A 57,671-nucleotide genomic window follows, 5' to 3' on the forward strand; every position below is an offset into this window, starting at 1 on the left:
TGGGCGACGGTAAGTTGGATAACCAACTGGTTGCAGAACTGTTTAAGCTTGCCCCTGCGACCACTGGCAGTGCGTTTAGCACCATCAAACTGGCCAACGGTGACATTGCGGTAGTCGCGCTGGATGCAGTGACCACCCCAACCGAACTGCAAGGGCTGGAAATGCTGCGTGGTCAGCTAAGCCAGCAGTCTGGTCAGCTAAACTACCTGGCTTTTGTTGATGCGCTAAAAGCGGACGCCGAAGTGGTTTACCCAGTTGTTGATGCCGAATCGCAGCAGTAACTGACCCGAGTTTGCTAAGCTTGAAAGCCACCGCAACCGCGGTGGCTTTTTCCATCTGCCAAGATGATCCCGCATGGATTTGCGATTACAATTCCCTGCATTCCATCCATGATGACCTGTCCGCCGCCGCTACTGATGGTGGCATGGCCGGTTTTTGTAAGAGAAAAAGAGAAGATTATGGCTACAGCTCCAATGACCGTTCGCGGTGCTGAGATGCTCCGTGAAGAGCTGGAACATCTGAAGTTTGTTAAGCGTCCAAAGATCACCGAAGCGATCGCATCGGCGCGTGAACTGGGTGACTTGAAAGAGAACGCCGAATACCACGCCGCCCGCGAAGAGCAGGGCATTGCCGAAGCGCGTATCCGCGATATCGAAGGCAAGCTGTCGAACGCGCAGATCATCGACGTAACCAAATTGCCAAACAACGGCAAGGTGATCTTTGGTGCCACCGCGACCTTGGTGAACGTTGACACCGACGAAGAGGTAACTTACCGCATCGTTGGTGACGACGAAGCGGATTTTAAGAGCAACCTGATCTCGGTAAACGCGCCTTTGGCTCGTGCGTTGATTGGCAAAGAATTGGACGACACCGTTATCGTTAAAGCTCCAGCGGGCGACATCGAGTACGAAGTGATCAAGGTCGAATACCTGTAATTGCAGTGAATTGACAACAAACCGCCTTCGGGCGGTTTTTTTGTATCTTTTCGGTGCAACTGACTCACTTGTTGGGCAAATTTTTTATCAGTGCCAGAAATAATTGCACCAACGGGGGGAGTTGGCGTTGTGATAAGCAACGCTTATTTCAGCGTCAGTTGCGAAAGTTCTTGTTGTTAATAGGGTGTTATTTAGAACTGGCTTGTATTTACAAAGTGGTATCCCTAACGAGGTATATCGGTGGCCATTACCACGGCGGCAAACTCAGTTCGAAGGCCTCAGGAATCGGTAAAGTGCCAACCTGCGGTTGTCAGTGTTATGCCCCCGCGCAATGGATGGGCAGCAGATGGAGCGAAGATTGATGATGAAACCGAAGTATTTAGCCGTTGTAACCGCCATGGTGTTGTCCGCGGGTGCACAAGCTGCCAGCGTCAACAACGTGGCAGAGATGTTCCAACAAGGCAGCGTTAAGCTGGATGCCAACCTGCGCTATGAAAACGTTCAACAAGACAATGCACTGAAAGACGCCGATGCGCTGACGCTGCGTACCCGCTTGACCTTTGAAACTGCCGAGCTGCATGGATTCTCGGCGCTGCTTGAATTTGAAGATTCTCGCGATCTGTTTGGGATCAATGATTATAGCGATGGGACTGGCAATGGCACTGATTATTCAGTGATTGCCGATCCCAACACCACCGAAGTGGATCAAGCGGCAATTCGCTACAGCCATCAAATGGGCAAAGTGACCGTGGGTCGCCAAGTGGTGGCACTGGATAACCAGCGTTTTGTTGGTCACGTTGGCTGGCGTCAAGACCGTCAGACCTTCGATGCGGTCAACCTGTTGTTGACGCCGATGGCGGATCTGTCGCTTAACTACATCTACATCAATCAACGTAACCGTATTTTTGGTGATGAACAGGATATCGATGCTAATGACCACTTGTTCAACCTTGGTTACCAAACCGATTTCGGCAAGCTGAGCGGTTACGCTTATCTGCTAGACAACGATAAAGTTGAAAATGACGATCTGAACACGTACGGCGTGCGCTTCGCTGGCGCCAGTAAGATGTCCGACATCAAGCTGAACTACCAGTTGGAATACGCCACTCAAGAAAATGAAGCCAACGATGCCGATACCGATTACTACTTGGTGGAAGTCGGGGCTGGTATGGGCGCATTTGGCGCCAAAGTGGGTTACGAAGTGCTGGGCTCGGATAACGGTAAAGTTGGCTTTAGCACGCCGCTGGCAACACTACATAAGTTCAATGGTTGGACCGATACCTTCCTTGGTACGCCTGATCAGGGTTTACAAGACCTGTATGTTGGTTTAACAGCTAAGACCGGCTACGGCGCTTTCGCCGCGGTTTACCACGATTTTAGTAGCGACTACGGCAGCATCGATTACGGTTCTGAAGTCGATCTGCAGTTCACCACTAAGTTTGGTAAGCATTACAACGCCGGCATTAAGTACGCGATGTATGATGCTGACGATTTTTCTGTCGATACCGACAAACTGTGGGTTTGGGTAGGGGCTAGCTTCTAAGCTGCTGCAACCACAGCAACACAACAACTAGGGCGTGCAATGCACGCCCTTTGTCGTTTATTCGCCTGCTTAGCGCTTAGGTTGGGCGTCGATGCTTTGGCCGTTGATGTGGCGACTGGCATCGCTCATTAGATACAGATAGAGCGGCATTAACTCCTCTGCGGTTTTTAGGCTCATTGGGTCCTCGGCAGGAAACGCAGTGGCGCGCATTTTGGTGCGGGTCGCGCCTGGGTTAATGCAGTTGCTGCGCAAGTTGCTGTCGGCCACCTCATCGGCGAGAGTTTCCATCATCCCCTCGGTGGCAAACTTTGAGATGGCATACGGCCCCCAGAAAGCACGACCTTGACGGCCAACCCCAGAAGAGGTGAACACTACTGAACTACTGCTGGCTTTTTTCATTACCGGTAGCAGCGCTTTGGTCATTAAGAACTGGGCGGTGACGTTGGTGTGCATCACTTCGGTAAACATCTCTTGGCTGATCTGTTCAAACGGGGTGAGTGCCCCCAACACTGATGCGTTGTGCAATAGGCCATCCAATTGGCCAAATTGCTGTTCGATGGTTTGTGCTAAATCTTGGTAATTCTGTTCAGTGGCGCCGTGCATATCCAGCGGCACAATCGCCGGTTCTGGGTAGCCTGCGGCAACAATCTCATCGTACACCGCGGTCAGTTTTTCGGTGGTTCTGCCCAATAAAATCACGGTCGCTCCATAACGGGCGTAGCTTAATGCGGCAACGCGACCGATGCCGCTGCCGGCGCCGGTTACCAAAATAGTTTTATTTTTTAGGCCATTATCTGGACATTGGAATTCCAACATTAAGCTTCCTTACTTCTTGGATAACTAATTGAATTGCCAATACTTGGCGGCATTTGTAACGGCTGTTTTAAACGGACGACTGATTATTTTGTCGATAATGACTTGAAATGGTCGTCATTTTTGATGCACAAATGTAGCAAGCGGGTGGCTAATGCGTTAATTTTTTTAACAAAGCGCCGTTAGCAACCGTCGCTTTGCCTGCCCACCATTGTGCCAATGGAAGGCAAAAAAATAAAAGTAAAGATAACTGGGGAGTAACAATGAAACGACTGATATTGACCGCGGCGGTGGCTTCCGCACTCGGCCTTACGGGGTGCGGCGGTGGTGACAGCCAGTCTGATTACCTCGCCGAAGAGCAGCAACGCGATCCCGTGGCGCCAATCGCGCGAATCCAATTCGATCCTGCCGCAGGCAAAGTGCCGGTTCCTAATGATCTGTTATTCCTTGGAACGCCTGATGGCACCCTTAATTTTCCAACAGAAGCCAGTGGCTCTGAAGCGCAAACCAAACTGTTGGCGGAGCTGGCGCCACTAACCGATATCTACCGTGACCCACAGACCGCTATTGGCGCGCTTGGGGGGTGGTCAACCACCTCACCAATCTCCATCAATGTTGACCTGCTTGAAGGTGCGGCAGGGCTTGATACCAGCAGTGCCGAAGCCCCAGGGGCAGTGCGCCTATTTGAGGTGACCTTGGAAGGGGCACTAACCACCGATGCCGCTTGTGCTGCCGGTGAGTCACTGCATATTTGTGAAGTCGGTGATGAGCTGCAATACGGCACCGACTTTGCGGTCAGTGCTTCGACAGATAGCATTGCGATTGTGCCAATCAAACCGCTGAAACCGAAAAGCTCGTACGTTTATGTCACCACCACCAGTATCCGTGATACCGACGGGGCCACGGTTAAAGGGTCACTCAGTTTCGATACCTTGCGTTTGGATTTGCCGGGTCTTACCCCAGAGCAGCAGTCGTTGAAGGCCATTTTGGATGATTACATCGCTGATCTTGCCGCCGCCCACAGTGTCGACAGCGACAGCGTCACTTATGCTGGCAGCTTTACCACCCAATCCATTCAAGACAGCGTCGTCACCGTTAGCCAGTTGATGGCCGATGGTCTAAGCGAAACCCCACAGCGGGCTATCTCGCCGCTGTTTAGCCCGGTTTGGCAGCAACTGCCAACTGACATCGGCGTGAACGTGGCGCAGGCATTGTCATTGCCTGTGAGTTCGGATCCAAGTTATCTGCTGGCTGCGGCGACCGATATCTATCGCGCTAATTTGCAATTGCCTTACTACTTGCCGTCGCCAACGCTGGCGGATGCCCCGTTAGAGGGTAATGCGCCTGCGGTGAATGGCCGTTGGCAAGCCTTTGGTGACAGTCCACTAGCGGTACTGCAGGCGGTGCAAACTGGCGCATTGCTGCAGGAAAACTTTGCGACTCAAGCGGCTGCCCAAGGTATCGATCCTATCAGCGCCATCAGTGCGCCAGCGTCGCTGGTTGGCGCCAGCTTTACTCTCGATAACGGTGAGCCGGCGGATCCAACTCGTCACATCAGTCGCTTCAACCCAGTGCCAATGCCGCAATCGACCGCAGATGTTGCGGTTCAGATCACCGTACCCACCAACGTGGCTAAGCCGGCTACTGGCTGGCCGGTGGCGATCACCATGCACGGCTTAGGCGGCACCAAGGAAACTACCTTACCGCTGGCAGGCGCTTACACTTCGCAGGGGATCGCGACCATTTCGATTGATATGCCATTGCATGGCGAGCGTGGTTTTGCCCGAATCGGTGGCGGCGAAGGCCCCTTTGCTTACAGTGCCACCAACCCGGCGTTTGGTGACGAATATGTCAACGGCAGCCCACTGTTATTTGTCAAAATCGACAGCGGCCTCACCAATCGTGACAACTTTCGCCAAGCGATCGTTGATCACCTAGGTCTGCGTTTGGCGCTATCGGCATTAACCGCGGCACAGGTTGGTGGCGGTGGTGAGCCGATGTTTGATATGACTAAGGTAAGCCTGCAAGGTCTGAGCCTTGGCGCCATTGTTGGTACCTCTGTGACGGCTTACGCCAACAGTTGGGACAGCGCCGCGTTTGGGCCAAATCCGTACGCTTTGACTAATGCCTCGTTGGTTGCCCCTGCCGGAGGCTTGGCCGGATCATTTGCCGGCTCAGCCAGCTTTGGACCGGTGCTGATGCAAAGTTTGGTCGGGCAAATTCAACCGGCCTGTTTAGATCCGATGACCGGTGCAATTGTTGAGACCGAGGCCTGCGCCGCCGTGGTTGCGGCCATTGAAGCTGATGTGATCCCAGAATTTGCATTGGCCTCGCAAACCGCGGTGGATGCCATTGACCCACTAAACCATGCAGCCATGCTGGCGGCTACCGCGACCCCGGTGCACCTGATTGAGATCGTTGGTGATGACATGTTGCCAGGGGATCTGGTGTTGCCAAACAGCGTTGCAGGCTTCCCGTTGTCTGGTACCGAGCCGCTGATTGCCAACCTTGGCTTAGCTGCAGTGACGGAAACTCAAATGGATGCCGCTGGGGTTAGTGGCGCGGTGCGCTTTAGCAAAGGCCACCACAGCTCTGTGGCAAGCCCACTGGTTCCGGCAGAGCTGACAGGGATACTTAGCCCTGCAGATGCACTGGCGGCGACGGTGGAGATGCAAACACAGGTTGTCGGTCACGCGGCCTCACAAGGCGGTGTGTTGCCTGTGACCAACGGTTGTGTGATTCAGGGCGGTAGCTGCGAAGAGTAATTCGCCCTGTTAAAAACCGTAGATAATTCAAGGCCCAGCAGTTGCTGGGTCTTTTTGTTTGATAGACTGTAGCAAACCTAAAAGCTGAGGAAGTGAAGTTTGGAGTTCCTGTTTGAGTATGGCTTGTTTCTGGCCAAAATCGTTACCGTGGTGGTGGCGTTAGCGGTACTGGTGGTGATTGCTGCGGCCGCAGGCAAGAGTGGCGCTAAAAATAAGGGCAGTCTGAAGCTTATCGATTTAACGGATACCTTTGAGGGCTACAAAGCGCAGTTACAGCAATACCTGCTGTCGGACGACGAACTCAAAGCGTTGGCTAAGGAAGAGAAAGCTAAAGCAAAGCAGCAAGCCAAAGAGAGTAAAGGTCAAGCGCGCCAAGGGCGCTTGTTTGTGATCGATTTTAAAGCTGGCATCGATGCGGCGCAGGTAGCGAACTTGCGCGAAGAGATCAGTGCGCTGTTAACGGTCGCCGATAAAGATAAAGATGAGCTGCTGGTTAAAGTTGAAAGCGGTGGTGGTATGGTGCACGCCTATGGTTTGGCTGCCAGTCAGCTAGATCGCGTCCGTCAGGCGCAGATCCCGATGACCATTGCCGTTGATAAGGTGGCAGCCAGTGGCGGTTATATGATGGCCTGTGTGGCCAACAAGGTGATTGCCGCGCCGTTTGCGATTGTTGGCTCTATTGGGGTGATTGCCCAGTTACCCAACTTTAATAAAGTGCTGAAGAAAAACGACATCGAGTTTGAGATGCACACCGCCGGTGACTTTAAACGCACCATTACCATGTTCGGCGAAAACACCGACGAAGGGCGGGAAAAATTTAAACAAGAGTTGGAGCACACTCACCAGCTGTTTAAGTCTTTTGTCAGCCGTTATCGCCCAGAGCTCGATATCGCCACTGTCGCCACCGGTGAGCATTGGTTCGGTCAGCAGGCGTTGGAACTCGGTTTAGTTGATGAACTGGCGACATCGGATGATTTCTTAATGCGTGCCGACAAGCCGATTGTGCAACTGCAATATCAGCAGAAGCAGAACTTGGCACAAAAGCTGGGCCGTGGTGCCGAAGCCGTGGTCGAACGCAGTATGTTGAAACTGTCGGAACTGGCCAATCGCAGTCACTAATAACTATCAGTTTAAATAAAAGAGCCAACTCATTGAGTTGGCTCTTTTTTATTGCGTAAGCGCGGGGGTATTAGTGAACGTGGTCGATCGCTTTATCCAAAGCATCGGGGTCGTGAAACACCTCGAGATCCAATTCTCGCTCACTTTTAGCGACAATCAGCGATACTGCGGTATCACCGGTCACGTTGACGGCGGTACGAACCATATCCAATAAGCGGTCGACCCCAAGGATTAAGGCGATCCCTGCAACCGGCAAACCAACCTGTTCCAGCACCATCGCTAGCATCACCAAGCCAACGCCGGGCACCCCTGCGGTGCCGATTGAAGCCAAGGTGGCGGTTACGATCACCATCAACAGATCGCCAAAGGTTAAATCGATGGCAAACACCTGGGCGATAAACACCGTAGCAACCCCTTGCATAATGGCGGTGCCGTCCATGTTGATAGTAGCTCCCAGCGGCAGACTGAAAGAGCTGACGCGATTGCCCACGCCAAGGTTCTGGCTGGCGTTTTCCATGGTCACTGGCAAGGTTGCCGCAGAGCTAGCAGTAGAGAATGCGAACATCTGCACGCTGCCCATCTTCTTTAAAAAGACTAAAGGGTTAAGACCACTTAGGCTGATTAACAACAGCGGATAAACCAGCAACGCATGGAGGATTAGTACCCCCAACACCAAGAAGAAGTATTTTAGTACTGAACCGAAAGCGGCGATATCAAGGGTCAGTGCCATCTTGGCGATCAGCGCGAACACCCCATAGGGGGCGAACCACATCACGATGTTGACCAAGTTCATCATCACCCGATCCATCTCATCAAAGAAGGCGCGTACCGTTGCCGCTTTGTCTCCGAGCTGCGCGATGCAGTAACCGAGCAAAATGGCAAAGACGATGATCTGTAGCATGTTGCCATTGGCTAATGCGGCCATTGGGTTTCGCGGGATCAGATCGATTAGTACATCGGAAAGGCCAGGAGCGGTTTTGGCTTCAAAGCCAGCGGCAGACGCAGCCATCAGCGGATCACCAGGCTGCAGCAAGGTGGCGGCCAACAGTGCCAGACTGATGGCGATGGCGGTGGTGATCAGGTACAGCAACACCGTTTTACCGCCGATACGACCAAGGGTTGAAGGATCCGACAAACTGGCGGTGCCGCACACCAAAGACACCAATACCAATGGCACCACCAGCATCCGCAGCGCGGAAACAAACATACTGCCGACCACTTCAAATAGACCTTCAGTGAAGTAATCGGTCAACCAACCGGCATCGCCGACGGCAGTGCGTAGGGCCAAACCGGTCAGGATCCCAACAACCATACCGATCAGAATCTTGCCGGTTAAGCCAATTTTCCCATTAGCGTTGTGACTCATTCCATTATCCTTAACGGTGTTATCATTATTTTAACAACTGCAGCGTAGCAGGAAGCGCCGACGGCAAAAAGAGTGCCGTGGTCAGCGGCGCGACTTTGTTGCAATTGAATGCCAATGTTGCGGTCAGCAAAATGAAACTATTTTGCCAAGGTAATTTGCCGCTAAAGCTAGCGCTGGAACGGGTAGATGCTGCCCAGATGCAGCAGCTGTGTTAATTCATCCAACGCCTGTTGGCTTTCGTTAAGCAGTGCAACGTCGCGTAGATCATCAAAGCTGATGCGGTCGCGGTAGTGCTTATCAACCCAAGCCGATAGCCGCTGATGCTGGGCACGATCGATTAAGCAGTGCGGATTCACCGCCGCCAACTCCGCCGCCGAAAGCGTGACCCGAAGGCGCAAACAGGCCGGGCCGCCACCATTTTGCATGCTCTGTTTGACATCAAAGTAGTGCACCTGTTTGATCGGCTGCTGGCGGTCAGTTAGGGTCGCCAGATACGCCGCCACTTGCGGTTGCTCTAAACATTCAGTTGGGGCAATTAGCGCCATCTCGCCGCTGGGCAAGGTCAGGATCTGGGTGTTAAACAGATAGCTTTTAACCGCCTGTTCGATGCTGACCTCGGCGGTGGCCACTTCCAAGATATGCAGTTCTGCGTCGCCAAAGGCACGGCGGATGTCGTTCAATGCTTGTGGTTGGTTTAGGAATGCCTGCTGATGACAAAACAGCATGTTGTGGTTGCCCACCGCTATCACGTCGTTATGGAACACCCCTTGGTCGATGACTTCAGGATTTTGCTGAATAAACAGGGTGTGGCGGGGGTTTAACTGGTGCAGACGGGCTACCGCTTGGCTGGCCTCTAAGGTCTGTCTGGCAGGATAGCGCTGCGGCGCGACTTGGCCGTTATTGATCGCGCTTTTGCCATAAACAAACAGTTGCAGCCCTTGCTCGCCATAGCTTGAACACAAGCGCGTGTGGTTGGCGGCGCCCTCATCACCAAGGCTGTCGTGACTTGGCAGGGCATCATGGTGGACAAAATAGTGCGGGTCATTAAATACCGCCGCCAGAGTGCGACTGGTCTGTGGATGTTCAATCGCACGATGCAACTTATTCACCAGATTAGCTGGGGTAAAGTGCACTTTATTATCTAAGCTATCTGCACTTGGCGAGACTGTGGCGGCGTTGGCACTCCACATGCTGCTGGCGGAATAACACGCGCTTAGCAACTGCGGAGCTTGGCGATGCGCTTGCTCCAGCACTTTGGCGTCGCTGCCGGTAAAACCCAGTTGTCGTAAGGTGGTCAGATCCGGCCGCGATTGCGGCGCCAGTACCCCTTGCACCATGCCCAGTTCAGTCAGTGCCAGCATCTTATCTAAGCCTTGCTTGGCGGCGGCTTTAGGATTGGATGCCACGCTGGCGTTGTGCTGTGATGCCAAATTGCCGAGCGACAATCCGGCGTAGTTGTGGCTGGGCCCGACTAGGCCGTCAAAGTTGGCTTCCAGATGCATGCCATCCCTCCTGTGGATATTGCCGGCGAGTGACCTCATGTCGTCGCGCTGTGGTCTGGTAATTGGGGCGCGTTAGCGGTGAAACGGCTGGCTAACTGGCCCCAGTATACGGTGCAAAAATCGCGCCTCAAGAGGCCGGATTGTCCGTCAGTTGCAACAAATGCATAACTATTGCTTGCATGTCTAAGATTGTTGCATTAGTAGTTTGTGGAATCGCGATTTCAGTCGTGAATTTATTTTTTATTGCACAAAAATCGGCTAAGTGTTTGCTTTATCAGGGGGCTAGGGTTGCAACTGAGCGATACTCCCTCTATATATGGAGCCAATTTTTCTTGCCAAAACGCGTTCAATAAGGTTCAAGCCACCCGATGGGAAAATCTTTGGTAATCGTGGAATCGCCCGCAAAGGCGAAAACCATCAACAAATATCTCGGCAAAAACTATGTGGTGAAGTCCTCCGTTGGCCACATCCGTGACTTGCCTACCTCCTCTGCTCAGGCCAATGGCCGTACCGCTGCGGCCAAGACTGCGGCGGAAGTGCGCAAAATGGCACCTGAAGAGAAAGCCAAGTATAAGCAGGAGCGTGATTACCAAGCCTTGATCAGCCGCATGGGGATCAACCCTAAAGCGGATTGGGCGGCGAACTACCAAGTGCTGCCGGGCAAAGAGAAAGTAGTGAAAGAGCTGCAATCTCTGGCCGAAGACGCCGACACCATCTACCTGGCAACGGATTTGGACCGCGAAGGGGAAGCGATCGCATGGCACCTGCAAGAGGTGATCGGTGGCGAACCGGAGCGGTTCCGTCGAGTGGTGTTTAACGAAATCACCAAAACCGCCATTCAAGAGGCGTTTGCCAAACCGCTGCACTTGAATATTGACCGCGTTAATGCCCAGCAGACCCGTCGTTTCCTCGATCGGGTGGTGGGTTTTACCGTCTCGCCACTGCTGTGGAAGAAACTGGCCCGTGGCCTTTCTGCTGGCCGGGTGCAATCGGTGGCGGTGCGTTTGATTGTTGAGCGCGAGCGTGAAATTCGCGCGTTCGTACCGGAAGAGTTCTGGGATATCCACGCTGACTTAAGCGCTGCTTCTGGCACGGCGCTGCGGATGGAGGTGGCGCGTCATCAAGGCGAAACCCTAAAGCTTGGCAACAAAGCCGATACCGATGCGGTGCTAAAAGCGCTGCAAGGCGCGGCGTTCAATGTTACCAAACGCGAAGATAAGCCAAGCTCCAGCAAGCCTTCGGCACCGTATATCACCTCCACTTTGCAGCAGGCGGCCAGTACCCGTCTGGGCTTTGGGGTGAAAAAAACCATGACCTTGGCACAGCGTCTGTACGAAGCCGGTCACATCACCTATATGCGTACCGATTCGACCAACCTAAGCAACGAGGCGGTGGAAGCGGTACGTGGTTACATTGGCGGTGAGTTTGGCGAAAACTACCTGCCAAAAGATCCAATTCGTTATGGCTCGAAAGAGGGCGCTCAAGAGGCGCACGAAGCGATTCGTCCATCCGATGTTACCGTTAAATCCTCCAGCCTGACGGCGATGGAGCGTGACGCCCAGCGTTTGTATGAGCTGATCTGGCGCCAGTTCGTGGCCTGTCAGATGGTGCCAGCGAAGTACGACTCCACCACGGTAACCGTGACTGCCGGCGCCTATGAGCTGAAAGCCAAAGGCCGAATCATGGTATTTGACGGTTGGACCAAAGTGCAGCCGCCAATGGGCCGTAAAGGCGAAGAGGACACCACCTTGCCACCGGTGCAAGTGGGCGAAACTCTGAACCTGAAATCGCTAGAGCCAAAACAGCACTTCACCAAACCGGTGGCGCGCTTTAACGAAGCCTCTTTGGTAAAAGAGCTGGAAAAGCGTGGCATTGGCCGTCCATCGACCTACGCGGCGATCATCGGCACCATCCAAGATCGTGGCTACGTTCGGGTAGAAAACCGTCGCTTCTTTACCGAGAAGATGGGCGAGATCGTCACCGATCGCTTGGTGGATAATTTCGATGAGCTGATGAGCTACGACTTTACCGCTGGCATGGAAGTGACCTTGGATAAAATTGCCCAAGGTTCACTGAGCTGGAAGAGCGTGCTGGATGAGTTCTACGACGACTTAACCGCCCACATCAGCAAAGCGGAACTGGATGAGCTTGAGGGCGGTATGCGCCCGAACCAGATGGTGGAAACCGACATTCCGTGTCCGACCTGTGGCCGCAACATGGGCATTCGTACCGCCACCACTGGGGTGTTCTTAGGCTGTAGCGGTTATAACCTGCCGCCAAAAGAGCGCTGCAAAACCACCATCAACCTGACCGCCGGTGATGAAGCGGAAGCGGTGACCACCGACGATCAAGAAGCGGAAGCGCTGATCACCATGCGTCGCTGCGGCAAGTGCGGCAGCACCATGGACAGCTACTTGGTTGATGAAACTCGTAAGCTGTACGTGTGTGGTAACAACCCAAGCTGCGATGGCTACGAAGTCGAGCAGGGCAGCTTTAAGCTTAAAGGCTACGACGGCCCGCTGATTGAGTGTGATCGTTGCGGCTCTGATATGGAGCTTAAAGATGGCCGCTTTGGTAAGTACTTTGCCTGTACTGCAAGCAAAGATCCGGAGTGTAAAAACACCCGTAAGCTTCTGAAAAACGGCGAAGTAGCGCCGCCGAAAGAAGATCCAGTAGCGCTGCCAGAACTGCCATGCGCGAAATCGGATGCGCACTTTATCCTGCGTGATGGCGCCGCCGGTCTGTTCCTTGCTGCCAGCACCTTCCCGAAGAGCCGTGAAACCCGCGCGCCGCTGGTGGCTGAACTAAAACGGTTCCGCGATCGCATCTCGCCAAAATTCTACTATCTAGCGGATGCGCCAGAGCAAGACGAAGATGGCAACTTCTACCAAGTGAAGTTCAGCCGTAAGACCAAAGAGCAATACGTTGCCACTGAGGTTGACGGCAAGGCCACCGGTTGGATCGCCAAATACAGCGGTGGCAACTGGGTCGAAGAACAAACCAAGAAGAGCAAAGCCAAGAAGTAAGACTTAGCTTAGCTAACTAAGATCCCCAGCAACTGTGGTTGCTGGGGATTTTTTGTTTGCGGCGGCCACAGTTCGGATCCATTGGCGTCTGTCTTGAAATTAAATATACTGTATTTATATACAGTATATTTTTTAGATGGCAGACAGCATGGCTTCAGCAATTAACCCGCTATTGCAGCGTAACGACATCTGGCTTGGTAAACAGTGGCAACAGGGCGCCGTCGGGATCGCCACCGGCTTTGCCGCGCTCGACAAGCAGCTAGCCGGGCAAGGCTGGCCGCAAGTGGGCGTGGTCGAGTTGATTGGTGACACCTTAGGGGTGGCAGCACTGCTGCAGCCGCTGCTTAATCGTCAGCAGCAGCCGGATCGCTGGCAACTGTGTGTGGCACCACCGGCGGCGCCTAATGGCGCCGGTTGGGCGCAAGCGGGGATCGATCTGTCGCGGCTGTTGTGGGTGGACACCCCTTGTCGTAAAGAGCAACTGTGGAGCATCGAGCACAGCTTAAGCTCTGGTCGTTGCAGTGTCGTGTTGGCGTGGCTGACGGAGCTCTCCGCTGGCGAAGCGCGACGATTGCAATTGGCGGCGCAGCAGGGGCAGTGCCTGTTGTTGTTGCATCTGCCCAAGGCAGCGCTTGCCCAAGCGCATGGGGTTAGCTTGCGTCTGCAAGTGACGCCAAGCCCACAAGGCTGTGTGGTGCAACTGTTAAAACAACGTGGCGGTTGGCCGCAGGCACCACTGGCCCTACCGTTACCGGGGCGGCCAGATCCATCCTCGGATCCGTCCTCAGGTGCGGCAGCGGTGGTGGCTGGACCGTGGTTGGCACAGGCGCAGTAAGCAAGGATGTTTTTGGCTCTGCATTTTGTCGATCTGGCGCTGCATATTCAGACACAGCAACTGACGCTAACTGATCCTGCCGACGCGGACAGCTGTCCGCCACCACTGGCACTGGTTGGCGATTATCCGCTGCGAGTATTGCAGTGCAATCAGCGTGCGGCCGCGGCGGGGATCGTCGCAGGTCAGCGCCTTGGCACCGCCAGCGCGTTGTGCGAGACGCTGCAACTGTGCCATTACGATCCTCAGCTGGAACAGCAAACCCTCAGTCAATTGGCCGCCTGGGCTTATGGTTTTAGCGCGCAGGTGATGCTGGTTAAACCGGACCTGCTGGTGCTGGAGGCCAGCTCGATGCTGAAACTGTTTGGCGGTCAGCAGTCGTGGTTGGCGGAATTGGCCGCCGCCCTGCGGCTGCGGCAACTGCCGTGGCGTTGGGCGCTTGGACATACTCCACTAGCGGCGACGCTGTTGGCACAAACTGCTACCGAAGCCACAGCACAACCAAACGGCGCGGCGAGTTCGGCGGCGGTACTGGCGCAGTTGCTGCCGCTGACATTAGCCCAGTGCCAACGGCCAGAGGCCAGTCGTATGGCCAGCATGGGGATCCACACTCTGGGGCAATTATGGGACTTACCACGGGCTGAGTTGGGGCAACGTTTTGGTCTGGAGCTGTTGTTGTGGTTGCAGCGGTTAAGCGGTCAGCGACCCGATCCTCGACCATGGTTTAGCCCACCGGCACACTACCGGCGCCGCTTGGTGCTGCTGCATGAAATCGACAACCTGACGGTATTACGTTTCCCGTTAAAACGGCTGTTTGGTGAACTGGCCGATGAGTTACGGCGTCGACAATTGGCGCTGCCACGGTTGCAACTGCGGTTACTGCATCGACAGCGCTCGGCAACGGAGATCACCTTGACCGCCGCAGCCAATGAACATCGCAGTGACGCCTGGCAGCAACTGTGCGAGCTGCAACTGCAACGACTGACGCTGTTTGCGCCGATCATTGAGATTGAACTGATCGGTCAGCAGCTGCAGCCACAGCAACTGCACAGCGAACGTTTGTTGGCCGGTGGCGGCCCGGATGATGCGGCGCTGCGCTTATTAGCGCAGTTACAGGCGCGCTTAGGTCACGACAAGGTGCGCAGCATTCAGTGTCATTCCAGCCATCGGCCAGAGCAGGCCAATCGCATTGTCGCTGGCGGGGACGGTGGCGATCGACGTTTGGCTGACGAGCTGGCGCCGCCACGGCCACTGTGGCTACTGCCCCAGCCGCAGGCCATCGACGTTGGCCTCTTTACGTTATTGCGCGGGCCGGAGCGACTGGAGTCCGGTTGGTGGCAAGCCGAGGCGATGGCGCGGGATTACTTTGTCGGCCAGCGCCGCGATGGTGCTTTGGCGTGGCTTTATCATGATCAGCACGGTTGGTTTGTTCATGGCTGGTTCTAAGCTAAATCCCACTACCGCCAACGTCGCCTATGCCGAGCTTCACTGCCTAAGCAACTACAGCTTTTTGCAAGGCGCTTCGCACCCAGATGAACTGGTACAGAGCGCTGCCGAGCTTGGCTATCAGGCGTTGGCGCTGACCGATGAATGCTCGATGGCGGGGATCGTCAAAGCCCACCAAGCGGCCAAACACCATCAAATTAAGTTGTTGGTGGGCAGCAGCTTTCGCCTTGATGGTGACAGCGTGGTGCTGCTGGCTTGCAATCGACGCGGCTACGGCCAAATTTGCCGCTTGATCACCCAAGCGCGGCGCCGCTGCCAGAAGGGCCGTTACCGGCTTGAATGGGACGATCTTGGCAGCGATAACAGCGATTATTTGCTGCTGTGGGCAGCGCTTGATCCGGATAACAGCGAAGCGCGGGCACAGTGGCTGCAGGCGCAGTTTGGCGATCGCTTATGGCTGTTGATTGAACGGCTGCTGGTGTCCGCGGAGGGGCCGCGCTTAACGGCACTGTTGCAACTGGCACAAAGCCAACAGTTGCCGCTGGTGGCGGCCGGGCAGGTACGGATGCATCAACGCGCTCGTAAGCCACTGCTGGACGTGGTTGATGCCATTCGCCATGGTTGCACCTTAGAACAAGCTGGCACCCGTTTAAGCGCGAATGGCGAGGCCTACCTAAAGCCATGGCCGCTGCTGCAGCGGCGCTATCAAGCGGCGTGGTTGGCACAGACCTTGGTGATTGCGGCGCGCTGTCAGTTCAGCTTGGATGAACTGCGCTACGAATACCCAGCAGAGCTGGTGCCAGCGGGGTTAACCGCCAGTGACTATCTGCGCCAGCAGGTGCAGCTCGGGGCGCAGCAGCGATTTGGCGAACAAATTCCCGCTGCGATAGCCAGTCAGATTGAGGCCGAGTTAACTCTGATTGATGAGCTTGGTTATCACTACTTTTTTTTGACCATCTACGACATTGTCCAGTTTGCCAAAGCGCAGCGGATCCTCCATCAGGGGCGCGGTTCGGCGGCTAACTCGGTGGTCTGTTACTGCCTTGGGATCACCGAGGTCGATCCGACCAAGGTCAATCTGCTGTTTGAACGGTTTATCTCCAAAGAACGCGCCGAGCCGCCAGATATTGACGTCGATTTTGAACACCAGCGGCGCGAAGAGGTGATCCAATACATCTATCGCAAATATGGCCGCGAACGAGCCGCGCTGGCAGCAACGGTGATCAGCTATCGCTTTAAAAGTGCGATGACTGATGTCGGCAAAGTACTGGGACTGGATCAGGCCTATATCGAACATCTGATCCGTGGCACCGATCGGCGTGATAACAGTGTCGACTGGCGGCAGCAACTGCTGGCACTGGGCCTTAACCAACAGGGCGGGGCGGCGGCGCACCTGATCCCCTTGGTCGAGCAACTGCTGGGGTTTCCTCGGCATCTGTCGCAGCACGTTGGCGGCTTTGTCATTTCGGCGGGGCCGCTGCACCAATTGGTGCCGCTGGAAAATGCAGCGATGGCTGAGCGCACCGTGATCCAGTGGGACAAAGATGATTTGGAGGCGCTGGGGCTGCTAAAAGTCGATATTTTGGCGTTGGGGATGCTAAGCGCTATTCGCCGCTGCTTTGAATTGGTTAGCGATTGGCACCAGCAGCCGTTTTCGATGGCCAATATCCAGTGGGAGCAGCCAGAGGTGTACAACATGCTGTGTCAGGCCGACAGCATCGGCGTGTTTCAGATTGAATCGCGGGCGCAGAGCAACATGTTGCCGCGACTGCGGCCGCGCTGTTATTACGATCTGGTGGTGCAAATTGCCATTGTCCGGCCTGGTCCGATCCAAGGTGATATGGTGCATCCTTACCTGAAGCGGCGTAACGGCGAAGAGGCGATCAGCTACCCCTCGGCGGCGGTTAAAGGGGTGTTGGCGCGCACCTTAGGGGTGCCTATTTTCCAAGAGCAGGTGATTAAGCTGGCGATGGTTGCGGCTGGTTTCAGCGGCGGCGAAGCGGATCAGCTGCGCCGAGCAATGGCCAGTTGGAAGCGCCAAGGTCAGCTGCAACAGTTTGAACGGCAGCTACTTAGTGGCATGGCCGAGCGAGGCTACAGCGAGCAATTCGCCCAGCAACTGGTGGCGCAAATTCGCGGGTTTGGTGGCTACGGTTTTCCCGAGTCGCATTCCGCCAGTTTTGCGCTGCTGGCCTACGTTTCGGCGTACCTGAAGTATCACTATCCGGTGGCGTTTACCTGTGCGCTGCTTAATAGCCAGCCAATGGGTTTTTATACCCCATCGCAGCTGGTGCAGGACTTACGGCGTCACGATGGGCTGGTGCTAGCAGTGGATCTGCAGCACAGCCACTGGGACCATCAACTTGAAGCGGTCGACGGTCAAATGGCACTGCGACTGGGGTTTCGACTGGTCAAAGGTTTAAGCCACTGCGCCGCTGAGCAGATTGTCGCCAAGCGTCCCGCTGCGGGCTTTGCCGATGTTCATCAGCTGGTGCAGTTAACTGCCCTTGATAAGGCCTCACTGGAGGCGTTAGCCGCCGCTAACGCGTTGGCATCGCTGGCGGGCCATCGGCATCAAGCGCGCTGGTTATTGGCGGGCGAAGCCCAGCAACTGCCACTGTTTGCCGAGCTTGCCAGCGGCACCGAGGTGCAGCTAAGTGCCCCCGAGGACAGCGACTCGATGCTGGCGGATTATCAACAGTTGGGACTGACGCTTGGCGATCATCCGCTGGCGTTTTTACGCCACCGCGATGAACTGAAAGGCTGCGTTAGCGCCGCCGAACTGGCTGACTGTCGGCATGGCCAATTACTGCAACTGGTGGGCTTGGTGGTGGGGCGGCAGCGCCCGGGAACCGCTTCTGGGGTGACCTTTATGACCCTTGAGGATGAGACCGGTAACGCCAATGTGGTGGTGTGGGCCAATACCGCTCGGGCGCAGCGTCAGCCGTACCTGACCGCCAAATTGCTGCATGTTAGCGGCATCGTAGAGCGTCAAGGGGAGGTGATCCATCTGATGGCTGGCAAGCTGACCGATCTGTCGTCCCTGCTTAGTGAATTGTCACTGCAGTCGCGGGATTTTCATTGAGCAATCGCAATCTGCGATTAGTGGTTAGTTAGCAGTGGTTAGTTAGCAGTGATTAGTTGGCAGTTGTGAGTTGGCAGTTGCGAGTTGGCAGTTGCGAGTTATCAGTTATCAGTTATCAGTTATCAGTAAGAGTAAGAGCAAGAGCAAGAGCAAGAGCAAGAGCAAGAGCAAGAGCAAGAGCTGGGGCAGTAGCACGGGGTGAAGCAGCAGTGGTTGGTGGTTGGCATGGCAGCAATAACAACGCCCTCGATTGAGGGCGTTGTTGTTTTTCAGGTTTGAGCCGTTACGGTGCTGGTGGGTACTGCGCCAATATGGCGTTGACCGCTTGTTTAACCGCTTCGGTGCGCTCGGCAGGGGTCTGTCGCTGCTTAACGGTGCCGGAGGCGCTGCCGCGCCACAACAGGTTGCGGTCGGTCGGATCGATCAGATCCACCATCAAGGTGCCTTGTTGGTATTCGCGCACTCGCGTTTCGGTGCTGACGCCGCCATACAAAAATGGATTACGGTAGTAATACGGGTGGTAGCCGAAACTGCTGTAGAAGGTATCAACGTCGATTTTGGTTTCCACCGAAGTGACGTAGTTAACCAACAGATCGGCGTTGTCAGCGCTGGTTTCAATCAGCCCTTTGCCCAGCAGTTCGCTGGCAATGGCGCGGCGAATACGTTGGTCATTGAGGCCATCTTGTTGGTATGGCGCACCTTGTTCGGCGCTAACGGGTAACCACGCCCAGCTGCGATAGTCGCTAAAATTGGCGTCGGTGTTGTAATCCACGTCAGTGTCGATGCTGGCACAACCGGCCAGGATCAGTGCCAGTAGTGCTACAAACCAAGTTTTCATCGGGTACTCCTACAGGTGGTGTTGACGACTTTGACCTTGCCAAGCGGCATGAGTTCACTGTCTAGGCGTGCGCTAATTGAGCAGTTGCTGTAACTGCGACTCTAATCGCGCTTTGACCGGTGGCCGGATCTGCAACTGCAGATGGCGCGGTTCACCGTGGCTTGGCCACAACGACAGTTGCAAGCTTAGCTCGCTGTGACCCGGCTCCCATGACAGTTCCAGCTCGCCGGCAAACGGACAACCACTGTCGGCGCGAAAGCGGAACTGTTGCAAAAAGGGCACCTGATAACGGCTTTGCTGCGGCAGTGGCTCAATGGTGGCGCTGATAAGCGTAAAGCCGATGTCAGCCAAGGCGGCAAAGACTTGTTGCTGTTCGTTATTGGCGACAATGTCAATGTCATCGGTGTCCTGTGGATCCGGTGCCATTGGAATATCCAAGTCGGTTTGCAGCCAAGTGCGAACCCCGCCTACTGAGATTGGGGTGTAGTGCGGCAGTCGCAGTTGCACCGGCACCCGTTGCTCGCTGTTGGCAGCGACGGTCAGGCGTTCGGCTAACACACAATGGGCAATTTGCACCGGTTCTTGCTTGCCCGCCTGGCTCCAAACGGCAAACTTAATTGCATCGATACGGGCACTGCGGCGGCCGGTGTTGATTTTAACGTGGGCGTGCAACGCTTCACCGGGTTGATGTTGTGGTTGCTCTAATAGGGTGTCGACCACCGTTCCCTCGATGCCGATGGTAGACATCACTTTCGCCAGCCAAGACACGCGAATTACCTCTGCTAAAAATCGAATTGCGCAGCAATGCCACAGTCGCCACAGAGGTTCTTTGATACACTCTAGGCTTCGCATTACTGAAGTTTTCTGCACTGTATGATTTCCAATAACAACTCGCAACTGGTGTTCTCCACCGACGGTGGCCGCGTGGCGCCAGAAAAGCCGCAACTTGCTGTACCTCAAGGCGACGGCATAGTTCGCATCAAGATGGAACGCAAAGGGCGTAAGGGCAAAGGCGCGATGGTCATCACTGGCCTTGGGATGGAGCCGGCGAAACTGAAGCTGTTGGCTGCTGAATTGAAGAAAAAGATGGGTTGTGGCGGTGCCGTCAAGGAGTTTGATATCGAGATCCAAGGCGATGACCGCGACAAGTTGAAAGCCTTGCTTGAGCAAAAAGGGCACAAAGTTAAGTTGGCCGGAGGCTAACCGATGCAAAGCCTGACCGATCACCTGTTGATCGCCATGCCATCCCTGCAAGATCCCTACTTTAAACGCTCGGTGGTGTATCTGTGCGAACACAACGACGAAGGCGCGATGGGATTGATCATTAATCAGGTGTTGGATATCAGCCTCGAAAAGCTGCTGACCACCCTCGAATTGAAAGAGGAGGGCTTTAGCCTTAGCCGTGGCAGCAATAATCAGGTGATGCTTGGCGGTCCTGTTAATAATGACCGCGGCTTTGTTCTGCATAGCCCTATCGCCGGACTGCCATCCAGTCATCTGTTGACCGACCAGCTGATGCTGACCACCTCAAAAGATATTTTGCTGAGCCTCGGAACCGAGCAACAACCACAGCACTATCTGGTGGCACTGGGCTATGCCGGCTGGTCGCCGGGGCAGTTGGAGCAAGAGTTGGCGGAAAACTCGTGGCTGACCGTACCAGCCAACCAGCAATTATTATTTGAAGTGCCGGCACAACTACGCTGGCAGCAAGCGCTGGCCAATCTTGGCGTTACGGCAGCGCAACTTTCCACTGAGGTAGGACACGCATGAGCACCATTTTGGCGTTTGATTTTGGTACCAAAAGTATTGGTGTGGCGGTCGGCCAAAGCATCACCGGCACCGCTCGGCCATTGGTCGGGATCAAGGCCCGTGATGGCATCCCCAACTGGGATCAGATCGCCGCTCTGATTAAAGAGTGGCAGCCGGATCAACTGGTGGTGGGCTTACCATTGAATATGGATGGCACCGAGCAAGAGGTGACGCGACTGGCGCAGAAGTTTGCCAATCGTTTACATGGCCGCTTTGGGGTTAAGACGGTCACCCACGATGAGCGTCTGACCACCATCGATGCGCGGGCGGATCTGTTTGCCCGTGGCGGCTATCGCTCGCTGTCTAAAGGTGCTGTGGATGCGCAGTCGGCGGCGGTGATCTTGGAAAGCTACTTTGAGTCGCAATACGGCAGTTGATTGCTGCCAACCACGCTAAGTTCACCTGAATCGAAGGCCAACAGCGATGTTGGCCTTATATCGGCTGCGGCGCAACGGCTAGCTGAGCGCTCTGTTGCAGCAGTGGCAGACACTTATCTTCCGGCAGCGGCCGGCTAAACCAGAATCCTTGCAGTGCGTCGCAGTCGTTCTCCAGCAGCCATTGATGCTGTTCTTGGGTTTCGACCCCCTCGGCGATCACTTGTAGGTTTAGGTGTTTGGCCATATCCAGTACCGATTGCACAATCGCGCGATCTTGATGATCTTCCGGCAGATGGGCGATAAAGGCGCGATCGATCTTTAAGGTATCCACTGGGAAGCGTTTCAGATAAGCCAGCGACGAGTAGCCGGTCCCAAAGTCGTCGATCGCTAATTTAAGCCCCAACTCCTTTAATTGATTCATCAATTGGTTGGCGCCATTAACATCGCGCATCAACAGGCTTTCGGTCAGTTCCAATTCGATCAATTCTGGACACACCTCGGTCTGTTTTAGGATCGCGTAGATCTTGGCGACAAAATCCGGCTGGCGAAACTGTTTGGCAGAGAGGTTGACTGACATCGACACCATCAACCCTTGCTGATGCCAACGGTGCGCTTGCTGACACGCTTGCCGCAGCACCCAGTCGCCAATGGGGATGATCAGCCCCGATTGTTCGGCGACTGGAATAAATTCCGCCGGGGAGATCATGCCATGTTTGGGGTGGTGCCAACGCAGTAGCGCCTCAACGCCAAGTATCTGCTGTGGCGCTAATCGAAGCTGCGGTTGATAGTGCAGCATCAGTTGCCCCAGCTGTTCTGCTTGGCGTAGGTCCGCTTCTAGCAACAGGTATTGCCGCTGTCGTTGCCGCATCTGCGCCTCAAATAAAAGAGTGCTGCACTCCTGCTGTTTCGCTTGCTGCGCCGCCAATTCGGCGTAACTGATAAGCTCTTCAATGGTTTTGGCTTGCTGCGGGTAGCTGGCGTAGCCCTGCGACAAGCTTAAGTGAAACTGATGGCGTTGATCGCTGCTGACTAGTGGTCGCTCGGCCGCCAGCGCTAACTGTCTGGCGATCTTCAACAGATCGGCGGATTGGTGTTGGTGCACCAGCAATACACCAAAGTTGGCCCCTTCAAAGCGGTATAAACGGGCGTGGGGCAACTGCAGTTGAAACAGCGCCAAACTTAAGCGACTGGCCAACTGCTGCATCACCTCATCGGCGCTTTGAAAGTCGATTTGACTGGCGACCCGTTCAAAGTGTTGCAAGTTCAAACTGCCAAAGCTGAAACTGACGCCGGCCTGTTTGCTCCAATACTCACACTCCTGCATAAACTGGTGCCGATTGGGTAGACCGGTGAGATCATCAAAATGGGTGTGCTGCGCCAGTTGTTGCAGCGCTTGATGGGCATCGGAATCATTAAACAGATGCAGTTGTACCTGTTCGGCGTCCGGCAACAGGGTCGCTTGTACTTGATAGTGTTGGCGGTCTATTTGGGTGTGCCAACGGCATTGTTGCTGTCCTTGTTGCTCCATCTGTCGCAGTTGCTGGGGCAGATCCGCTAACAGTTGCTGGGCACTGCTAAGCTTACCGCTTTGGGCGACCAGGGCCTTGGCGGCGGGGTTGCTGTAGTTAATTTGCCCAAAGCGATTACTGCGCAGAATTGGCAGTGGGTTTTGCTCGGCAAAGGATTGCAGTCGTTGCCGCTGACGATAGCTTAAGCCGCTAGCGAGCAAGGCGATGGCGGTGACTGGCGCCAGTGCCATCACCGCGATAAGCAGCCATAAGCTGAACTTCTGGGTCTGTTGGGTTTGTTGTTGCAAGCGTTGTAGCTGGCGGCTGAGATCGCCATTAAACTCGGCGGTCAGCTGGGTTAGCGCGGCGGTATTGGCCGGCAGTAGCTGCGGCAGTGACGCCAGCGCCAGGTCGTTGGTTGGCAGTTGCTGCGTGAGTTGTTGCTTAGCGTCAGCCAGCGGCAGCAGTTGCGATTGGCGAAACAGCAGTTGTCGCAGTGGCGAGGCGCGCTGCAACAAGCGTTGCAGTTGCTCGACCTGCTGATAATAGTCGCTGATGCTGGCGCGCAGCGACGGCGTGACAGTGACCGTCGCAGCCGGTAGCAGCTCAGCCAGATGCTCGGCTAACTGCTGCTGTAGCTGCGCTAACCGCTGCAGCTGGCTAAACAGCGGTTGCTGTCGCTCGGTTAGTTGCTGGATCTGCTGTTGTAACTGCTGGCTTTGTTGGTAGTAGTACCAACTGGCGAAGCCGGCGAACAGCAATAACCCCATTAATAAGCCACTTACGGCTCGATATACCCTGTTGTGCTGGTACCAACGCATAATCCCTCATACCGCCAAACCATCAACGACTGATCCCTTTATCCCTAAGGGTTGATTAAATTCTAGGGCAGTGCGGTTCGGTTGGCGGCGGCGCCACGTGGTTGTACTGTTAAAAAAATCCGCCAACGGAAAAACCGTTGGCGGATTATCGGGTTAGCCTATCAAATTAAACGCTAGCTGCGGCGCTAACTCGATACTGTGGCGCTAGGCGGCTAAGGCCCAGTCCCGCCTGCTTTTCCACCACGATCTGCACCGGTAAGCGCTCTTTAAGTGCTTCGACATGGCTGATCACGCCGATGGTTTTGCCACTGGCGTTGAGCTGATCGAGTGCATCCAGGGCGGTATCTAAGGTATCGGGATCCAAGGTGCCAAAGCCCTCATCCAAGAACAGCGAATCGATGCGGGTTTTATGACTGACTAAATCCGACAGCGCCAACGCCAACGCCAAGCTGACCAAGAAGCTTTCGCCGCCAGACAAGGTCTTGGTGTCGCGCTGGGCGTCCCCTTGCCAGGTATCGACCACCTGCAGTTCTAGGCTGTCGCCTTGTTGGCGCGCCAGTTGATAGCGGCCATGCAGGCGTTCGAGCTGGCGATTGGCCAGATGGACTAAGTGCTGCAAGGTTAGCCCTTGGGCAAAGCGGCGGAACTTGGCACCATCACGGGAACCGATCAGGCTGTTGAGGTAAGCCCAGTCGTCGTAGCTCTGTTGAGCGGTCACCAGCTGTTGTTGCAACTGCTGTTGTTGGCTGTGTTTGTCGTGGTTGTCACTCAGTCTGGCCGTTAGCTGGCCTTGCTGTTGCAACTGCAGGCTGCGCTGTTGATCGAGCTCGGCCAAGGTGGCGGTGAGCTTGACGTGGGTATCGCCAGCAATTTCCGTCAGGGTTGGCGGCTGCAGCGCCTGCTGCTGTGACAGCGCCGTCGCCCGCTGCTGCAGTTGGCCGTGGGCTAGGGAGATCGCCTCATCAAGCTGTTTAGCCTGCCGTTCCAGCAGGTGGTATTGCTCGTTGGGTAGCAGCTGCGCGGCGAGGGCATCGAGGTCAGCTAAGCCCAACGGTGCGAGTTTGGCGTGCAGCTGCGCGCTCAGCTCGGTTAGTTGCGCTTGTTCTAAAGTGCGTTTATCAAGCCCGCTTTGCTGCCGAGTCTTAAGGCTAAGCTGTTGGTTGCTTAAGGTTTGCAGGGCTTGTTGGGCGTGCTGGTGCTGCTCAGTTAACTGCTGCAGATGCTGCTGCCAGTACTGTTGTTCGACCTCAATTTGCTTATCGGCAAACAGTTCGATGCGGCGCTGTTGGCGCTCGCTGATCACCTGGTCAAGCTTAGCCAGTTGCTGCTGACGCTGTTGCTGCTGTTCGCTCAGCTGTTCCAGTTTGCTGGCCAGCGGCAACCGCTGTTGCTGCAGTTGCTGTTGTTCACTGTGCAGTTGCTGCTGTTGCTCAAGCTGGGCTTGATACTGCGTTGCTTGGTTTTGCTGGGCGCTCAGCCAGCTGTCGAGCTCGGCAAGCGCTGGCAGTGTTAGGCCAAAGGGCTCAGCTTGCGCTTGCCACTGGGCCAACTGCTGAGTTTGCTGAGTGTGCAGGCTTTGTCGCTGTTTTAGGGCGCTGATCTGTTCCCGCAGTTGCTGCTGCTGAGTTTGCAGCTGCCCAAGTTGGCGCTGCTGCGCCTGTAATTGGTTGAGGCTGGCGGTGGTTTGCGCCAGTGCTTGCTCCAGCGCGCTAAGTTGGTCGATGCCAATGCCGTCAAAATCCGGCCACTGCTGTTGTTGCTGGGTTTGGCCGTCGCTAAGCTCCGCCAGTTGCTCCTGCAATTTGGCCAGTTGCTGCTGAAGTTGCTGCTGTTCCGCGCTAAGTTGCTGGCCCTCATCCTTTACTTGCTGCAGCTGCTGCTCGAACTGATGCAGTTGCTGCTCGGCTTGCGACAGCGCGTGGGACTGATAGTTGTCGACCAGCGGGTGTTCGGTGGCACCGCACAGCGGGCAGGGGGCATTGGGCTGGAGTTTGGCGCGCTGGGCGCTCAGATCGCTGATGTCGCGTTCCAACTGCAACAGCGTTTTCAGGCGTTGCCCTTGCGGTTGCAACTGCTGCCACTGCTGTCGTTTCTGTTCCAATAGCGGCGCCAGTGCCACTAATCGCTGCTGTAAGTTGTGCTGCTCTTGCTGCAGCTTTTGCTGCTGTTCGGCGCGATCCTGAAAACGCTGAGCGCGGTTAATCAGCAGCGGCAGCTGTTGTTGCCGTTCGCTTAGGCGCTGTAGTTGTCCTTCATCCACTGCCGCTAAGGTTTGTTGCTGCTGCGCCAGTTCGCTCAGCTGCTGCTCGGCGCGCTCCAGTTCCGCTTGGGTTTGCTGTGGCGACGCACTGCCATTGGGGAGCTGCGCGATCTGCTCGGCGAGCTGCTGCAGCTGTTCGAGCCGCTGCTGCCACGCGTTGAGCTGGGCACTAAGCTGTGGCTGTTGCGGCGTCGCTTGCAGTTGGCTGGTTACCCGCTCCAGTTGGCTTTGCAACGACGATAACGCCTGCTGGCATTGTTGGTGCGCTTGCTGGCTATCTTGCTGCTGTTGGGCCAGCTCAGTCAGCTGCTGTTGCCAGTCGCTGCGCTGCTTACGATCTTCGCCAAGTTGCATATCCAGCGGCGCCACTTGCAGCATCAATTGCCGCGCTTGTTCCGCCTGCTGTTGGCCTTGGCTTAGCTGCTGATTAGCCTGTTGGCTGGCGGCTTCTGCTTGTTGCTGCTGTGGCGCGAGCGCTTGCAGTTGGCTGTCGATATCGGTCAGTTCGTCGCTTAGTTGTGCCAGTCGCTGTTGCTGCTGGCGAAGTTCGCGGTAGTCGCTGCTTAAGTGTTGCAGTGGTTTGGCGCCATGGTATTGGGCTAGCTGTGGCGCCGCGGCGTGTTTGTCGGCTTCGGCTTGCTTAAGCTCGGTTGCCGCTTGCTGTTGCTGGGTTTGCAGCTCGGTCAGTCGTTCCAACCAGCGCAGCTCACTTTGGTGTTGGCCGAGCTGCTGATTTAATTGCTGGTGCTGTTGATTCAGTTCGGTTAACTGCTGGTTTAGCTCCGCCTCTTGCTCTGGCGTCAGCAGCGCCACCCCTTCCAATTTGGCTTTGAGGTTTTCCAGTTGCTGCTTGGCCTGATTGCAGTTTTCAAACACCTGCGCTGAAAGCTGGCCGTAGATCTCGGTGCCGGTCAGCTCTTCCAGCAGATCGGCGCGGTCGTTGGCACTGGCGTTCAAAAACGCCGCAAATTGCCCTTGGCTAAGCAACATCGATTTGGTGAAACGGCCAAAATCGAGGCCGGTAAGCTCGCTTATCAGCTGCAGTTTATCGCGGACTTTATCGGCCAAAATGGTGCCGTCACTTAACCGTGCCAGTTCCACTTGCGGTGCTTGCAGATTGCCATCAATCTTGCCGCGGGCGCGGCGCTGGCTCCAAAAGGCGCGATAGCCTTGCCCTTGTACTTCAAACTCCACTTCCGCCAGCGATTCGACGCAGCCGCGGGTCATCAATTCGTTATTGGTTGGGCTGACTTTCAGTCGTGGGGTTTCGTGGTACAGCCCTAAACAGATGGCATCGAGTAAGGTGGTCTTACCGGCGCCGGTGGGACCGGTAATGGCAAACAAGCCGTTACTGGCGAACGGTTCGGCGCGAAAATCGATGTGCCATTCGCCCTTAAGCGAGTTTAGGTTTTTAAAGCGCAGGCTTAAAATCTTCATCAGTTGGCCTCCGCTGGCTTATCGTTTAGCTGCTGATGGGTTTCGGCAAACAGTTGTTGCAGGCGCTGACGGCGGGCTAGGGCGGCTTCGTCGCTAAAGATCTCCTGCGCTAAGCGCTGCTCGAATACCTCGTCGATCGACAGTTCGGTCAGATCCTGCGGTTGCGGCTGGCTGCTATCGCTGGCACAACTGCCGCGCCGGGCACGGCGTACCTTTAACACTTCGACCGGCAGATCTTGGCACAGAGCCGCAATGCGCTGGTGCAGATCGCTGAGGTAATCGTCCTCTGCCACCTCGATATCGAGCCAGGTGTTCTGCGGATTTTCGGCAAACTGCGCCAGCTGTCGTTCAATCTCGTTAAGGTTTCCGCGCAGTTGCGCCAGCGCTTGAAAACGGGGTATTGGCACCTCGCTGATGCTTGGGGTGGTGCCACAAAACTCAATCTGCAGCAGCACTTTGTCCCGTCCCAGTTCATCAAAGCTCAGTGGGATCGGGCTGCCGCTGTAGCGCAGATGCGGTAGACCGGCGACCATCTGGCTGCGATGAATGTGTCCTAATGCCAAATAGTCCACCGGCGGAAAGGCACTGGCGGGGAAGGCATCGAGGGTACCGATGTATAACTCTCGCTCGGAATCGCTGCTGCGGGCGCCAACGGTGGTCAGGTGACCGGTGGCGATGATCGGTAGGGCACGTTCGCCGCGCAGTTGGCAGGCGGCCTGATAGAGATTGTGGTAGTGCGCGGCGATGCTCTGTTGTAACTGCAGGCGTTTTTCGTTGCCATCTTGGCCAGCGCTGGAGCGCTGCAGATCCCGTGGGCGCAGATAGGGCACCATGCAAACGATGGCGGCCTCTTGCTGCTGGGCATTTTTTAGGATCACCAATTGGTTGTCATAATCATCGTTGGCGTGGCTGAGCAAATGAGTGTTTAGCGCCGCCAATAACGGTTGCGATTCACTTAGCATTGCCACTGAATCGTGGTTACCACCAAGCAGCAGCAACTGACAATGTTGCTGGCTTAAGGCGCTGATTAAGCGGGCGTAGATGGCACGGGCGTAACTTGGTGGGGTCGCGGTATCAAACAGATCGCCGGCGACGATCAGCGCATCAATTTGCTGCTGCTCGATGTAGTCCAGCAACCAATCGATAAAGGCGTTGTGTTCATTGGCGCGGCTTTTGCCGAAAAAAGATTGGCCTAAGTGCCAGTCTGAGGTGTGCAAGATGCGCATCGCAATAACTCAAAGGAAAGGTGATTGTGGTCGATCCTACGGTGATTTCTCACTTCGGCAACCGTTTGATTGTGTTTCTTTTCTAAGGCGCTACCATCGCCGCCAATTCACTTTTAAGGATCTGCCCATGAGCCTCGCACAATGCGCCGCCGACACCATTGTGGTGCTGGATTTTGAAACCACCGGGTTATCGCCCAATAACGGTGATCGCGCCATTGAGATCGGCGCGGTCAAGTTAGTGGACGGGCAGGTGGTCGATCGCTTTAGCGAACTGATGGATCCCGGCTTTCGCATCAGCGCTTTTATTGAAAGTTATACCGGCATCAGCAACCAGATGCTGGCTGGTGCTGAAGCTACAGAAACGGTGATGCGCCGCTTTGCCAGCTTTATTCAAGGCTGCAATCTGTTGGCGCATAACGCCGCCTTTGACAGTAAGTTTTTGGATGCGGAACTGGCGCGATTGGGGTGTGGTTATGATGGTCAGTTTGTGTGTTCGTTGCTGATTGGTCGCCGCATCTACCCCGACGCTGCCAACCACCGTTTGGGGACCTTGGTTGAATATAAAAACATTCGCCATGACGGGGTGTTTCACCGGGCGCTGGCGGACGCGCAGATGACCGCCGATCTGTGGCTGGCGATGTTAGCCGATTGTGGTGGCAATTTGACCTTTGCCGAGATGCAGCGTCTAAGTCAAATCCCGAAGGCTAAAGTGGCTCAGTGGTTGGCCCGTCGTTAATCGGCAACCCAACAGTTAACCCTTAAGCGGGTTGGCGTTGGGGCTGCTCGTGGCTGTGTTGTAGCAGCCACTCCAGCGCGATTGGCCACAGCGATTGCGCTTGGCGTGAAAAAAACTTCATATGGCCGATGTCGTTTAGTTGATGTTGGCTGGGGATCAGTTGCAGCCGCTGCGCCTGCAATTTCGGATAAACCGCCAACATATCGGCGACATTGGCGTCGTTGGCGATGTGATCGTCACTGGCGTTGATCCACAATCCCGGTAGGCAGACATCGTCGCAGTGGTGCTTAAGCCCGTTGGCAAATTCGGTTTTCAGATAACCCTCGCCGTTACACCATTTGCGCCACTGCTGGGCGACCCGTTTAGGTAGCGGCTCACCCATACCGACCCATTGATTTTTGGCGTGGCCAAACAGGGTGGTCGTGAGCGGCATAAACAGGTTCATAAAATAGTGGGCGCTAAGCAAAAATGGCCAGCGCATATTGCGCAGTGACCCCGATGAGCTAGCAAAAGCCAGCATTGAACTTAAATGGTGATGATTGGCCATCAGGCCGATCAATTGGCCGCCGGCGCTGTGGCCAATCAGGTGGTAACAACTGGCCGGATAACGGCGCTTTAACTCTTCCAGCGCCGCGGTCATATCTTGCTGGCCCCAATCGACAATCGCGGCGCGGCTGGCGCTGATCCGACCATGCAGCGAACCGCCAATTCCTCGATTATCGAAGGTTAATACCGCAAATCCTTGGGTGGCCAAGAAACTGGCGAAATTGGCGTAAAACTGCCGTTTAATGCCGGTAGCTGGCGCCAGCATTACTGCGCCGAGCGGTGGCGCTGGCAACTCTGGTTCAAATAGGGTTGCGGCTAGGCGTTCACCGTCTTGGCAAGTGAGGGTGATATCGAGATTGTGTCGATGGGTCATCAGCTTACGTCGTCCAAAAAACCAGCAGTCATCCTCGCAACTTTTGCAGCACTGATCAAACCAGTGCACTTTGAACTTGGTTACCGATAAGGTGATTTTTTGTCGATCGATTTAAGCAAAATTGTGAACCACAAAAGCGTTTGTTGGTTGCTCTGTTGTTACCATTGCGACGCACTCGCTACCAACTGGTAGCAGCAGTGCAACATCTGACCAGAAGAAGTCAGAATTTCAGCATCAGGGAAACAGCGATGAGCAAACCGCAACTGGATATTGGCAGCTTTTTTGAACACAGCGACTGTGCGCTACTGATCTGCGCCAACGATCCCTATTCGACCATCATTGAAGCCAACGAGGCGTTCTATGCCATGGTGGGTTACTCCCCCGAGGAGATGCTAACCCAGCATCAAAATCGGTTTGCTAATCTGGTGATTGATGATTTGGGCGAAATTTTGCGTAAAGTCGGTAATTCGGTATCGGCCAACAACACCTTGGATTACGAGTACCGCATTCGTAAAAAAAGCGGTGAGGTGATGTGGATCCACGATATCGCCACCTTTGATCCAAGCCAGAACCGGTTTTCTGTGGTGATCATGGACATCACCTATCGTCAAAACGCGCTGGAGGCTATCCAAAAAACCGCGCATGGTGACGCACTCTCCAGTTGGTTGTCCTCCCTTATCGACAATATCCCCAGTGCCATCGCCATTTACGATGCGCAGCAGCAGGTGGTGGCTAATAAGCTGTTTAAGTCGATCGCCCAGCGTTGCTACGACGACACGGCGCTGACTGAGGCGCAGCGACAGCAATTTTTTGATCTACTGGCCAGCAGCGCGGCGATGAAATCGGAGCTGTCGGTAACCCAGCTGGTCCTCGCCGATCGCGTTTATCGGGTACGGCAGCGACTGCTGACGCACTCTCGCAGCGAGCAGCAGTATCTGATGTTGGTGTTTGATGACATCACCAGTTTGAAAGAAAAAGAGCAGAAATTAACCAAAGCGATTGATGCTCGAAATCAGTTTTTGGCGGTGGTTAGTCATGAGCTGCGCACGCCGATCGCCTCAATGCTGGGGTTGATGGAGATGCTGGATAAGTACCTGGAGGATCCCGCTGCCAAACTGCTGCTGGATAACGCCAAACTTTCCGCTGATAGGCTTAAGCTGCACGTCAACGACATTTTAGACTTTTCTAAGATTGAAGCCGGTCAGTTGCAGATCGATGCCACCCGCGGCAACGTCTATGCCGAATGCGGGCCAATCTTGCGTGGTTATGAACAGGTGGCGCGTAACAAGGGGCTGAACTTTGTGGTTGATTGGGTTGTCAGCCCCTATCTGTTTATGACCTTAGACTGGCTGCGAATTCATCAAATCATCAACAACATCGTCAGTAATGCGTTGAAGTTTACCGATAACGGCTACTTGCACATTGCCGTTGATTGTCAGGCTGAGCAGTTGTTTATCAAGGTCACCGATTCCGGTTGTGGCATGGATGCCGAGCAGCAAGCCAATCTATTCAAACCCTTTGTGCAAGGGGATAAAACCATTAGCCGCCGCTACGGTGGTACGGGACTTGGGTTATCGATTGTAAAAAACCTGCTGGATATTTTGGCTGGCACTATCGAGGTAGTCAGCGAGCCTGGCCAAGGCACGTCGGTAACGGTCACCATTCCAACGCAGGCGCAGCCATGGAGTGGCCAAGTCAGCGGCAGTTTTGATTCTGATTGCCGTGATATCAAAGCGTGGCTTAGCTGCTGGAAGGTCGGCAATCGTCGCTTTTGGCAATCGCCGAGTATGATCCGGCGCGATCCGCAGTTTAATAACCTCTACCCCGATTTGATCTATCGTGAGTTGGTTGAACACTCCAAATACAGCTTAACACCGCCGCCAGCACAAACTGCGGTGCACTTTTCGGTGTTGGCCGTTGATGATAACGAGATCAACCGGCTGATGATGAAGGTGCAGTTTGAAAGTTTGGGCGCCAGTGCGGTAATTGTTGCCAGTGGTAAAGAAGCCTACAGCCAGTTGTGCGCTTCGCTGCAGTGCCCGACGAAACCAAAGTTTGATGTGGTTGTTACCGATCTGCATATGCCAGAGATGAACGGCTTTGAACTGACTGAGCTTATCAAGCAGCACCCAGGGCTGGCCGAGATCCCGGTGCTGGGCTGCACCGCCGATAACTCGAAACATGTGGTCGAGCAGGCGCAGCAATACGGTATGGCCGAGGTGATCTTTAAGCCGTATCAGTTGGAGAAACTGCATCGCAGCATCCTCAAGCGGCTGCAGCAACGTGGTGCGGTTCGGCCGACTACAATACCAATTCACCTAGATATCTGATCATTATTGCTGGTTTAAATCGCCTCACTCGGCGTTACTCAACTTACTGGTAGAGCCACTAGCAGCGGCGTTGAGTGCCTTGATTGAGACGATTTCTCCTTCGCAGGAAATAGACCATTTACTTAAGTGAATTGGTATAACCGCCTAGCTTGTGCGGCATTGGCATCACAGCGATTGCAGCAACAGTTCGAGCTGTTTGGGTGAGTATGGCTTGTGCAGTTGGCCATCAAAGGCGCTTTGTTGCGATTCACTGAGTACGACAGCGGTCCAAGCGTAACAGCGGCAGCCGGAGCCTAAGCGTCGTCGAAGATTGTTGGCCAGTTGATGGCCAGCAAGCTCTGGCATGCACTGATCTAAGATCACCAACTGTGGCATCAAACCGCTGTCATCAATCACTTGCTCAACGATCAACGGATTGTTGATCACCGTGACCTTAACGCCCTGCAGCAACAAGGCTTGTTCGAGCAACATGGTATTGACTGGGTTGTCATCAACTATCACGCACCACGGTTGTTTATCGACACTCGCCATTATTTACTCCGTTGATGATTGCCAAGGCGCCAGCGAAGTCCAGTTGTTCCAGCGCTCGGCGCGCGCGGCCATAGTCCGCTTCGCCGATGCCTAAACTGGCGCTGTTATGGCTGGCAAGCCAGCCAATCGCTTGAAAGTCACCCTCCGCTAACGCTTGTTGCAGCTCGATTTTGCTGCATAGGGCAGCAGCGGCGCTGACCATAGGTTCTGCTGGCAACGCAGCGGTTAGCCGTTGCCGAAGATCGGCGGCGGCTTGGCGCAGCGCTTTTAGGTTGCTGCTAGTGAAGTCAGCTTCCAGTTGCTGGCATTGCAGATACAAACTTTCAGCGCCAAGGTTACCTGCAGCCCCTTTTAGCGAATGTAAGGCATCGCGCTGCTGCGCCGGATCATCATCCAGATGGTAGGCAAACTGGGCTAATTGTTCGGCAAATAGTCCTAAGGCGCGCAACACCACCTCGGCCTGACCGCCGCCGCTTTGCAGCGCGCAATCCAGATTGATGCAGTCGATCGGCGCTAAGGTTGCAAGCGCGCTTGACGCCGGTTGCTGAACTTGCGGATTGGTTGCTAACCACTGCACCAGTACTTGATTAAGCCGAGCTTGCTGAATTGGCTTATCAATGCTGTCGTCAAAGCCGCTTAGCTGCATCCGCTGTTTCTCTTGCGGCTGTACCAAGGCACTTAGGGCGATAATCGGTACTGCCGAATCGCTGCTGTTTTTGATTATCTCGGTGGCTTCAAAGCCATCCATAACCGGCATCATGCAGTCCATTAAGATCAGATCATAATGATGTTGGCGGGCCAACTCGACCGCTTCGAGGCCGTTATCACAGACGTCGATTTGCCATTGCAATGGCGCCAGTAAGCCCAGCATCAACTCTTGGTTAATGAGGTTGTCCTCCGCCAACAAGATCCGTTTCCCGGTCGGTAATTGCTGGTCGTAAACCGGCTTGGTTTGATGACTGGGGTTTGGTTGTTGGCCAACCAGTTGGCTGATGGCAGCCTGCAGATCAACGCAGGTGACCGGCACATTAAGGTGCAGTAGGTTGCCTTGTCGTTGTTGGTCGGTCCATTGATTGTGCAGCACGATGGTTGGCCGGTCGCTGGGCAGTACCGCAGTTTTAGCGCAGACCACCCAAATGCTCGCCTGTTGACGGTTAACCGGTTGCAGATCGTTCATGCCCGTTTGTTGTAACCAAGCGGGCCACTGCGAAGGTTTAGCGGCATCGGAGGCTTGCCAACAGATTGAGTAGTTAGCTAGCTCTAGCGGGCGAGCGGGCAAGGGTTGCTGCGCTGCTGGTACCGCTTCATAGGGCAGTGACAGGGTGAAACGACTACCCTGGTGTTGTTGGCTGCGAACTGAAATAGAGCCGTTCATGGCGGTCGCCAACCCTTCGCTGATTGCCAGCCCCAAACCGGTGCCACCGTAGCGGCGGGAGATGGAATTATTGCCTTGTTCAAACGGCTGGAAAAGCCGCTCTAGCTGTTCTGGGCTGATACCAATACCGGTGTCGGTAACGGTGAACATTAAGGTATTGGCGTTATTACTAAATTGCCGCGACAGGGTTAGGGTAACCGAACCGCTGTTGGTAAATTTAATCGCATTACCAACCAAGTTTTGCAGGATCTGCGATAATCGCAACGGATCGCCGAAGAGACTGGCCGGCACATCGGGGCGAACGACGATCTGCAGCGTTAACTGCTTTTGTTCAGCGGCGACCGAAAACATCGCTTGCAGTCGCTGCAGCAGGGGTTGCAACTCAAACGCGGTGCGTTCAATCGTTAGCTTGCCTGCCTCTACTTTAGAGACATCAAGGATATCGTTTAGTAACTGCAACAACCCCTCGGCTGAGCTATTGACCTTTTTGATCCAGCTTGCCAACTTGTCGGACATCGGTTCATTTTGTGCCAGTTGGCTAAGGCCGATAATGGCGTTCATTGGTGTCCGCACTTCGTGGCTCATGTTGGCTAAAAACTGAGTTTTGGCCTGTGCCGCGGCATCGGCTTGACGCACCGCTTCAACTAAGCCATCGAGGATCTGATCACTGGCACGGCGGGAGCGCGCTAGGCCGACAATCATCATCACCGTGACAAAGGTAAAGGCCACCGCCAACATCAGCAGCAGATCCACCGCTTTGGCCGAGTTAAGCAGCACCGCCCGCTTATCGGTAAGTTGCTGATTGATATCTTCACTTAACTCGTTGCCCATGATGGTGATGTGATTGGTCAGCTTTTCGAACACAATCTTTTGTTGGCCAACACTTTCAACGGTCGCGGAAAAGCTTTTCGCTTGCTGTAACAGTTGTTGCAACGCCGGTTGGATAGGGCTTGTCGTTAATTGCAGACGCAACTGTTCAATCTTACTTACCGAACTCAAGAAGCGCTCTTGGTATATGTGGAGCCGGACTTTGGTAATCGACTCATCACCGCCTGCCGAATTCATTTTTACGCTGGTGTCCGGCAGTGTGCCCATATCGCCGAGCAAGGTCGTCAATTGCTGTAGCAATTGTTTGTTGATTTGGCGTTTTTGTGGCGACTGTTGTTGCAGATGTAGAATATCGCTGTTCAGACTTAAGATGGCCTTCTTTAGTTGTCGGTACTCGCTGCCGGCGGTCTCATTGATGTCGATAAAGCTGGGTAACATCGGATCCAATTGCCGCAGATAATCCAGGTAAGCCGACAGTTGCTCACTAAAAGCTGCCAGTTCGTTGTTGTCATGCACGACATTATCAATGACCAGTTGCAGTTCATTGATCTCTCGTTCCATAGCGGCTTGCTCAAACCGCCCTTGCTCGCGCAGCAGTACCAACTCCGAGACCCGAACTTGGTCCATTGCAGTTTGCAACTGCGAGGTATCGCGATAGCTTTGGTAGTCGCTAACCATGGTCTGAATTAGGCGAACGTTGGCAATAGCCACCGCCAAAATGGCGATAACGACTACCCCAAAGCCCATAAATAGCCGTGACAGAACCTGCTGTTCTGATTTGCCATTGGCTAGGATGGTATCGAGTTTTTGCGGCACGCGAGGTTAGTCTCGGTAGGTTTGACTGGTGGCGATCATCGCCTGTTGCTGGGCCAAAAAGTGCGCCACCAGTTCCGGGTCAAACTGGCTGCCGGCACCGGCGGCAATAATCTCAATCGCTTGTTCGCAGCTCATCGCTTTTTTGTAAGCGCGCTCGCTGATCAGGGCGTCAAACACATCGGCAATGGCGACGATTCGCGCTTCCAGTGGAATATTGTGGCCAGCCAAACCGTGGGGGTAACCGTTACCATCAAAGCGTTCATGGTGGTACAAGGCGATGGTGCGCGACATCACCATCACGCTGGATTGATCGCCCTCTAACAATTGCGCGCCGATCTCAGTGTGACGTTTCATCAATTGCCATTCGGCATCATCCAAGGCGCTGGGTTTACTCAAAATTGCGTCCGGAATGCCGATCTTGCCGATGTCGTGCAGTGGGGCCGCGTGAAACAGATCTTTGCACCAGTCGCTGTCACAGCCATGAGCCTCGGCAATCAATTTGGCGTAGTGAGCGACTCGCAGCACGTGCAGTCCGGTCTCTTCATCTTTAAAAGCGGTCGCTTGCGCCAGCTTTTCCAGCATCACCAGACGCGAGCGGTGCAGTTCACTCTCTTCATGTTCCAACGCCCGCATCAGCCCCATTTTGTGGCTGTGAGCGGCTAAGTGGGTACGAACCCGATGCAGTACCGTTGGCGCGTAAAATGGCTTACGAATGAAATCAACCGCGCCTGATTCAAAGCCCATCGCTTCATCTTCTGGCTGACTGGCGGCGGAGATAAATATCACCGGAATGTCGCCATAGCTGATGTCGGTTTTCAGCCAGCGACAAAATTGATAGCCATCGATATTGGGCATCACAATATCCAGCAAGATCAGATCGGGCTTTTGTGGCAGGCGTGCAATTGCCTCTTCACTGCTGCGGGCAACCAACACTTTAAATTGTGGTGCCAAGATGCCACCCAGCAGATGCAAATTTTCGGGGCAGTCATCTACCAATAGAATGGTGGCTGGAGCGTTTGCGGATTCGGTCATGATGGTGCGGTGTCGATGGGGTTGAGTAAATGATGTTAACGCTGGAGTTTACTGAGGCGACCTAACGGACTCCCTGCAATAGCAACATTGGCGAGTAAAATAGAACTTGTTACGGGTTATGTACATGTGAATTTACGATTGAGAACCGCATTGGTCAATCGCTTGAGTATTGTTAAATGGCTGTTATGACTTAACTTTGTGACGGTTTTAACAAAAAGCCCAATAAGCTTTTGTGAGTTCAATCCACTTTAGCGCGCGGAGTGTACCGGCGCAGCGTTGCGCAAATCCAGTACAATATTTATACCGATTCGATAAAGCTTGTTTTAAGTCAATTTTCGCTGCGATGCGGTGGTTTTGCGCTTTTGTTCATCGTTAATTTGCGTAACAACGCTGACGACGATCGCCTTTGCCGTTACAGTGTGATCAGTGTCGCCGAACGTTGCGGTGCGGTGCAGTCAACAAAGGAATTGTGATGAAACATGGAATAGTGGCATTGATGCTGCTCGGATTGAGCGGGTGTTTGGCGACCTCGCCCACAGGCCGTAATCAATTGATGATGTTTAGTGCCGAACAGATGCGGCAACTCGGCAGCGAATCATTCGCCCAAATCAAGCAGCAGGAGCCGATCAGCCAGGACGCTGCGGTGGTTGCTTACGTTCAGTGCGTTGCCGACGCCTTAACCCAACCGTCGTTGCTGCAAGCGATCGATCCCAGCCAACAAGAGCGTTGGCAGTTAGTGGTGTTTGAATCGGATCAAGTTAATGCCTTTGCGTTACCCGGTGGTTACATCGGGGTTTACCGCGGCTTGCTCAAAGCCGCGCAAACACCGGATCAATTGGCGGCGGTGATTGGCCATGAAATCGGCCACGTACTGGCCAATCACGGCAATGAACAGGTGTCCCGTGGTCAGGCAACCAACGTCGGTTTACAGATGATCGATGTCGCCCTTGGTGCCAGCGGCACCGGCAATCGCGAGATGATTATGGCTGGCTTAGGGTTGGGGGCTCAAGTGGGGATCATGCTGCCGTTCGGGCGTCAGCAAGAGAGTGAATCGGATGTGATCGGTTTAGAGTTGATGGCACGGGCAGGATTTGATCCGGCCGCCGCCATCGCGCTGTGGCAGAACATGGCACAGGTGAGCGGCGGCGGTGGTCAACCGGAGTTTTTATCGACGCACCCATCACACAGCAATCGCATCGCCGAATTAAGCCGCCGTCAGGCCGAGGCGCAACAGTGGTATCAGCAAGCGCAGCAACAGGGACAGCGCCCGAACTGCAAGGTGCCGAACTAGGGCGTGTTGACGTTTAGTGTTTGGAATTTGGTCGAGGATAGCGGCTGTCAATCGAGGATTGCGATTGAAGGCATAGTGGTTCTACGTCGAAATCGTATGACGAAGAGTGACAGTTGCTAGTCCGACCCTGCAAGGCGCCCCCCAGTGATCACTGAACAGCAAAATTAACCAAACAAGATCAATTTGCTGTCAAAAAGTAGCCAACAAAGGGCGCAAAAACATACGGCAAAGGTCAACACGCCCTAACTTAATTTAGGTGATCAAAGTGGGCAAACTGCTGCTGGCAAAAGCTTGGTAATAGCAGCAGTGGCAGCGCCTGTTGCTGATATGGTTGGCCATTGTGATAGCGCTCGGCGTCGATCTCGACGGCGCGAATGCCGGCGTCAATGTTAGGCAAGTCAACACGGCGATAATCAACCCTAAGCGGCTGCAGCGGGTGCAGCCAAATCAGCCAATGGTGCGGCTGCTGTTGATAGTAGCCCTGATACAGTTGACAAGACTGTTGATGGTGATGCAACACGCTATAGATCACCCGATTCAGTGCGGCGGCATCCAGTGCTTGGGTCGGCAGTTGCAGCAGCTGTGCTTGCAGTTGCTCGGCGGAATATCTCATAAAGCCAATGGTTCTCTAATTAAGGCGCAAGTTTAGCAGCAGTGGATTCTACGATACGCTGACCAAGACAGTAATTCTGCCATTTGCGACCAAAGACTACGGCACCAGCTATTCCCTATTTGCACAGCCTATGCCAAGATCCGCAAGTTTTTTTCATATACAGTCGAGAGGACTATCTCATGCGCATTATTCTGCTGGGCGCGCCAGGTGCCGGTAAGGGTACCCAAGCTCAATTCATCATGGAGAAGTACGGCATTCCACAGATCTCCACTGGTGATATGCTGCGCGCAGCCATCGCTGCTGGCACCCCACTGGGTCTGGAAGCCAAGAAACTGATGGACGCCGGCCAGCTGGTACCAGATGATGTGATCATCGGTCTGGTCAAAGAGCGCGTTGCCCAAGACGATTGCGCTAACGGCTTCCTGCTGGATGGTTTCCCTCGCACCATTCCACAAGCGGACGCGATGACCGAAAACGGCATCGACGTTGACCACGTAATCGAATTTGACGTGCCAGACGAAGAGATCGTTAAGCGCATGAGCGGCCGTCGCGTGCACCCAGGTTCTGGCCGTGTGTATCACGTGGTATTCAACCCATCTAAGGTTGAAGGTAAAGACGACGTAACTGGTGAAGATCTGGTGATCCGCGCTGATGACGAAGAGTCCACCGTACGTAAGCGTCTGGCGGTATACCACGACCAAACTGCACCGCTGATCCAGTACTACACTGAGGCAGCGGCAGCGGGTCGCAACCAATACCACAAGATGGACGGCACCCAGCAAGTGGCTGCGGTATCTGCGCAGATCGGTACTCTGCTGGGTTAAACCAGATTGGTTAAGCACTAAGCGCAGTTGTTAGCACTGTGTGATCTTGTTAGAAAGCCCGCAACAGCGGGCTTTTTTGTTGCCTGATCCGGTGCTAGGTTGCTGTCGTATCATCGGATTGATTGAATAAGTGATTGTTTGCTATGACAAAGCCTCCATTTGGCGTGCTGCTGGTTAACCTTGGCACCCCCTGTAACCCGACCCCAGAGTGTGTTCGCTGTTTCCTGAAAGACTTTTTGGGGGATCCGCGGGTGGTGGATCTGCCGCGTTGGCAGTGGAAGCCGATTTTGCATGGCATCATCTTAAATACCCGACCAAAGCGGGTGGCTAAGGCTTATCAATCGATCTGGAGCGAGCAGGGCTCGCCGCTCAAAGTGATTAGCCAAGCTCAGCGAGACGCCTTGGCGGCCAAGCTTGAGCAGCAATTCGGCCAAGCGATCCCGGTTGAATTGGGGATGACCTATTGCAAGCCAGGTTTGGCGACCGGTCTCGATGCGCTAAACCAAGCCGGAGTGGACAAGGTGGTGGTGTTACCGCTGTTCCCGCAATACTCCTGCAGCACCACCGGTGCGGTGGTGGATGGTCTTGCTAAGGTGTTTGCCAAACAGCGAGCGCTACCGGAATATCGTTTGATCCGCGACTACCACGTTGATCAGCAATACATTCAGGCGCTGAAAAACAGCGTTGAACGCCATTGGGCCGAGCATGGTCGAGGCCAGAAATTGTTGATGTCGTTCCACGGGGTGCCAGAGCGCTACATTACCGAGGGCGATCTCTATCGTGATCACTGCCAAGCGACCGCCGATGCGCTGGCTTCAGCCTTGGGCTTAAACAGCGAACAGTGGCTGCTCTGTTTCCAATCCCGTTTTGGCAAAGAGCCATGGCTGCAGCCGTATACCGATGAGATGCTGGAATCGTTGCCGAAACAGGGGGTGACCGCCATCGACATTATCTCACCGGCGTTTGCGGTGGATTGCTTGGAAACCTTGGAAGAGTTAGCGATCGAGGGCAAGCAAGAGTTTATCGAGGCGGGCGGCGAACACTATCAATTTATTCCGTGCTTGAATGCCGGTGACGATCATATCCAGATGATGGCGTCGCTGGTTACTGAGCACGCGGGTAATTGGGCTGGGTGCTGACGCTGAGGGCTTAGCCGCAACCTAGGCAGCGACAAGCTGCCTAGGTTAATTTGAATCTGCCGATCAGGCATTTAAGATTGCTGTTGGTTTGACCAATAGTGATCGTTTGCTGTTGCAGCACCGTGCCAGTGTGATTGAGCGAGGAGACCATGGTTTGGATCTGCTGCATATTGTGATCAAGCGCCTGCACCACATTACGTTGCTCTTCGGCTGCCGCGGCAATTTGATAGTTGGCTTGATGAACCGAGTGAATCTCACTGTTCAGCTGGGTCAAAGTGGTGGTAATCGTCGAGTTTTGTTCTACCACCAGGCGGCAATGGTGCTGGGTTTGATTGATTGAATCGACGGTTAGCTGCGCTTGTTGTTGCAGTTTCGCCAGCGCTTGTTCGATATCGCCAGTACTGCTTTGTACTCGTTCAGCCAAAGCCCTAACTTCTTCAGCGACTACCGCAAATCCTCTGCCTGATTCCCCGGCACGAGCGGCCTCGATCGCGGCATTAAGCGCCAGTAAGTTGGTTTGTTCAGCAATCCCGGCGATGATGCTAACTACCGATTGGATGCTGGTGGCTTCATCGTTCATCGCTTTCACGTTGTCGTTAGTTTTGATGACGTTACTCGATAGCGCGACGATCTGTTGTTGCGCCTTATCAAGGCTTGTTTGGGCAGTGTTGCTTTGATTATTAACCTGCTGACTGGCGCTTTCGGTGACGTGAGCCATCTTTGAGACCGATTCGGCACTTTGCTGTAACTGGGTCATCGCAGTGACGATCTCATTGGTTTCATCCATATGCTGGCACAGCGCCTGATGGCTGTCGCTGCTGACACTATTAAGCGTTGTCATCCCTTGGTTGAGCTGTTCACAGGCTTCTTGAAACTGCTGCATTACTTGGTGCAGATTATCGATAAAAGCATTGATCCCTTTAGCAATTTGTCCAAGATCATCGTCCCGTTGCAGCGGCAATCTTTGGGTTAAGTCGGCGCTACCATTCGCCAGATTAGCAACCACTTGCCGCAATGCCACGATCGGCCGATACAGCCAAGTTAATGCCAGCAATAGCGTAACCAATGCCACCACCGCGGTGACCGCCATGGCAACGCCAATTTTGCCGCTAGCAGCAATGCTTGGGGCGTTAATTTGGCTTTGATCAACGGCGACAATCAACAGCCAATAATCATCACCTATCAATGGGATTTTACGACTTACTAGCAGCAGTTGTTGCTTGTCGATGGTCAGTTGGTGCTGCCCTTTGGCGTGGCCATACAGTTGCTGCCGATGGATATTCAGCGGCGTTTGTTCGATGTTGCTTTTGGCGGTAACAAAATCGGCACTGGAAGCGAGCACCGTACCATGCTGATCGGTGATGATCGCAGCGCTGTCGTTCAGGTAATTAATGTCATGCAGTTTTTGCTGTAATTGATCAAAACGAATATCAACCATCAATACTGTATCGGCAAAACGATACATGACGCCAATCATCGGGATGCCATCGGCGCGAGTGAAGAACGCGTCACTCAGGCTCAAACCCGGCTGCTGCTGAGCCTTTTGGTACCACGGGCGAGTACGTGGATCGTACAGGGCAGGAATGCCGACGCCACCAGGAAAAGAGTCCGATTCTCGAGAGACAAATGAACGGCCATCGTCGTCGCCCAAGGTGACTTTAAACACTCCGCCCAGCTCGGCAGCACTGGCTAACAGTTGTGGGTGGTTTTCGGTCTGCTGGGGTTGCTGGTAGTAACGTTTTAAGCTGTCAATAACCGCGATTGCCCGCTCGACCGGTTGCAGAATTTCAGTTGCCTTGGCGTCAATGGCGTGGTCGATGTTTGCTATTACCCGTTGCTCAACTTCGACTTGGATAATTCGATGCGCTAGATAGCCGCTTATACAGCAGCATAACAACAGTGAAATTGCCACGGTGGACAGAATGCTGCCTTTAAAACCCAATTTGCGCATTAACGGATCCTTTTGCTGATGGCACTGTTGCTGGTCGGGATTAACGTGACAAATTGTGACCAATTAGGGCGCTAACCAATATTGATTAAAATCAAATTGTTAATCAGGAAAGGGCGGCTCTAATCTGGTTATGTGAACCAGACCATAATAATAAAAAGGTGTTTCATTATTTTTATCTTGCGGTTTTGTTTTTGCTTGAAGTTCAACTCACTAGGGCGGCGGTTGCGGCAAGGGGTGGGTAGGCCACCGGTGACGGTGGCCTTGGGATTAAGCGTTGGCACTACTGTAGGTTTTGTAGCCACCAATCAGATTAACGGCGTTAAAGCCGCAGTTGCTCAGCATTCGCTGGGCCACATGGCCGCGTAACCCCACCTGACAGATCACCACAATGGTTTTGTCTTTTGGTAGTTCGGCCAAGCGGCCGCGCAGTTCATCCACCGGGATGTTGATGCTGCCCGGGATTTGACCAAGCTTGCTAAGCTCTGCCGCCGTGCGAACATCCAGCAGCAGGTGGTCATGGTTAAGCTCTGTCAGTTGATGGTAGTGGATTGGCTGACAGAGCCCTTCACGAATGTTGCTGGCGACCATACCGGCTAGGTTTACCACATCCTTAGCGCTGCCATAAGGCGGGGCGTAGCTGAGTTCGACCTGCGCCAGTTGCTCTACCGTCATCCCCATGCGGTAGGCCATCGCCATCACATCAAGGCGTTTGTCGACGCCATCTTTACCGACCGCTTGGGCACCGAAGATCTTGCCGCTGTCGGGACAAAACAGCAGTTTGAACGATACCGGTTCCGCGCCAGGGTAATAACCGGCGTGGCTGGCGGCATGGACAAACACTTTTTGATAGCGAGTGCCATCGCGCTGCAGTCGTCGTTCGTTAAGCCCAGTGCAGCCGACCGCGATATCAAATACCTTGCAGATGGCGGTGCCTTGGGTGCCACCGTAGGACTTATTGGCACCCAGCATGTTGTCGGCGGCGAGGCGCCCTTGGCGGTTGGCCGGCCCCGCCAGTGGCGCCAGCATGGCGTTATCGAAGCCAAACTGTGGGTGCTCAATGGCATCGCCGACGGCATAGATATCGGCCACAGAAGTTTGCATTTGCGAATTAACCGCAATGCCCCCAAGTGGGCCGATAGCAATGCCGGCTTGCTGAGCAAGGGTAATTTCCGGGCGGACGCCGATGGCCATGATCAGCAGTTGGCTATCGAACTGTTCGCCATTGGTTAAGGTCAACGTCAGTGAGGCGGACTGCGGCTGATAATCGACCGATTCCAGCGCTTGGCCTAAACGCAGGTCGACATCATGGCCACGAATGACTTGATGCACCAACCCGGCCATCTCACGGTCGACGCTGGTCATCACTTGGTCTGCCAACTCTAACAGAGTGACTTTGATGCCACGGGCGTGCAGCGCTTCGGCCATCTCTAAACCGATAAAGCCACCGCCAACCACGGTGGCGTGGTTGACGGTGGTTTGCTCTAAGGTGGCTAAGATCCCATCCATATCGGGGATGTTGCGCAGGCTGTGAGTCAGCGGGGTGTTAATCCCCGCAATCGGTGGCAGCACCGGCGCAGCGCCAGGGCTCAGTAATAGTTTGTCGTAAGGTTCTTGGTAACTTTGCCCACTGGCGAGGTTATGCACGGTGATCTGCTTATTGGCGCTGTCGATGGCAACGACGTCGCTATTGATCCGCACCTCGACGTTAAAGCGATTGTGGAAACTCTGTGGAGTTTGCAGTAGCAATTTATTGCGATCACTGATGTCGTTGCTGATGTGGTAGGGCAGGCCGCAGTTGGCAAATGAGACATAGGGGCCGCGCTCAAACATGACGATCTGTGCTTGTTCATCCAAACGGCGAGCACGAGCAGCAGCCGACGCGCCACCGGCAACGCCGCCAATAATGACGATCTTGGTCATAGAGGATCCTTTCACCTTGATGGGCAATAACGTACTTGATAGCACCGCATTGCAGCACAGATAGCGCCGGCGATGAATGATTTAGATCGGTTTTTGCGGCGCGCTATCGGCCTAGCGTGGTTACCTGTCGCCGGATCACCTTAGCAAGTTGCAAGGCTTGTGGGTTATCGCCGTGCAGACAGAGGCTGTCGATGGTTAACCGCAGCGGCGTGCCCTCAACGCTATCCACCACCCCAGCAAGTAGCTGCTGCAGCTGTTGTTGTAGTTGCTCAGGGGTGGTCAACAGTGCTCCAGGCTGCTGTCTGCACTGCAAGCGGCCATCACTGTGATAGCGACGATCAACAAAACCCTCTTGGATGATTGGTAAGCCGGTGCTGGCGGCGATGGTGGCCAGTGGACTTTGCGCCTGCACCATTAATGGCAAACGTGGGAACTGGCTAAGTAGGTAATCGCACAGCGCCTGAGCGGATTCAGGTTGCCAGTTGAGACGGTGATACAGGGCGCCGTGGGGTTTTAGATGACTCACCTTCGCGCCTTGTTGGGCGGCCAACTCAACAAACTGTTGCAGCTGCCGATTGAGCTCTCCAAGTACAGCGGTAAGCGGCTGCTGCAGCTCGATGCGGCCGAAATTATCCGGATCGGCATAACCAGGATGGGCACCAACGTTAACCTGATATTGCTTGGCCAAGGCGATGGTCGAGCGGGTTAGCGCCAGACTGCCAGCATGGGCGCCGCAGCAGATGTTGGCACTGCTTATTAGCTTCAGTAATGGCTGATCATCGCCACCTTCGCCAATATCGGCGTTGAGATCCAGTCGCGTCATTGGTTCGGCTCCAGTTGTTGCCAGCGCTGCTGGGCGGAGAGCCGCAGTTGGCGCAGATGACGATGTTGTCGTTTCAGCCGCGCTCTGGCTTCGGTAAGTGAGATTGCCTCAAACCACAGTTGTTGATTGGGGCGCAGTTGGCCCAAGGTGGTAAGACTGGATTCGGCCACTTGGGCGATTTTGGGGTAGCCGCCGACCGATTGGCAATCGGCGCCTAAGATAATCGGCTGGCCGTTGCTGGGCAGTTGCACCGTTCCCGGCAGTACCGGTTCGGATGCCATTGTCGCAGGTTGATAAGATAGCGGGTCACCGCACAGACGCAGCCCCAGCCGGTTACCTTGTGGGCTGACCTGCCACGGCGCTTGGCACAAGCTGGTTAAGCCGTGCTCAAGCCGATCCGTTTGCGCGCTGGCGAAGCAACCAAGTACTGGGGTGAGTGGCCAAACCAACCCGACCCAACTGTGGCAAATTGGCACTGGCTGCCGGTAGGGACGAATCGCATAGGTATCGCCGACGCTCAGTTGCTGGCCAAGCCCCAGTTGGCTTTGATGGCTAACACTGCCAAGAACCGGTTCGGTATCAATCCCGCCTTTGATAGCCAGATAGCTGCGACAACCGTGTTTTGCCCGCCCCAACGTCAGCGTTTGTCCGGCCTTGATGGCATGCACTTGCCCGGGTTCTACCGCTGCGCTATCGATGGTTATGGTCATAGTGGCACCGGTTATCGCAACGGCGCTATCGCAATGAAAACGCAGACTTGGGCCAATCAGGGTGGCTTCAATCACCGCCAAGTTGCCATCTTGATTGAGTAGAGCGTTGGCGGCTTGAGCGGCCAGAGGGTCCATCGCGCCGCTGCGGGCAAAGCCCAGTTGCCGCCAACCGCGGCGTCCCAGATCTTGGATGCTGCTGTACAGCCCGCCGCTGATAACCTCAATCATCGCTGCTGCTCGCACTGTTGCTGATAAACATCAAAGTCGATGGGGTAAAATTCGACGCTGTCGCCCAACTGCAAGCGACAGGGGGTGGCGGCGCTGATATCTAACAGCGGCAGCGGACAGGCACCAAGCAGGTGCCAACCTGCGGGACCGGATTGCGGATAGATGCCGCTGTAGTGCTCGGCGATGGCAACACTGCCTGCTGGCACTTGCAGTCGTGGGGTGGCTCGGCGCGGTAATTGCAAGCGGCTATCTAAGCCATCAAGGTGGGCGAAGCCGGGGCGAAAACCGGTGGCGGCAACCCGATAACGGCCGGCCAAATGACGATGGATTAGCTCGGCAACCGAAAGTTGGCAGTGGGCGGCGATATCGTCCAGATCGAGCCCTAAGCTGGGGTGATAACACACCGGTAGGCGGTGGCGACGTGTGGTACGCGGTTGGCGTTGTGGTTGCTGCTTAAGCCACAGTTGCAGCCGGTGTTGTAGATCGCATTGACTAGCACCAATAAGCGCCAAACTGGTTGGGGCGGCCACCACGTCATCAAGCCATGGCAGTTGGCTTAAACGCTGCTGCAGTTCAGCAATTTGCCGATGGTTATCAACGCCATCGGTTGGCCAACGCAGCAACAACGCGCCCTCGGCCATCGGCTCGATAATAAACTGCCATTCTGTGCTGGCCGCTGGGGCTGGATGATCGTCGCTCATCACCAATTCCTTTGGTTGTTTTTCATTCACTGTACCAGTGCTGGTCAATAAAGTTTGGGTAGCGGCGGTTTTTGTTATCAATCAGTTGAGATCCGAGCGTTTTATTAGAGAAACTCTGTGATAGACTTGCGCGCCCAATTTGACAGCCACTGCAGGGAGCCGATCGGATGATCGAGCAGTGCCAACTACACTGCATGGATGGCGTTACGCGAGCTGAAGTGATCCCAGCATGAAATTCCCTGGACAGCGCAAATCCAAGCACTACTTTCCCGTTGAATCCCGCGATCCGCTCACCAATGAGCTAAATCCGGTGATCCGCCCTAAGTTGACCCACGTGACTGGCATCGACCAAACCTTGGTGGATATCGAAGCCCACGTGGATGAAGACTTTATCCAGCGCCACAAGCTGATTAAAGGCAACTCGATGCTGATCGACGATGAAGCGGCGCACGCGCTTTATCAAGAGCTGCAAGACCGCGCTCTTATCACCGAAGAGTTTGCTGGCGGCACCATCGGCAACACTCTGCATAACTACTCTACCTTGGCGGATGATCGCTCGGTGATGTTTGGGGTGATGAGCCGCAACCTGCAGATCGGCAGCTACGCCTATCGCTATCTGTGTAACACCTCGTCACGGGTGGATCTGAACCTGTTGCAGCCGGTGGATGGCTCCATTGGTCGCTGCTTTACCCTGATCACTGAGTGCGGCGAGCGTACCTTTGCGATCTCCAAAGGCAGCATGGATAAACTGGAAGCCAGTTACATCGATGAAGAATTGGTGAAAACCGGTTCGGCGCTGGCGCTGACCGCCTATCTGATGCGCGCTGGCGGTGATCCAATTACCGAAGCGGCAATGACCGCCATCGGCTACGCTAAATCCGCCGATGTACCAGTGGTATTGACCTTAGGCACCCGTTTCTTGATTGAGCAAGATCCGCAGTTTTGGCGCGATTTCATCAAAGAAAACGTTACCGTGCTGGCAATGAACGAAGAGGAAGCGGCGGCACTGACCGGTGAGTCCGATCCGTTGCTGGCCTGTCAAATGGCGCTGGAGTGGTGTGATCTGATTTTGTGTACTGCGGGGGCTTCCGGCCTGTACACCGCCGGTTGGTGTGATGAAGAACACAAGCGCACTACCAGCCACCCATTGTTGCCGGGGGCAATTGGCGAATTTAACCAGTACGAGTTCTCCCGCCCGATGCGCCGCAGCGAATGTGACCAGCCATTTAAGGTGTACTCCCACATCGCGCCTTACATGGGCGGGCCAGAGAAGATCTCCAACACCAATGGTGCTGGTGATGGTGCCTTGGCGGCGTTACTGCACGACATTTCCGCTAACGATTACCATAAGCTGAATCTGCCGCAATCGAGCAAGCACCGCTACAGCGGCCTGTGCTACTCCTCATTTGCGCAGATCTGCAAATACGCCAACCGCGTTAGCTACGAAGTGCTGGCGCAGCACAGCCCGCGTTTGTCCCGTGGCTTGCCAGAGCGTGAAGACAGTTTGGAAGAAGCGTACTGGGAGCGTTAAGCCGTTTGGCATAGCGATAAAAAAAACCGACTTCAATGAAGTCGGTTTTTTTATGGTTAAAACGAGCAATTAGTCATTATTGCCTTGGCCAATCCACTTCATATTGAAGTAAAGAGGCTCAACCAGCGCTTCGCCATTGTCCTCTTCTTTAGGCAGCAACATGATGCTGTAAACTTTGCCCTCAACGAAAGAGTCCATCAAGTCGAAACCGATGCCGTACTCACCACGAGTCATTAGGTTAATCGGTTGTGATTCATCCACGCCGTCACCCGCGATTGCCAAAGTTTGGTAAAAATCGGTTACCGAGGTTTCACCAAACTCTTGGCCATCCGCTTCTACGAACAGGTCAAAACGTTTGTTGTTGACCATTTGAATGGAAACGGTGCCCAGCTCGAAATTCATCTTATCTGGGCTGCTGGTCTCGGCATTCAGCAGAAATTGTTTATGGTCGCGATTTGCAGGACCTTGTTCAGAGGTCATGGTAATGCGACGTTCGATATCCGCCTTGCTGGTAAAGAACATGTTACGTTCCTGCATACCATCTTCGGTACGGATGACTTGCAGTGCGCCTTGGGATAGTTGATTTCCAACCACATCGCTGGAAATCGCAAACTGCATTTCAACAGCTTCGTTACCATCGGGGAATGAGGCCGTGATAATGCCGTTGGCAATATCGTAGCTACCAACCTCAGTGGTTTCATCAGAACACTGAGTTAGGTTCTGTGGCGCGCGTTGGTTCATGTACACCTTGTCATCAACAAATTTATAGGTGTCACACCAAACGCTAGAGTAGTCTTGCTCGTCGGTGCCATTGTCGCGACCGCGCTCCAGCATGTACCAGATTTTGCCTTCCAGAGCGTGTTTGTCTTCTTCTGGAAGTTCACCGTTGTCAGCAACCTTCAGCGTAAACTCAACTTCGGCAGCATCCGTGTGATGTTCATCCTTAGCAGTAACGGTGAACTTAAAGCTACCTTCTTTAGCGGTACCCTTGATAGTCAGAATGTCGCCGTCAATGCTTAAAGTCAGCCCTGAGTCGGCAGGCTGGGTGCCGACGGCCAGAGTCAGTTCATCGCCGTCAGCATCGCTAAACAAACCATTCAGCGAGACAGTGCGGTTTTCGGTAGTGCCTTCAACTAGATTAAGCTTATCTAACTCGGCTTGGATTTGTGCTTTACCAACCACAGTTGGCATTTGGTTTTTGGCTTCCACCACAATTTCAATAGCAACAGCACGAGAGCTTACTTTGCTATCGTTGGCATAAGCGCTGAATTTCAAAGTGCCGGCTTTGGTCATATCCGATTGACTAGAGATAACGCCGGTTTCATTATCAAATTGCAGACCAAAATCAGCCAGTTCCTGAGCGGTTTTGGTGATGCTGAAACTTAACTTATCGTTATCTGTATCTGTAAATACCTCGCCTAGATAGATATTTTTGATCCGGTTGGCATTATCAAGTTTGATGACTTGATTTAGCTTTTGGCTGTGCTCGTTAGCTTGGTGCGGACGATGGTTTTCAACAAAGCTTTCGCCATCTAGCACTGGTGCAAAGTTGTTGAGTTGTTCGTCTGTTTTGTTACCAATCAAACCAGATAAATCGACAAGTTGCTCATCGGTTAACTTATTATTATTTTCAACAATGGTATCGGCGGCAACGGCCACTTTCTTGTTGCTGCTAACATCACCAAACAACTGTTTTTCGTCTGCACCAAGAGACTCGAAAGTTTCTTTGATTTCATCTACCGCGGCAGTCAGATCTACGCTATCAGTTACCTTTTCAACAACCAAAGTGGTCATTGGTGTTACAAACTGGGTTTGGTCTACGCTGGTGCCAAACAGTTCTGCAGAGTCCTTGTGCGCTGGCGCTTTCAATTCTAAAACAGTAGAACGGGCAGCGCTTGGCTTCTTAATACAGATTGCATTTGATTGGTGCTCGATTGCGATTTGTACCGAACCATCGCTGTCGGTAACTGCGTTTTTAATTTCTTTACCTGATGTGCAATTTGCATCGGCATATACTTGTGCGCCGACCAGCACTTCAGATCCACTCATTGCCTTCACGGTAAAGGTTTGTGGAACTTCTGGTGCAGAGTCGTTGGAGTCACTGCCGCCACAACCGGTCAGGACAAAGGCTACCGAAGCAGCAATCAGGCTTAGCTTTTTCATTGAGTCATCAATCACTTTGTAAAATTTAAATCCATTAAATGCCCGCCAGTTTTCCGAGTGTGAAAATGCTGACTGGCGCGGCAAGACTACCGAGCATTTCGCCCTTGCTGTTATGAGCCACGTCACAATAAATGGCCTATCGCGAGGGGGCTTTTGTCCTAAATGTTGCAATTTGAGAGCAAGTTACCGAACTTAATTCGCAACCGGATAATTTGTGCTCAAGGTTTTTTGGTAAAAATTAAATGCGATTTTGTAAATGTTTTTGGTAGAGTCACCCATGATATTGATGGCTATTATTGCGATTTTAAGGCAAGGCCTATCCCATGCTTTTCTGAGTAGTTTGATAACATCATGGTTGCGCTCTTTGCCAATCCACAGCACTTGGTGAAAGTTGCTATCCAAAATTATGGTGGGGTAACGACGACTCTTAAGTTGGATGAGTTAATCTCAGGTTAAGCATTTTATGTTGCGGTAATCTGGTTTATATCATGTAATGAGGCAAGCCAAGAAGTATCTCCAGTTTTAATAAAGTCAAGCCAAAACCTTTTCCTGTTAATAGTTATTAATGGTGCAGTCGCTAGATTTAGAATGAAAAGTTCAGCCAAGTTACATGCTTAAGTGCCATGAATAGGCTTATCAAAGATATCCTAATGACTGATAGTTCAGTGAGAGCAGGTTAATTTAATTTCATTGTGGAGATATGTCTCTACAATATTAAAATAAAAGGTCGGTGGCGACATTAAAAGCGGCTGGTAGATTTTGGTAATATTTTATAAAAGCTAATTCAGCCGCTTTTTTATGCTGCTTTGCAGCAAACCTTTAATATCAAGGTTTGTTCTTTGGTGCCTTATTATGGGGTAATGGTCAGTTGCTCATAATGATATTGCTGATAGCGCGGATCATCGTGGCGGTTATCAATTTGGCCTTGTTGTAGCAGTTGCAGGAAATCACCGTAACTGTTACGACTACCATAACCCCAAAGGCCAATGGTGACGGTTAAATCATCTAGGCTACCAAACTCCGCTTGAATGTCGGCGGGCAGGTCTAAATCAGGGATCGAACCATTAAGCGGTGCGTTGATGCTCCAGCTGACATCGTTGCCATAACTGTCAATACTCAACATGCTTTTGTTAAGACCGACATCGCGAAAATCGTAGGCGCTACTCTCAAGCACGCTGGCGACTCGCAGTTGAAATGCGCTGCCACCATGCCAGTCAGGTAAGGTGACCGCGCCGTCCTCAATCGGTTGGCGAATGCCGCTAACGTACTCCACTTGGCTGTCGAGCCTTTCGAGTCGGTAGCCAGAAATCAGTGTGTCTTGATGAAGTTCAGGGAAGTACCAAAGCTCGCTGGGATCGTCGACGCTCAGATAATTGGCCACTTGGGGCCAATAGTCACCTAACCGAACTCGGCTGTTATACCAGTCAAAATCCACTTCACTGTTGACGGTAATGGCGCTGCCGGCGACAAATTCATCCGGATCTAGGTAGATTGCGGTGTCAATGTTGCCATTGATGGTTTGGCGGACGGCGTAGGATGGACCGGCAAGGTTGTCGGTTAACAAAAAATCCATGGTGGGCCAACCGCCGTCAGCGGTTGGACATACCTTGACCTGTTCACCGTCATTAACCGGGCGGGTTTGGTAGCGCAAACTGTGACTGCTAAAGGTTGCCAATAAATCGGTGGCATTGACAGTGATCATTTGACAGCCACAGGCGCTATTGCGGTTGTCCTCAAATTTGGCCGTTAGCGTTGACAGTGGATAATCCAAGTAACTTTCGACGTCGGTATTGCTGCCGTCCTCTGCAAAATAATTACGACCAATAACGGTAATGTGGGCGGCATCGCTAGGGCGGTCTAGCTCAATGGTACCGCTGTGACCAACGCTATGTCGGCTGAGAATGGCACCGTTACTATCATGCAGCAGCACCGACGCCTCTGGGTAGGCACTGGCTTGGCCACACTGATCAAAGCTGATTGCTTTAATACTTAGTGAAGTGGTGGCTACCGAGCTATCCGATTCATCTGAGGATCCGCCGCAACCGGCAAGGCTGAGTACGGCCAGCGCTAAAACTGTTTTTTTCATTGTTCTTCCTTGACCTAAATCTGTCGATTTCAGTTGCTCTTGCAATCAATCCGCATGCGATTGGGTGATTATCAATAGCACAGGTTAGGCGGCCGTTGCATCGATACGGCCAAGGGGTCGTTAAGTCAGGTGTTCGGTGTAGCAGCAGGGAGGTGGTCAGATTCACTAAAGCGGCTCTGGCTTGATACCTATTATGTCGGCGCAATTGCTGTCGCCAGTGCAACTAATGCTGCAAAAAAGCATAAAAATTAACTGGTAACACTTTATTTCAGGTGCACTTGCGGTGCTTCGCCGATGGTGATGCAACTCACAATTTGAGTTAATTTTTTTAAGGTCAAAGTTGCTGGCTAGTGTGTGTATGGTTGCGTTGTTGTTATTTGCAATCCAGGCTTGGTCTGACCAATCGGGTGGGGTGTAACAACTATGTTTTCAGGTGGTGATTTTATTGCTGCCAGTGACAGCGATTCTCAATTGCAGCCACGAAAAATCACTAATCCGTTACAACATGGTGCGGCGCATTTTGCTGTGACGGCATTCACGGAATTAGCATCCCTTAACCGCCAATAATCCGCTCGACTCACCGACATTAACGCGGATCTGCTGTGGAGCAATCAATGAAAATCGCGCTATTCACCCCCTGTTTGGTTAACCAAATGATGCCGCAAGTGGGCATCGCTACGGTTGAACTGCTGGAAAAGCTAGGTCACCAAGTGATCTATCCGAAAGGTCAAACTTGCTGTGGTCAACCGATGACCAACTCCGGTTGTTTTGATGACGCTAAGAAAACCACGCTAAAGCTGCTGAACGCCTTTAAAGGGGTTGATTGCGACTACATCGTTTGCCCAGCGGCATCGTGCATGATCGCCGCCAAAGAGAACTTCCATGAATTCGATTGCAGCCCAGAAGCCACTGCGGTGATTGGTAAGCTGAAAGAGCTGACCGAGTTCCTATTCGATATTCATGGCCTTGATAGCTTTAACAAGCCATTCCCACACAAAGTGTCGATGCAGATGTCCTGTCACGGCATTCGCATGCTGGATTTGGCCACCCCATCGGAAACCATGGGCAAGGGCTACAACAAGCTTGAAGCGCTGCTAAATAACATCGAAGGGATCACCGTGGTGTACCCAGAACGTCGCGATGAATGTTGCGGCTTTGGTGGCACCTTTGCCCTGGATGAGGGCGCGGTATCCGGCAAAATGGGTAAAGACAAGGCTCGCGCTCACGCAGATACCGGCGCTGACTATGCGGTTGGCTTCGATCCATCCTGCCTACTGCATCTGGACGGTGTTATCCGCAAGCAAGGTTTCCCTATCAAGACTCTGCACATTGCCGAGCTGCTGAACCAAGTCGTTTAAGGAGCCGATCATGACATTGATCAATGGATTACAAACCCACGCTGACGCTGCCGCGGATTTTCTGAAAGATGAAGATCGGGTCGATTGGCACGACAAAGCGTTGTGGAACTTGCGTTTTAAGCGTGACTTAGCGGCGGGCTCCGTGGCTGAGTGGGAACAGTTGAAGCAGATTGGTTCTGAGATCAAACTGCACACTCTGTCGAATCTCGCCAAGTATCTGGTTGAGTTTGAACAAAACTGCCAAAACAACGGCATCGTGGTGCACTGGGCCAAAGACGCGCAAGAGCATAATGAAATTGTTCACGGCATTTTGGCGAAACACAACGTCAAGCGATTGGTGAAATCCAAATCGATGCTGACCGAAGAAGCCCACCTCAACCCGTACCTTGAAAGTAAGGGGATTGAGGTGATCGATACCGACTTGGGCGAGCGCATCATTCAGCTGCGTAAAGAGCCGCCATCGCACATTGTGGTGCCAGCCATTCACTTGAAAAAAGAGGAAGTAGGTGAACTGTTCCATGAGCACCTAGGCTCAGAAAAGGGCGCTTCGGACCCAACCTACTTGACCAAGCAGGCGCGCTATCACCTGCGTCAAAAGTTCCTTGAAGCCGATGCCGCGCTGACTGGCGTAAACATGGGCATCGCTTCCGAAGGTGCAGTCGTGGTGTGTACCAACGAAGGTAATGCCGACATGGGCGTCAACCTGCCTAAGGTACAAATTCACTGCATGGGCATCGATAAGCTGGTACCTAACTTGGATTCGGTCGGCGTGTTGGTGCGGATGCTGGCGCGGAATGCCACCGGCCAACCGGCAACCACCTACAGCACCATGTACAAAGGCCCGAAACAGGGCGGTGAGATGCACGTGGTGTTGGTGGATAACGGCCGCACTAAGTTGTTCCAAGATGAACTGATCGGCGAAGCCTACAAGTGTATCCGCTGTGGTGGCTGTTTGAACACCTGTCCGGTGTACCGTCGCTCTTCAGGTTTTGCCTACAACGCCTTGATCCCGGGCCCTATTGGTATCGCGGTATCGGCAGCGGGCGATGAAACTCACTCACTGGCTTGGGCCTGTACCTTGTGTGGTTCTTGTACCAAAGTGTGCCCGACTAAGGTGCCGCTGGATAGCATCATCGCCAAGTGGCGTCGTATTCACGCCGAGCAGAAAACCCTGCCATACGGCAAGGGCAGCTACATGCCATACCTTGGCAAGTTAATGGCCAATGAAGGGTTGCTTAACACCGGCGGTAAAGTGGCACGTACAGCGCTGAAGATTTTGCCTGGCTCAGTAATGAAGCCATTTGCGGGTGCTTGGGGTCAGCATCGCGAACTGCCAGAGGTAGAAACTACCCAGTCGTTTGAAGCGTGGTTTGATAAAAATCGAGGTAACAAATAATGTCCAGTCGTGACGCAATTTTGGCCGCATTGGCCGATGTTAAAGTGCCAGCGATGGCGATGCCTGAGATCAACATCGACGCTGACATGAACGATGTGGTTGGCCAGTACCGCGAAACCATCACTAAGATCGGTGGCCAAATCGTTGAAGTGGCCGATCTGGCCGAGGTGCAGCAGTTCCTAAACGACAAGATTGCCGCCGGTGAACAGGTGCTGTCGCAGGTGGCGGAACTGACTGGCAACCGTGCCCTTGATGCCACGCCGCACACCCTAGAAAACGTTGATTTAGCGATTGTCCCAGCGCGTTTAGGGGTGGCAGAAAACGGTGCGGTTTACGTTAACTCCGCCGACACCGGCCACCGAGTGTTGCCGTTTATCGCTGAAAATTTGGCTGCGGTACTGAAACGCGGCGACATCGTCGCCAACATGCATCAAGCGATGCACAACATCGAATTCCAATCTGGTCAATTGGGAGCTTTTATCGCCGGTCCGTCGAAAACCGCTGATATTGAGCAAGCTTTGGTCATCGGTGCCCATGGCGCCTGCAGTATGACCATCTTCTTGATCGACTGAGCTGCTTGCAGTTCTTTTCCCAAGTCGGTCGAAACGACGCTAAGCCCGAAGTTCGCTTCGGGCTTTTTTATTAGGGCGTGTTGACCTTTGCTGTATATTTTTGCGCCCATTGTTGGTTAATTTTGATAGCAAATTGCTCTTGGTCGGTTAATTTTGCTCTTCTGAGCTCACAGAGGGGCGCCTTGCAGGGTCGGACTAGCTACTGTCACTCTTCGTCATACGATTTCGACGTAGAGCCACTATGCCTTCAATCGCAATCCTCGATTGACAGCCGCTATCCTCGACCAAATTCTGAACACTAAACGTCAACACGCCCTAGCAAAATTCAGCGATAGCGTTGCTAAACAGTGAGCTAGGTCAAACTTCAAGATAACAAACATTAAAAATGCATGTATTGGGCGCAGCGCAGGGTTAGAGTTGTCTTATTAAACATGAATTTTAAATGCAACATTTGGAGCCGACCCCATGTTTTGTATGCAGTGTGAGCACACTATCGTTACCCCAGTCGCTAAAGGCTGTTCTTACGCCGCCGGTATGTGCGGTAAAACGTCTGAGATCTCCGATCTGCAAGACGTATTGGTTTACTTGATTCAAGGCGTTTCTGCCTATGCTCACTTGGCACGCGGCGTCGGCGTGGTTGATGCCAAAGTCGATGCGTTTCTGCCACAGGCGTTTTTCTCAACCTTAACCAACGTTAACTTCGATGCCGATCGCCTGGTGGACTACACCCAGCAATGTATGGCGATGCGCAATCGCATGCGTGACCTCTACCACTCTGCTTGCTTGGTACAGGGCGTTGAGCCGGTGTCGCCAAAAGGCGCGGCAGAACTGGAGATCTCCGTTGATAAAGCAGCGATGCTGGCGGTAGCACCACAAACCATCGTTAACCGTGGTGCCGATGACGTAGGTGCCGATATCGTTGGCCTGCGTCTGCTAAACCTCTACGGCCTCAAAGGTGTGGCGGCTTACATGGAACACGCTCGCATTTTGAAGCAGACCTCTGACGAGGCTTACGCCGAATTCCACCGCATCATGGCGCGTTTGGGTGAAGATCCAACCGATATGGAAGAACTGTTGGGCTTGGCGATGG

42 protein-coding genes (2 of these 42 cut by a window edge) are annotated in these 57,671 nt (G+C 53.7%); 22 read left to right on the forward strand and 20 right to left on the reverse strand.

Annotation, left to right across the window (positions count from 1 at the left end; all coding sequences use genetic code 11):
• From G506_RS0114670 to G506_RS0114680, 3 genes are all read left to right on the forward strand, one after another.
• Positions 1-281: the end of a SurA N-terminal domain-containing protein gene (locus tag G506_RS0114670; protein WP_028117518.1), read on the forward strand. It extends 1,588 nt beyond the left edge of the window; only the last 281 of its 1,869 coding nucleotides appear in the window; its start codon lies off the left edge, out of view; the stop codon is at positions 279-281.
• A 177-nt stretch (positions 282-458) separates the two neighbouring features.
• Positions 459-935: a transcription elongation factor GreA gene (gene greA / locus G506_RS0114675; RefSeq protein ID WP_028117519.1), complete on the forward strand. Its 477-nt coding sequence runs from the start codon at positions 459-461 to the stop codon at positions 933-935.
• Positions 936-1,296: 361 nt separating this feature from the next.
• Positions 1,297-2,478 (forward strand): porin, encoded by a 1,182-nt coding sequence (locus tag G506_RS0114680; RefSeq protein WP_240473433.1) that lies wholly within the window; start codon positions 1,297-1,299, stop codon positions 2,476-2,478.
• 69 nt (positions 2,479-2,547) lie between these two features.
• Here the strand turns inward: G506_RS0114680 and G506_RS0114685 are convergent, their stop codons facing one another.
• On the reverse strand, positions 2,548-3,294 hold the full coding sequence (locus G506_RS0114685; RefSeq protein ID WP_028117521.1) for a YciK family oxidoreductase: 747 nt from the start codon (positions 3,292-3,294) through the stop codon (positions 2,548-2,550).
• Positions 3,295-3,554: 260 nt separating this feature from the next.
• On the opposite strand from G506_RS0114685, the gene G506_RS0114690 reads away from it, so the two are divergent.
• Together G506_RS0114690 and sohB are read left to right on the forward strand one after the other, a co-directional pair.
• The gene (locus tag G506_RS0114690; protein WP_028117522.1) at positions 3,555-6,056 is read left to right on the forward strand and encodes a VolA/Pla-1 family phospholipase; all 2,502 of its coding nucleotides are present in this window, start codon (positions 3,555-3,557) and stop codon (positions 6,054-6,056) included.
• A gap of 99 nt (positions 6,057-6,155) precedes the next feature.
• On the forward strand, positions 6,156-7,175 hold the full coding sequence (sohB, locus tag G506_RS0114695) for a protease SohB (RefSeq protein WP_028117523.1): 1,020 nt from the start codon (positions 6,156-6,158) through the stop codon (positions 7,173-7,175).
• Positions 7,176-7,245: 70 nt separating this feature from the next.
• Here the strand turns inward: sohB and G506_RS0114700 are convergent, their stop codons facing one another.
• On the reverse strand, positions 7,246-8,541 hold the full coding sequence (locus tag G506_RS0114700; protein ID WP_028117524.1) for a dicarboxylate/amino acid:cation symporter: 1,296 nt from the start codon (positions 8,539-8,541) through the stop codon (positions 7,246-7,248).
• A 167-nt stretch (positions 8,542-8,708) separates the two neighbouring features.
• Positions 8,709-10,043 (reverse strand): N-succinylarginine dihydrolase, encoded by a 1,335-nt coding sequence (gene astB / locus G506_RS0114705; protein WP_035387382.1) that lies wholly within the window; start codon positions 10,041-10,043, stop codon positions 8,709-8,711.
• A 368-nt stretch (positions 10,044-10,411) separates the two neighbouring features.
• Between astB and topA the strand changes: the two genes are divergently transcribed.
• The 4 genes from topA to G506_RS0114725 all read left to right on the forward strand — a co-directional run bounded on the left by topA (position 10,412) and on the right by G506_RS0114725 (position 18,432).
• Positions 10,412-13,069 (forward strand): type I DNA topoisomerase, encoded by a 2,658-nt coding sequence (topA, locus tag G506_RS0114710; protein ID WP_028117526.1) that lies wholly within the window; start codon positions 10,412-10,414, stop codon positions 13,067-13,069.
• Positions 13,070-13,217: 148 nt separating this feature from the next.
• Positions 13,218-13,904 (forward strand): translesion DNA synthesis-associated protein ImuA, encoded by a 687-nt coding sequence (gene imuA / locus G506_RS19875; protein ID WP_169628116.1) that lies wholly within the window; start codon positions 13,218-13,220, stop codon positions 13,902-13,904.
• Between the two features lie 6 nt (positions 13,905-13,910).
• Positions 13,911-15,347: a Y-family DNA polymerase gene (locus G506_RS0114720; protein ID WP_028117527.1), complete on the forward strand. Its 1,437-nt coding sequence runs from the start codon at positions 13,911-13,913 to the stop codon at positions 15,345-15,347.
• Positions 15,334-18,432, forward strand: a complete 3,099-nt coding sequence (locus G506_RS0114725) for an error-prone DNA polymerase (protein WP_035387420.1) — start codon at positions 15,334-15,336, stop codon at positions 18,430-18,432. Before G506_RS0114720 ends, G506_RS0114725 begins: the two co-directional genes overlap by 14 nt.
• Positions 18,433-18,715: 283 nt before the next feature.
• Here the strand turns inward: G506_RS0114725 and G506_RS0114730 are convergent, their stop codons facing one another.
• The gene (locus G506_RS0114730; RefSeq protein WP_028117529.1) at positions 18,716-19,270 is read right to left on the reverse strand and encodes a DUF4136 domain-containing protein; all 555 of its coding nucleotides are present in this window, start codon (positions 19,268-19,270) and stop codon (positions 18,716-18,718) included.
• Between the two features lie 72 nt (positions 19,271-19,342).
• Positions 19,343-20,017, reverse strand: a complete 675-nt coding sequence (locus tag G506_RS0114735; RefSeq protein WP_169628117.1) for a sporulation protein — start codon at positions 20,015-20,017, stop codon at positions 19,343-19,345.
• A 126-nt stretch (positions 20,018-20,143) separates the two neighbouring features.
• On the opposite strand from G506_RS0114735, the gene yciH reads away from it, so the two are divergent.
• Genes yciH through ruvX form a run of 3 tightly spaced genes read left to right on the forward strand, consistent with a single transcriptional unit; the run spans position 20,144 to position 21,456 of the window.
• Positions 20,144-20,473 carry a stress response translation initiation inhibitor YciH gene (gene yciH / locus G506_RS0114740; RefSeq protein ID WP_035387383.1) on the forward strand — a complete coding sequence of 110 codons (330 nt, stop codon included), beginning with the start codon at positions 20,144-20,146 and terminating at the stop codon, positions 20,471-20,473.
• Between the two features lie 3 nt (positions 20,474-20,476).
• Positions 20,477-21,040: a YqgE/AlgH family protein gene (locus tag G506_RS0114745; RefSeq protein WP_028117532.1), complete on the forward strand. Its 564-nt coding sequence runs from the start codon at positions 20,477-20,479 to the stop codon at positions 21,038-21,040.
• Positions 21,037-21,456, forward strand: a complete 420-nt coding sequence (gene ruvX, locus G506_RS0114750) for a Holliday junction resolvase RuvX (protein WP_028117533.1) — start codon at positions 21,037-21,039, stop codon at positions 21,454-21,456. The genes G506_RS0114745 and ruvX overlap by 4 nt, the downstream gene beginning before the upstream one ends.
• Before the next feature lie 55 nt (positions 21,457-21,511).
• On the opposite strand, the gene G506_RS0114755 is transcribed toward ruvX, so the two are convergent.
• The 3 genes from G506_RS0114755 to sbcD all read right to left on the reverse strand — a co-directional run bounded on the left by G506_RS0114755 (position 21,512) and on the right by sbcD (position 28,708).
• On the reverse strand, positions 21,512-23,785 hold the full coding sequence (locus tag G506_RS0114755) for a putative bifunctional diguanylate cyclase/phosphodiesterase (RefSeq protein ID WP_084631461.1): 2,274 nt from the start codon (positions 23,783-23,785) through the stop codon (positions 21,512-21,514).
• Between the two features lie 166 nt (positions 23,786-23,951).
• Positions 23,952-27,482 (reverse strand): AAA family ATPase, encoded by a 3,531-nt coding sequence (locus tag G506_RS0114760; protein WP_028117535.1) that lies wholly within the window; start codon positions 27,480-27,482, stop codon positions 23,952-23,954.
• A complete protein-coding gene (gene sbcD, locus G506_RS0114765) occupies positions 27,482-28,708 on the reverse strand; it encodes an exonuclease subunit SbcD (RefSeq protein WP_028117536.1) in 1,227 nt (408 codons plus the stop codon). The genes G506_RS0114760 and sbcD overlap by 1 nt, the downstream gene beginning before the upstream one ends.
• Before the next feature lie 127 nt (positions 28,709-28,835).
• On the opposite strand from sbcD, the gene G506_RS0114770 reads away from it, so the two are divergent.
• Positions 28,836-29,444, forward strand: coding sequence for a 3'-5' exonuclease (locus G506_RS0114770; protein WP_035387384.1), 609 nt, complete (start codon positions 28,836-28,838; stop codon positions 29,442-29,444).
• 22 nt (positions 29,445-29,466) lie between these two features.
• On the opposite strand, the gene G506_RS0114775 is transcribed toward G506_RS0114770, so the two are convergent.
• A complete protein-coding gene (locus G506_RS0114775; protein ID WP_028117538.1) occupies positions 29,467-30,363 on the reverse strand; it encodes an alpha/beta hydrolase family protein in 897 nt (298 codons plus the stop codon).
• A 248-nt stretch (positions 30,364-30,611) separates the two neighbouring features.
• On the opposite strand from G506_RS0114775, the gene G506_RS19880 reads away from it, so the two are divergent.
• A complete protein-coding gene (locus G506_RS19880) occupies positions 30,612-32,693 on the forward strand; it encodes a PAS domain-containing hybrid sensor histidine kinase/response regulator (protein WP_051202172.1) in 2,082 nt (693 codons plus the stop codon).
• A 165-nt stretch (positions 32,694-32,858) separates the two neighbouring features.
• On the opposite strand, the gene G506_RS0114785 is transcribed toward G506_RS19880, so the two are convergent.
• From G506_RS0114785 to G506_RS0114795, 3 genes are read right to left on the reverse strand one after another with little or no spacing between them, the layout of a single operon-like run.
• On the reverse strand, positions 32,859-33,224 hold the full coding sequence (locus G506_RS0114785; protein WP_028117539.1) for a response regulator: 366 nt from the start codon (positions 33,222-33,224) through the stop codon (positions 32,859-32,861).
• Complete coding sequence (locus tag G506_RS0114790; protein WP_028117540.1) at positions 33,208-36,243, reverse strand: hybrid sensor histidine kinase/response regulator; 3,036 nt, start codon at positions 36,241-36,243, stop codon at positions 33,208-33,210. Before G506_RS0114790 ends, G506_RS0114785 begins: the two co-directional genes overlap by 17 nt.
• A gap of 6 nt (positions 36,244-36,249) precedes the next feature.
• Positions 36,250-37,275 carry an HD domain-containing phosphohydrolase gene (locus G506_RS0114795; RefSeq protein WP_028117541.1) on the reverse strand — a complete coding sequence of 342 codons (1,026 nt, stop codon included), beginning with the start codon at positions 37,273-37,275 and terminating at the stop codon, positions 36,250-36,252.
• Positions 37,276-37,747: 472 nt separating this feature from the next.
• Here G506_RS0114795 and G506_RS0114805 point away from each other — a divergent pair, with 472 nt between their 5' ends.
• Positions 37,748-38,566 carry a M48 family metallopeptidase gene (locus tag G506_RS0114805; protein WP_028117543.1) on the forward strand — a complete coding sequence of 273 codons (819 nt, stop codon included), beginning with the start codon at positions 37,748-37,750 and terminating at the stop codon, positions 38,564-38,566.
• A gap of 247 nt (positions 38,567-38,813) precedes the next feature.
• Here G506_RS0114805 and G506_RS0114810 read toward each other — a convergent pair whose 3' ends face one another.
• Positions 38,814-39,179: a hypothetical protein gene (locus G506_RS0114810; protein WP_028117544.1), complete on the reverse strand. Its 366-nt coding sequence runs from the start codon at positions 39,177-39,179 to the stop codon at positions 38,814-38,816.
• A gap of 179 nt (positions 39,180-39,358) precedes the next feature.
• Between G506_RS0114810 and adk the strand changes: the two genes are divergently transcribed.
• Positions 39,359-40,003, forward strand: a complete 645-nt coding sequence (adk, locus tag G506_RS0114815; protein ID WP_028117545.1) for an adenylate kinase — start codon at positions 39,359-39,361, stop codon at positions 40,001-40,003.
• Positions 40,004-40,146: 143 nt separating this feature from the next.
• Complete coding sequence (gene hemH / locus G506_RS0114820; protein ID WP_028117546.1) at positions 40,147-41,142, forward strand: ferrochelatase; 996 nt, start codon at positions 40,147-40,149, stop codon at positions 41,140-41,142.
• Between the two features lie 40 nt (positions 41,143-41,182).
• Here hemH and G506_RS0114825 read toward each other — a convergent pair whose 3' ends face one another.
• The 5 genes from G506_RS0114825 to G506_RS0114845 all read right to left on the reverse strand — a co-directional run bounded on the left by G506_RS0114825 (position 41,183) and on the right by G506_RS0114845 (position 47,475).
• Complete coding sequence (locus G506_RS0114825; protein WP_028117547.1) at positions 41,183-43,093, reverse strand: methyl-accepting chemotaxis protein; 1,911 nt, start codon at positions 43,091-43,093, stop codon at positions 41,183-41,185.
• 267 nt (positions 43,094-43,360) lie between these two features.
• Positions 43,361-45,013: an FAD-dependent oxidoreductase gene (locus G506_RS0114830; protein ID WP_028117548.1), complete on the reverse strand. Its 1,653-nt coding sequence runs from the start codon at positions 45,011-45,013 to the stop codon at positions 43,361-43,363.
• Positions 45,014-45,116: 103 nt separating this feature from the next.
• Positions 45,117-45,836 carry a LamB/YcsF family protein gene (locus G506_RS0114835; protein WP_028117549.1) on the reverse strand — a complete coding sequence of 240 codons (720 nt, stop codon included), beginning with the start codon at positions 45,834-45,836 and terminating at the stop codon, positions 45,117-45,119.
• Complete coding sequence (locus tag G506_RS19885) at positions 45,833-46,774, reverse strand: 5-oxoprolinase subunit C family protein (RefSeq protein ID WP_051202173.1); 942 nt, start codon at positions 46,772-46,774, stop codon at positions 45,833-45,835. Before G506_RS19885 ends, G506_RS0114835 begins: the two co-directional genes overlap by 4 nt.
• Positions 46,771-47,475: a 5-oxoprolinase subunit B family protein gene (locus G506_RS0114845; RefSeq protein ID WP_156904914.1), complete on the reverse strand. Its 705-nt coding sequence runs from the start codon at positions 47,473-47,475 to the stop codon at positions 46,771-46,773. Before G506_RS0114845 ends, G506_RS19885 begins: the two co-directional genes overlap by 4 nt.
• Positions 47,476-47,704: 229 nt before the next feature.
• Here G506_RS0114845 and G506_RS0114850 point away from each other — a divergent pair, with 229 nt between their 5' ends.
• On the forward strand, positions 47,705-49,006 hold the full coding sequence (locus G506_RS0114850; protein ID WP_028117551.1) for an inosine/guanosine kinase: 1,302 nt from the start codon (positions 47,705-47,707) through the stop codon (positions 49,004-49,006).
• A gap of 69 nt (positions 49,007-49,075) precedes the next feature.
• Here G506_RS0114850 and G506_RS0114855 read toward each other — a convergent pair whose 3' ends face one another.
• The gene (locus G506_RS0114855) at positions 49,076-51,169 is read right to left on the reverse strand and encodes an Ig-like domain-containing protein (protein ID WP_028117552.1); all 2,094 of its coding nucleotides are present in this window, start codon (positions 51,167-51,169) and stop codon (positions 49,076-49,078) included.
• An 850-nt stretch (positions 51,170-52,019) separates the two neighbouring features.
• Positions 52,020-53,255: a hypothetical protein gene (locus G506_RS0114865; protein WP_028117554.1), complete on the reverse strand. Its 1,236-nt coding sequence runs from the start codon at positions 53,253-53,255 to the stop codon at positions 52,020-52,022.
• Between the two features lie 614 nt (positions 53,256-53,869).
• On the opposite strand from G506_RS0114865, the gene G506_RS0114870 reads away from it, so the two are divergent.
• From G506_RS0114870 to hcp, 4 genes are all read left to right on the forward strand, one after another.
• Positions 53,870-54,613 carry a (Fe-S)-binding protein gene (locus G506_RS0114870; RefSeq protein WP_028117555.1) on the forward strand — a complete coding sequence of 248 codons (744 nt, stop codon included), beginning with the start codon at positions 53,870-53,872 and terminating at the stop codon, positions 54,611-54,613.
• A gap of 10 nt (positions 54,614-54,623) precedes the next feature.
• On the forward strand, positions 54,624-56,009 hold the full coding sequence (locus tag G506_RS0114875; protein ID WP_028117556.1) for a lactate utilization protein B: 1,386 nt from the start codon (positions 54,624-54,626) through the stop codon (positions 56,007-56,009).
• Positions 56,009-56,581, forward strand: coding sequence for a LutC/YkgG family protein (locus tag G506_RS0114880; RefSeq protein WP_028117557.1), 573 nt, complete (start codon positions 56,009-56,011; stop codon positions 56,579-56,581). The genes G506_RS0114875 and G506_RS0114880 overlap by 1 nt, the downstream gene beginning before the upstream one ends.
• Positions 56,582-57,046: 465 nt before the next feature.
• A protein-coding gene (gene hcp, locus G506_RS0114885) for a hydroxylamine reductase (RefSeq protein WP_028117558.1) crosses the window boundary here: on the forward strand, positions 57,047-57,671 show its start. It continues 1,040 nt past the right edge of the window; 625 of the gene's 1,665 nt are visible here — the first part of the coding sequence; the start codon lies at positions 57,047-57,049; its stop codon lies off the right edge, out of view.

It is taken from the genome of Ferrimonas senticii DSM 18821 (genome assembly GCF_000422665.1).
GTDB classification, from domain to species: Bacteria; Pseudomonadota; Gammaproteobacteria; order Enterobacterales; family Shewanellaceae; genus Ferrimonas; species Ferrimonas senticii.

Coding starts and splice junctions, on each gene's coding strand:
- greA (WP_028117519.1), top strand. CDS start 459: ATGGCTACAGCTCCAATGACCGTTCGCGGTGCTGAGATGCTCCGTGAA.
- G506_RS0114680 (WP_240473433.1), top strand. CDS start 1,297: ATGATGAAACCGAAGTATTTAGCCGTTGTAACCGCCATGGTGTTGTCC.
- G506_RS0114685 (WP_028117521.1), bottom strand. CDS start 3,294: ATGTTGGAATTCCAATGTCCAGATAATGGCCTAAAAAATAAAACTATT.
- G506_RS0114690 (WP_028117522.1), top strand. CDS start 3,555: ATGAAACGACTGATATTGACCGCGGCGGTGGCTTCCGCACTCGGCCTT.
- G506_RS0114700 (WP_028117524.1), bottom strand. CDS start 8,541: ATGAGTCACAACGCTAATGGGAAAATTGGCTTAACCGGCAAGATTCTG.
- astB (WP_035387382.1), bottom strand. CDS start 10,043: ATGCATCTGGAAGCCAACTTTGACGGCCTAGTCGGGCCCAGCCACAAC.
- topA (WP_028117526.1), top strand. CDS start 10,412: ATGGGAAAATCTTTGGTAATCGTGGAATCGCCCGCAAAGGCGAAAACC.
- imuA (WP_169628116.1), top strand. CDS start 13,218: ATGGCTTCAGCAATTAACCCGCTATTGCAGCGTAACGACATCTGGCTT.
- G506_RS0114720 (WP_028117527.1), top strand. CDS start 13,911: ATGTTTTTGGCTCTGCATTTTGTCGATCTGGCGCTGCATATTCAGACA.
- G506_RS0114725 (WP_035387420.1), top strand. CDS start 15,334: ATGGCTGGTTCTAAGCTAAATCCCACTACCGCCAACGTCGCCTATGCC.
- G506_RS0114730 (WP_028117529.1), bottom strand. CDS start 19,270: ATGAAAACTTGGTTTGTAGCACTACTGGCACTGATCCTGGCCGGTTGT.
- G506_RS0114735 (WP_169628117.1), bottom strand. CDS start 20,017: ATGTCTACCATCGGCATCGAGGGAACGGTGGTCGACACCCTATTAGAG.
- yciH (WP_035387383.1), top strand. CDS start 20,144: ATGATTTCCAATAACAACTCGCAACTGGTGTTCTCCACCGACGGTGGC.
- G506_RS0114745 (WP_028117532.1), top strand. CDS start 20,477: ATGCAAAGCCTGACCGATCACCTGTTGATCGCCATGCCATCCCTGCAA.
- ruvX (WP_028117533.1), top strand. CDS start 21,037: ATGAGCACCATTTTGGCGTTTGATTTTGGTACCAAAAGTATTGGTGTG.
- G506_RS0114755 (WP_084631461.1), bottom strand. CDS start 23,785: ATGCGTTGGTACCAGCACAACAGGGTATATCGAGCCGTAAGTGGCTTA.
- G506_RS0114760 (WP_028117535.1), bottom strand. CDS start 27,482: ATGAAGATTTTAAGCCTGCGCTTTAAAAACCTAAACTCGCTTAAGGGC.
- sbcD (WP_028117536.1), bottom strand. CDS start 28,708: ATGCGCATCTTGCACACCTCAGACTGGCACTTAGGCCAATCTTTTTTC.
- G506_RS0114770 (WP_035387384.1), top strand. CDS start 28,836: ATGAGCCTCGCACAATGCGCCGCCGACACCATTGTGGTGCTGGATTTT.
- G506_RS0114775 (WP_028117538.1), bottom strand. CDS start 30,363: ATGACCCATCGACACAATCTCGATATCACCCTCACTTGCCAAGACGGT.
- G506_RS19880 (WP_051202172.1), top strand. CDS start 30,612: ATGAGCAAACCGCAACTGGATATTGGCAGCTTTTTTGAACACAGCGAC.
- G506_RS0114785 (WP_028117539.1), bottom strand. CDS start 33,224: ATGGCGAGTGTCGATAAACAACCGTGGTGCGTGATAGTTGATGACAAC.
- G506_RS0114795 (WP_028117541.1), bottom strand. CDS start 37,275: ATGACCGAATCCGCAAACGCTCCAGCCACCATTCTATTGGTAGATGAC.
- G506_RS0114805 (WP_028117543.1), top strand. CDS start 37,748: ATGAAACATGGAATAGTGGCATTGATGCTGCTCGGATTGAGCGGGTGT.
- G506_RS0114810 (WP_028117544.1), bottom strand. CDS start 39,179: ATGAGATATTCCGCCGAGCAACTGCAAGCACAGCTGCTGCAACTGCCG.
- adk (WP_028117545.1), top strand. CDS start 39,359: ATGCGCATTATTCTGCTGGGCGCGCCAGGTGCCGGTAAGGGTACCCAA.
- hemH (WP_028117546.1), top strand. CDS start 40,147: ATGACAAAGCCTCCATTTGGCGTGCTGCTGGTTAACCTTGGCACCCCC.
- G506_RS0114825 (WP_028117547.1), bottom strand. CDS start 43,093: ATGCGCAAATTGGGTTTTAAAGGCAGCATTCTGTCCACCGTGGCAATT.
- G506_RS0114830 (WP_028117548.1), bottom strand. CDS start 45,013: ATGACCAAGATCGTCATTATTGGCGGCGTTGCCGGTGGCGCGTCGGCT.
- G506_RS0114835 (WP_028117549.1), bottom strand. CDS start 45,836: ATGACGCGACTGGATCTCAACGCCGATATTGGCGAAGGTGGCGATGAT.
- G506_RS19885 (WP_051202173.1), bottom strand. CDS start 46,774: ATGATTGAGGTTATCAGCGGCGGGCTGTACAGCAGCATCCAAGATCTG.
- G506_RS0114845 (WP_156904914.1), bottom strand. CDS start 47,475: ATGAGCGACGATCATCCAGCCCCAGCGGCCAGCACAGAATGGCAGTTT.
- G506_RS0114850 (WP_028117551.1), top strand. CDS start 47,705: ATGAAATTCCCTGGACAGCGCAAATCCAAGCACTACTTTCCCGTTGAA.
- G506_RS0114855 (WP_028117552.1), bottom strand. CDS start 51,169: ATGAAAAAGCTAAGCCTGATTGCTGCTTCGGTAGCCTTTGTCCTGACC.
- G506_RS0114865 (WP_028117554.1), bottom strand. CDS start 53,255: ATGAAAAAAACAGTTTTAGCGCTGGCCGTACTCAGCCTTGCCGGTTGC.
- G506_RS0114870 (WP_028117555.1), top strand. CDS start 53,870: ATGAAAATCGCGCTATTCACCCCCTGTTTGGTTAACCAAATGATGCCG.
- G506_RS0114875 (WP_028117556.1), top strand. CDS start 54,624: ATGACATTGATCAATGGATTACAAACCCACGCTGACGCTGCCGCGGAT.
- G506_RS0114880 (WP_028117557.1), top strand. CDS start 56,009: ATGTCCAGTCGTGACGCAATTTTGGCCGCATTGGCCGATGTTAAAGTG.